This is a genomic window from Arthrobacter sp. 10N418 (assembly GCF_056394725.1).
Map to the genome: position 1 here is coordinate 113,053 of NZ_JBFTIK010000005.1, position 56,593 is coordinate 169,645.

At 66.7% G+C, this 56,593-nt stretch carries 50 protein-coding genes, 3 tRNA genes and 1 pseudogene (1 of these 54 cut by a window edge); 38 read left to right on the forward strand and 16 right to left on the reverse strand.

All coding sequences use genetic code 11. From position 1 onward, the window contains the following. Positions 1–153: 153 nt before the first annotated feature. The 3 genes from AC1DCZ_RS05695 (at position 154) to AC1DCZ_RS05705 (ending at position 4,649) form a co-directional block, all read left to right on the forward strand. On the forward strand, positions 154–1,251 hold the full coding sequence (locus tag AC1DCZ_RS05695; RefSeq protein ID WP_476973719.1) for an AI-2E family transporter: 1,098 nt from the start codon (positions 154–156) through the stop codon (positions 1,249–1,251). A 106-nt stretch (positions 1,252–1,357) separates the two neighbouring features. Beyond that, positions 1,358–3,343 carry an APC family permease gene (locus tag AC1DCZ_RS05700; RefSeq protein ID WP_476973720.1) on the forward strand — a complete coding sequence of 662 codons (1,986 nt, stop codon included), beginning with the start codon at positions 1,358–1,360 and terminating at the stop codon, positions 3,341–3,343. Positions 3,344–3,473: 130 nt separating this feature from the next. Next, positions 3,474–4,649, forward strand: coding sequence for a zinc-dependent alcohol dehydrogenase (locus AC1DCZ_RS05705; RefSeq protein ID WP_476973721.1), 1,176 nt, complete (start codon positions 3,474–3,476; stop codon positions 4,647–4,649). Between the two features lie 7 nt (positions 4,650–4,656). Here the strand turns inward: AC1DCZ_RS05705 and AC1DCZ_RS05710 are convergent, their stop codons facing one another. From AC1DCZ_RS05710 to AC1DCZ_RS05720, 3 genes are read right to left on the reverse strand one after another with little or no spacing between them, the layout of a single operon-like run. Continuing rightward, complete coding sequence (locus tag AC1DCZ_RS05710) at positions 4,657–5,118, reverse strand: hypothetical protein (RefSeq protein WP_476973722.1); 462 nt, start codon at positions 5,116–5,118, stop codon at positions 4,657–4,659. Then, complete coding sequence (locus AC1DCZ_RS05715) at positions 5,115–7,637, reverse strand: molybdopterin oxidoreductase family protein (RefSeq protein WP_476973723.1); 2,523 nt, start codon at positions 7,635–7,637, stop codon at positions 5,115–5,117. The genes AC1DCZ_RS05710 and AC1DCZ_RS05715 overlap by 4 nt, the downstream gene beginning before the upstream one ends. 45 nt (positions 7,638–7,682) lie before the next feature. Next, the gene (locus AC1DCZ_RS05720) at positions 7,683–7,874 is read right to left on the reverse strand and encodes a hypothetical protein (protein ID WP_476973724.1); all 192 of its coding nucleotides are present in this window, start codon (positions 7,872–7,874) and stop codon (positions 7,683–7,685) included. A gap of 538 nt (positions 7,875–8,412) precedes the next feature. Here AC1DCZ_RS05720 and AC1DCZ_RS05725 point away from each other — a divergent pair. Further along, on the forward strand, positions 8,413–8,937 hold the full coding sequence (locus tag AC1DCZ_RS05725) for a hypothetical protein (protein ID WP_476973725.1): 525 nt from the start codon (positions 8,413–8,415) through the stop codon (positions 8,935–8,937). A 475-nt stretch (positions 8,938–9,412) separates the two neighbouring features. Here AC1DCZ_RS05725 and AC1DCZ_RS05730 read toward each other — a convergent pair whose 3' ends face one another. Next, positions 9,413–9,643 (reverse strand): zinc-ribbon domain-containing protein, encoded by a 231-nt coding sequence (locus AC1DCZ_RS05730; protein WP_476973726.1) that lies wholly within the window; start codon positions 9,641–9,643, stop codon positions 9,413–9,415. Between the two features lie 525 nt (positions 9,644–10,168). Between AC1DCZ_RS05730 and AC1DCZ_RS05735 the strand changes: the two genes are divergently transcribed. Both AC1DCZ_RS05735 and AC1DCZ_RS05740 read left to right on the forward strand, forming a co-directional pair. After that, on the forward strand, positions 10,169–10,759 hold the full coding sequence (locus AC1DCZ_RS05735) for a hypothetical protein (RefSeq protein ID WP_476973727.1): 591 nt from the start codon (positions 10,169–10,171) through the stop codon (positions 10,757–10,759). Between the two features lie 21 nt (positions 10,760–10,780). Continuing rightward, the gene (locus AC1DCZ_RS05740) at positions 10,781–11,359 is read left to right on the forward strand and encodes a hypothetical protein (RefSeq protein ID WP_476895337.1); all 579 of its coding nucleotides are present in this window, start codon (positions 10,781–10,783) and stop codon (positions 11,357–11,359) included. Positions 11,360–11,579: 220 nt separating this feature from the next. On the opposite strand, the gene AC1DCZ_RS05745 is transcribed toward AC1DCZ_RS05740, so the two are convergent. From AC1DCZ_RS05745 to AC1DCZ_RS05755, 3 genes are all read right to left on the reverse strand, one after another. After that, positions 11,580–11,655: transfer RNA gene (locus AC1DCZ_RS05745), tRNA-Lys, on the reverse strand. Positions 11,656–11,773: 118 nt separating this feature from the next. After that, positions 11,774–12,883 (reverse strand): PQQ-dependent sugar dehydrogenase, encoded by a 1,110-nt coding sequence (locus AC1DCZ_RS05750; RefSeq protein WP_476973728.1) that lies wholly within the window; start codon positions 12,881–12,883, stop codon positions 11,774–11,776. A 41-nt stretch (positions 12,884–12,924) separates the two neighbouring features. Further along, positions 12,925–13,923 (reverse strand): sunset domain-containing protein, encoded by a 999-nt coding sequence (locus AC1DCZ_RS05755; protein ID WP_476973729.1) that lies wholly within the window; start codon positions 13,921–13,923, stop codon positions 12,925–12,927. A gap of 327 nt (positions 13,924–14,250) precedes the next feature. Here AC1DCZ_RS05755 and ilvD point away from each other — a divergent pair, with 327 nt between their 5' ends. The 16 genes from ilvD (at position 14,251) to AC1DCZ_RS05835 (ending at position 34,858) form a co-directional block, all read left to right on the forward strand. Continuing rightward, positions 14,251–15,972: a dihydroxy-acid dehydratase gene (gene ilvD, locus AC1DCZ_RS05760; protein WP_476973730.1), complete on the forward strand. Its 1,722-nt coding sequence runs from the start codon at positions 14,251–14,253 to the stop codon at positions 15,970–15,972. A gap of 465 nt (positions 15,973–16,437) precedes the next feature. Continuing rightward, positions 16,438–18,336: an acetolactate synthase large subunit gene (locus AC1DCZ_RS05765; RefSeq protein WP_476973731.1), complete on the forward strand. Its 1,899-nt coding sequence runs from the start codon at positions 16,438–16,440 to the stop codon at positions 18,334–18,336. A 2-nt stretch (positions 18,337–18,338) separates the two neighbouring features. Beyond that, a complete protein-coding gene (gene ilvN / locus AC1DCZ_RS05770; protein ID WP_476895332.1) occupies positions 18,339–18,851 on the forward strand; it encodes an acetolactate synthase small subunit in 513 nt (170 codons plus the stop codon). An 88-nt stretch (positions 18,852–18,939) separates the two neighbouring features. After that, entirely contained in the window at positions 18,940–19,965 is a 1,026-nt protein-coding gene (gene ilvC, locus AC1DCZ_RS05775; protein ID WP_476895331.1) for a ketol-acid reductoisomerase, read from the forward strand. Positions 19,966–20,094: 129 nt separating this feature from the next. Beyond that, on the forward strand, positions 20,095–21,690 hold the full coding sequence (gene serA, locus AC1DCZ_RS05780) for a phosphoglycerate dehydrogenase (RefSeq protein WP_476973732.1): 1,596 nt from the start codon (positions 20,095–20,097) through the stop codon (positions 21,688–21,690). A gap of 205 nt (positions 21,691–21,895) precedes the next feature. Continuing rightward, positions 21,896–24,685: an ABC transporter permease gene (locus AC1DCZ_RS05785; RefSeq protein ID WP_476973733.1), complete on the forward strand. Its 2,790-nt coding sequence runs from the start codon at positions 21,896–21,898 to the stop codon at positions 24,683–24,685. Next, complete coding sequence (locus tag AC1DCZ_RS05790; RefSeq protein ID WP_476895328.1) at positions 24,682–25,449, forward strand: ABC transporter ATP-binding protein; 768 nt, start codon at positions 24,682–24,684, stop codon at positions 25,447–25,449. Before AC1DCZ_RS05785 ends, AC1DCZ_RS05790 begins: the two co-directional genes overlap by 4 nt. 9 nt (positions 25,450–25,458) lie before the next feature. Next, positions 25,459–27,018, forward strand: a complete 1,560-nt coding sequence (gene metG / locus AC1DCZ_RS05795) for a methionine--tRNA ligase (RefSeq protein ID WP_476973734.1) — start codon at positions 25,459–25,461, stop codon at positions 27,016–27,018. A 274-nt stretch (positions 27,019–27,292) separates the two neighbouring features. Next, positions 27,293–28,345, forward strand: a complete 1,053-nt coding sequence (locus AC1DCZ_RS05800) for a 3-isopropylmalate dehydrogenase (protein WP_476973735.1) — start codon at positions 27,293–27,295, stop codon at positions 28,343–28,345. Between the two features lie 111 nt (positions 28,346–28,456). Then, the gene (locus AC1DCZ_RS05805) at positions 28,457–29,569 is read left to right on the forward strand and encodes a branched-chain amino acid aminotransferase (protein ID WP_476973736.1); all 1,113 of its coding nucleotides are present in this window, start codon (positions 28,457–28,459) and stop codon (positions 29,567–29,569) included. A gap of 167 nt (positions 29,570–29,736) precedes the next feature. Then, a complete protein-coding gene (locus AC1DCZ_RS05810; protein WP_476973737.1) occupies positions 29,737–30,534 on the forward strand; it encodes an MBL fold metallo-hydrolase in 798 nt (265 codons plus the stop codon). A gap of 32 nt (positions 30,535–30,566) precedes the next feature. After that, complete coding sequence (locus AC1DCZ_RS05815; RefSeq protein ID WP_476973738.1) at positions 30,567–31,343, forward strand: fumarylacetoacetate hydrolase family protein; 777 nt, start codon at positions 30,567–30,569, stop codon at positions 31,341–31,343. A gap of 151 nt (positions 31,344–31,494) precedes the next feature. Further along, the gene (gene gltX / locus AC1DCZ_RS05820) at positions 31,495–33,030 is read left to right on the forward strand and encodes a glutamate--tRNA ligase (RefSeq protein WP_476897004.1); all 1,536 of its coding nucleotides are present in this window, start codon (positions 31,495–31,497) and stop codon (positions 33,028–33,030) included. A gap of 2 nt (positions 33,031–33,032) precedes the next feature. Beyond that, a complete protein-coding gene (locus tag AC1DCZ_RS05825) occupies positions 33,033–33,776 on the forward strand; it encodes an HAD family hydrolase (RefSeq protein WP_476973790.1) in 744 nt (247 codons plus the stop codon). Continuing rightward, positions 33,769–34,383 (forward strand): hypothetical protein, encoded by a 615-nt coding sequence (locus AC1DCZ_RS05830; RefSeq protein ID WP_476973739.1) that lies wholly within the window; start codon positions 33,769–33,771, stop codon positions 34,381–34,383. Before AC1DCZ_RS05825 ends, AC1DCZ_RS05830 begins: the two co-directional genes overlap by 8 nt. Before the next feature lie 76 nt (positions 34,384–34,459). Further along, complete coding sequence (locus AC1DCZ_RS05835; RefSeq protein ID WP_476973740.1) at positions 34,460–34,858, forward strand: hypothetical protein; 399 nt, start codon at positions 34,460–34,462, stop codon at positions 34,856–34,858. A 57-nt stretch (positions 34,859–34,915) separates the two neighbouring features. Here the strand turns inward: AC1DCZ_RS05835 and AC1DCZ_RS05840 are convergent, their stop codons facing one another. The 3 genes and pseudogenes from AC1DCZ_RS05840 to AC1DCZ_RS05850 form a co-directional block, all read right to left on the reverse strand. Further along, the gene (locus AC1DCZ_RS05840; protein WP_476973796.1) at positions 34,916–35,479 is read right to left on the reverse strand and encodes a hypothetical protein; all 564 of its coding nucleotides are present in this window, start codon (positions 35,477–35,479) and stop codon (positions 34,916–34,918) included. A 377-nt stretch (positions 35,480–35,856) separates the two neighbouring features. Then, positions 35,857–36,321, reverse strand: a pseudogene (locus tag AC1DCZ_RS05845) (ATP-binding cassette domain-containing protein); the annotation flags it as partial. Beyond that, entirely contained in the window at positions 36,322–37,716 is a 1,395-nt protein-coding gene (locus AC1DCZ_RS05850; protein WP_476973741.1) for a hypothetical protein, read from the reverse strand. Positions 37,717–38,065: 349 nt separating this feature from the next. On the opposite strand from AC1DCZ_RS05850, the gene AC1DCZ_RS05855 reads away from it, so the two are divergent. Then, positions 38,066–38,137: transfer RNA gene (locus tag AC1DCZ_RS05855), tRNA-Gln, on the forward strand. A 130-nt stretch (positions 38,138–38,267) separates the two neighbouring features. Continuing rightward, a tRNA-Glu gene (locus AC1DCZ_RS05860) sits at positions 38,268–38,343 on the forward strand. A 58-nt stretch (positions 38,344–38,401) separates the two neighbouring features. On the opposite strand, the gene AC1DCZ_RS05865 is transcribed toward AC1DCZ_RS05860, so the two are convergent. Beyond that, the gene (locus tag AC1DCZ_RS05865) at positions 38,402–38,950 is read right to left on the reverse strand and encodes a DUF1697 domain-containing protein (protein WP_476973742.1); all 549 of its coding nucleotides are present in this window, start codon (positions 38,948–38,950) and stop codon (positions 38,402–38,404) included. A 44-nt stretch (positions 38,951–38,994) separates the two neighbouring features. After that, on the reverse strand, positions 38,995–39,714 hold the full coding sequence (locus tag AC1DCZ_RS05870) for an IclR family transcriptional regulator (protein WP_026266447.1): 720 nt from the start codon (positions 39,712–39,714) through the stop codon (positions 38,995–38,997). A 112-nt stretch (positions 39,715–39,826) separates the two neighbouring features. On the opposite strand from AC1DCZ_RS05870, the gene leuC reads away from it, so the two are divergent. The 6 genes from leuC to AC1DCZ_RS05900 all read left to right on the forward strand — a co-directional run bounded on the left by leuC (position 39,827) and on the right by AC1DCZ_RS05900 (position 46,377). Further along, positions 39,827–41,281 (forward strand): 3-isopropylmalate dehydratase large subunit, encoded by a 1,455-nt coding sequence (leuC, locus tag AC1DCZ_RS05875; protein ID WP_476973743.1) that lies wholly within the window; start codon positions 39,827–39,829, stop codon positions 41,279–41,281. Between the two features lie 55 nt (positions 41,282–41,336). Then, on the forward strand, positions 41,337–41,939 hold the full coding sequence (gene leuD / locus AC1DCZ_RS05880) for a 3-isopropylmalate dehydratase small subunit (RefSeq protein WP_476973744.1): 603 nt from the start codon (positions 41,337–41,339) through the stop codon (positions 41,937–41,939). Between the two features lie 116 nt (positions 41,940–42,055). Then, the gene (gene murA / locus AC1DCZ_RS05885) at positions 42,056–43,381 is read left to right on the forward strand and encodes a UDP-N-acetylglucosamine 1-carboxyvinyltransferase (RefSeq protein WP_476973745.1); all 1,326 of its coding nucleotides are present in this window, start codon (positions 42,056–42,058) and stop codon (positions 43,379–43,381) included. A 10-nt stretch (positions 43,382–43,391) separates the two neighbouring features. Continuing rightward, positions 43,392–44,165, forward strand: coding sequence for a lysophospholipid acyltransferase family protein (locus AC1DCZ_RS05890; protein WP_476973746.1), 774 nt, complete (start codon positions 43,392–43,394; stop codon positions 44,163–44,165). After that, positions 44,162–45,214 carry an NAD(P)H-dependent glycerol-3-phosphate dehydrogenase gene (locus AC1DCZ_RS05895; RefSeq protein ID WP_476973747.1) on the forward strand — a complete coding sequence of 351 codons (1,053 nt, stop codon included), beginning with the start codon at positions 44,162–44,164 and terminating at the stop codon, positions 45,212–45,214. Before AC1DCZ_RS05890 ends, AC1DCZ_RS05895 begins: the two co-directional genes overlap by 4 nt. Before the next feature lie 17 nt (positions 45,215–45,231). Further along, a complete protein-coding gene (locus AC1DCZ_RS05900) occupies positions 45,232–46,377 on the forward strand; it encodes a D-alanine--D-alanine ligase family protein (RefSeq protein ID WP_476973791.1) in 1,146 nt (381 codons plus the stop codon). A 3-nt stretch (positions 46,378–46,380) separates the two neighbouring features. On the opposite strand, the gene AC1DCZ_RS05905 is transcribed toward AC1DCZ_RS05900, so the two are convergent. Further along, positions 46,381–46,884, reverse strand: a complete 504-nt coding sequence (locus tag AC1DCZ_RS05905; RefSeq protein ID WP_476973748.1) for a DUF3515 family protein — start codon at positions 46,882–46,884, stop codon at positions 46,381–46,383. A 121-nt stretch (positions 46,885–47,005) separates the two neighbouring features. On the opposite strand from AC1DCZ_RS05905, the gene thiL reads away from it, so the two are divergent. From thiL to rsmD, 4 genes are read left to right on the forward strand one after another with little or no spacing between them, the layout of a single operon-like run. Then, positions 47,006–48,091, forward strand: a complete 1,086-nt coding sequence (gene thiL / locus AC1DCZ_RS05910) for a thiamine-phosphate kinase (protein WP_476973792.1) — start codon at positions 47,006–47,008, stop codon at positions 48,089–48,091. A gap of 22 nt (positions 48,092–48,113) precedes the next feature. Next, positions 48,114–49,196: a DAK2 domain-containing protein gene (locus AC1DCZ_RS05915; protein ID WP_476973793.1), complete on the forward strand. Its 1,083-nt coding sequence runs from the start codon at positions 48,114–48,116 to the stop codon at positions 49,194–49,196. Next, a complete protein-coding gene (locus AC1DCZ_RS05920) occupies positions 49,186–51,441 on the forward strand; it encodes an ATP-dependent DNA helicase RecG (protein WP_476973794.1) in 2,256 nt (751 codons plus the stop codon). The genes AC1DCZ_RS05915 and AC1DCZ_RS05920 overlap by 11 nt, the downstream gene beginning before the upstream one ends. Positions 51,442–51,480: 39 nt before the next feature. Then, positions 51,481–52,074 carry a 16S rRNA (guanine(966)-N(2))-methyltransferase RsmD gene (gene rsmD, locus AC1DCZ_RS05925; RefSeq protein ID WP_476973749.1) on the forward strand — a complete coding sequence of 198 codons (594 nt, stop codon included), beginning with the start codon at positions 51,481–51,483 and terminating at the stop codon, positions 52,072–52,074. Here the strand turns inward: rsmD and AC1DCZ_RS05930 are convergent. Genes AC1DCZ_RS05930 through AC1DCZ_RS05940 form a run of 3 tightly spaced genes read right to left on the reverse strand, consistent with a single transcriptional unit; the run spans position 52,071 to position 54,978 of the window. Continuing rightward, complete coding sequence (locus AC1DCZ_RS05930) at positions 52,071–52,856, reverse strand: spermidine synthase (RefSeq protein ID WP_476973750.1); 786 nt, start codon at positions 52,854–52,856, stop codon at positions 52,071–52,073. The two genes, rsmD and AC1DCZ_RS05930, sit on opposite strands and share 4 nt — an antisense overlap. Before the next feature lie 2 nt (positions 52,857–52,858). Next, positions 52,859–54,076 carry an aminotransferase class I/II-fold pyridoxal phosphate-dependent enzyme gene (locus tag AC1DCZ_RS05935; RefSeq protein WP_476973751.1) on the reverse strand — a complete coding sequence of 406 codons (1,218 nt, stop codon included), beginning with the start codon at positions 54,074–54,076 and terminating at the stop codon, positions 52,859–52,861. Beyond that, positions 54,073–54,978 (reverse strand): SDR family NAD(P)-dependent oxidoreductase, encoded by a 906-nt coding sequence (locus tag AC1DCZ_RS05940; RefSeq protein WP_476973752.1) that lies wholly within the window; start codon positions 54,976–54,978, stop codon positions 54,073–54,075. The genes AC1DCZ_RS05935 and AC1DCZ_RS05940 overlap by 4 nt, the downstream gene beginning before the upstream one ends. Positions 54,979–55,026: 48 nt before the next feature. Between AC1DCZ_RS05940 and coaD the strand changes: the two genes are divergently transcribed. The 4 genes from coaD to rnc form a co-directional block, all read left to right on the forward strand. Further along, positions 55,027–55,521: a pantetheine-phosphate adenylyltransferase gene (gene coaD, locus AC1DCZ_RS05945; RefSeq protein ID WP_476973753.1), complete on the forward strand. Its 495-nt coding sequence runs from the start codon at positions 55,027–55,029 to the stop codon at positions 55,519–55,521. A 183-nt stretch (positions 55,522–55,704) separates the two neighbouring features. Further along, positions 55,705–56,229: a YceD family protein gene (locus tag AC1DCZ_RS05950; protein ID WP_476897035.1), complete on the forward strand. Its 525-nt coding sequence runs from the start codon at positions 55,705–55,707 to the stop codon at positions 56,227–56,229. 36 nt (positions 56,230–56,265) lie between these two features. Beyond that, positions 56,266–56,469 carry a 50S ribosomal protein L32 gene (rpmF, locus tag AC1DCZ_RS05955; RefSeq protein WP_009356569.1) on the forward strand — a complete coding sequence of 68 codons (204 nt, stop codon included), beginning with the start codon at positions 56,266–56,268 and terminating at the stop codon, positions 56,467–56,469. A 21-nt stretch (positions 56,470–56,490) separates the two neighbouring features. Then, positions 56,491–56,593 carry the 5' portion of a ribonuclease III gene (gene rnc / locus AC1DCZ_RS05960; protein WP_476973754.1) on the forward strand. The gene runs 653 nt beyond the window's last position, so only the first 103 of its 756 coding nucleotides appear in the window; it begins with the start codon at positions 56,491–56,493; the stop codon falls past the right edge of the window.

The window sequence follows — 56,593 nt, forward strand, 5'->3', positions numbered from 1 at the left end:
GCCGTTCCCAGATAGTAAGCCCTCTTAGCGGTTGTCATCCCGATCATCCTACGTGCCGCCCGGGACATAGGATCGTAATGCCGCTGACACGGCGGCGTCGACAGCGTTTCAAGCTATTTGCCCAGTCCGGTCCTCCCGAAAGAGAACACTACGATGCCTGATACCGACCCCGTGAGCCTTCCCGAGCGGAAACCCCGAACGGGTATGCCGGCCATCTGGTCCGACGGCCTCGGACGCGCCAGCATCCGCTCCGTCCAGGCCCTCACCGTGGCAGCCCTGGCGTGGGCGGTCCTCTGGGCCGTCACCCGGGTCCCGCTCGTCATCATTCCCGTGGTGATCGCGGTGATTTTGGCCGCGGCGATATCACCCCTGGTCCGCTGGCTCACGGGCCACAGATGGCCCCGAGCACTGGCGGTCGTTGCCTCATTCCTGGCGATCCTGGCCGTATTCGGCGGCGTCATTACCGGGGTTGTGTTCCTGGTCCGTTCCCAGTGGAAGGAGCTGTCCGTCCGCGCCGTGGCCGGCGTGGACCAATTCCACGGGTTCCTGAACAACGGGCCCTTCCAGGTCAGCGATGAACAAATCACCGCCACACGCGACTCGGTCCAGAAGTTCTTCACGAGCAGTACGTTCGGGACCGAAGCCCTGACCGGGGTACGGACTGCCGGGGAAATCCTTGCCGGCATGGTCCTCATGGCTGTCATCTTGTTCTTCTTCCTCAAGGACGGCGAGAAAATCCGCGGCTTCCTGATCGGTTTCCTTCCCGCCACGCACCGCGCCAGGGCTGCGCTCGCGGCCGAGCGAAGCACACTTGTCCTGGGCGGGTACGTCCGCGGGACAGCCATTGTCGCGGCCACCGACGGACTCATCGTCGGCGTGGCCCTTGCCATCATGGGTGTGCCGCTGGCCTTGCCGCTGGGCGTGTTCGTCTTCCTTGGAGGCTTCATCCCGATCGTGGGTGCCACGGCCGCCGGGACCCTCGCGGTCCTGGTAGCCCTGATCTCCAACGGGCCCGTGCCTGCCTTGATCGTGCTCGCAGTGGTCATCGGGGCCAACCAGCTGGAACACCACTTCCTGCAGCCTGTCCTCATGGGCAGGGTGCTGAGCATCCACGGACTCGCCATCCTGCTGGCGCTGGCCGCGGGGACCATGCTTGCCGGCGTCGTCGGAGCATTGCTGGCCGTGCCGCTGACGGCGGTCGGCTGGACCGTCATCAAGACGTGGTCCGGACGTGGGGACGCCGCGGCCTAATGCGCCGGGGACACCGTGGCTTCTGGCGGGCAGCCTGAAAGCGCCTCCCGGCATAAGCGGGGACAATGGTTCCCGGCATAAGAGACCGATCCACAGAATGAAGGACATGCAGACACCCACAGACACCGCCGTGCCGGCGCACGTCGACCTCAAGCGCAGCGAGCCTCCCGCGCGGAACGCCTTCACCGGCTGGCTGCTGGCCAACCGGGTCGCGCCCGCAGGGCCGGCAGCGGCCCAACAGGAGCACACCACGCCAAACGCCTGGTGGAAGGTCATGTGCCTGACCGGCGTCGACTACTTCTCTTCCCTCGCGTACCTGCCCGGGATCGCCGGGCTGGCAGCCGGTGCCCTGTCCCCGTTTGCGACCCTTCTGATCGTGGCCCTGACGCTGCTCGGCATGCTGCCGATGTACCGCCGGGTCGCCCACGAAAGTCCGCACGGGCAGGGCTCGGTCGCGATCCTGGAGAAGCTGCTGCCGTTCTGGCGCGGGAAGTTCTTCGTTTTGGTGCTGCTCGGGTTCGTGGCGACCTCGTGGATCATCACCATCACGCTCTCGGGTGCTGACGCGACCGTGCAGATTATGGAAAACCCGTTGCTGCCCGCCGGGCTGCACGGTCAGGCCGTCCCGATCACCGTTGTGATGTTGCTGATCCTGGGCGGGGTCTTCCTGCTCGGCTTCAACGAGGCCGTCGGCGTCGCCATCCCGCTGGTGGCCGTGTACCTGTTGCTGAACGCCGCGATCGTCGGCGTCGGACTCTTTGACGTCTTTACGGACCCGGGCGTCCTCAACGGCTGGGTTGGCAGGCTCGGTGCCAACACGGGCAGCGGACCCCTGGGTCTGATCATGCCGGTGGTCATCGCGTTCCCGCTGCTGGTTCTGGGCTTGTCCGGGTTCGAGACCGGGGTGTCGATGATGCCGCTGATTAAATCCCACGGCGACGACGAGGAAGCGCACCTGGGCTCACGGGTGCACAACACCCGCAAGTTGCTGACCACGGCCGCGCTCATCATGTCCGGCTACCTGCTGACCACGAGCTTCATCACCGCGGTCCTGATTCCCGCCAGGGAATTCCAGGACGGCGGCGCCGCGAGCGGCCGTGCCCTTGCGTACCTGGCCCACGAAAAGCTCGGCAGCGGCTTCGGGACCGTCTATGACATCAGCAGCGTCCTTATCCTCTGGTTCGCCGGCGCGTCAGCGATGGCCGGGCTGATCAATATCGTCCCGCGCTACCTGCCCGACTACGGGATGGCCCCGGAATGGGGCCGCGCCGTGCGCCCGGTCGTGATTGTCTTCACGGCGATCAGCGTCGGCATCACCATCGCCTTCCACGCCGATGTCAACGCCCAAGCGGGGGCGTACGCCACCGGTATCCTCGCGATGATGGTCTCCGGTGCCGTCGCGGTAACCGTCTCGGCCATCCACCGCGGGCACAAGGGCGGGAGTGCCGGGTTCGGATTCCTGGCCCTGGTCCTGCTCTACGCGCTGGTCATGAACGTCATCGAAAAGCCCGAGGGCATCGCGATCTCCGCCGTGTTCATCGCCGGCATTGTCATTGTTTCCCTGATCTCGCGGATTTCCCGGACCACGGAGCTGCGGGTGGACAGGGTGGAGTTCGACGCCGCGGCGCGCCAGTTTGTCGCCGATTCCGTCGCGTTCGACGGCGAGCTGAACCTGATCGCCAACCAGCGCCAGGCCGGCGACGGGCACGAATACGACGACAAGGAACGCGAACAGCGGGCCCTCAACCCGGTCCCGGGCAAGGCCGACGTCCTGTTCCTGGAGGTGGGGGTCGTGGACCCGTCCGCTTTCACCCACGTTTTGCGGGTCCAGGGCGTAGATATCGACGGTCACCGCGTCCTGAGGGTCGAGTCCCCGGCCGTCCCGAACGCGATCGCCGCTGTCCTGCTGGCCCTGCGCGAGAGCACCGGGCTGCGCCCGCAGTGCTACTTCGAATGGTCCGAGGGCCACCCTGTCGGGCACCTCATGCGTTACCTTGTCCTGGGCAAGGGGGACACCGCCCCGCTCGTGCGCGAAATCCTGCGCGTCGAAGAGGAGGACCCTGCCCGCCGGCCTGGCATCCACGTGGGCTAGTCCTGCGCCGCTGGGCTGTTGCGGTGCCCGGCGCCTGCCAGGAGGACCTCCTTCACAACGAAGCGCGGAGGAGGAATAATCAGGTTGGTCAGTATACTTATCAATTTCAGCTGCAACTGAAGGAGCGGACATGAGGGCACTTACCTGGCAGGGAAAGCGGTCGGTCAGAGTGGAGATAGTTCCGGATCCGGTGATCCAGGAGGCGACGGACGCGATCGTGAAGATCACGTCGTCGGCGATCTGCGGTTCCGACCTCCATCTGTACGAGGTCCTCGGGCCGTACATGAACGCCGGCGACATCCTGGGCCACGAACCCATGGGAGTCGTTCAGGAGGTTGGTTCGGGAGTTTCGAACCTCAAGCCGGGCGACAGAGTGGTTATCCCGTTCAACATTTCCTGTGGCCATTGCTGGATGTGCAAACAGGGCTTGCAGTCCCAGTGTGAGACCACCCAGGTGCACTCCCACAGCAGCGGGGCGAGCCTGTTCGGGTTCTCCGAGCTTTACGGGTCGGTCCCCGGCGGGCAGGCAGAGTACCTGCGCGTGCCCCACGCCGACTACGGACCCATAAAGGTGGGGCATGAACTGCCCGATGAACGGTACCTCTACCTTTCCGATATTCTTCCCACAGCCTGGCAGGGAGTGAAATACGCGGACGTCCCTGCGGGCGGGACACTGGCCGTCTTTGGGCTTGGGCCGGTGGGGCAGTTCGCCAGCCGGGTCGGCCGCCACCTGGGCCAGAGGGTCATCGCCGTCGAACCGGTTCCGGAACGCCGCCGCATGGCGGAGCGGCACGGAGTGGAAACGATCGACTTCATGAAAGACGTCGGTGACCAGCTTCGCGATATGACCGACGGAAGGGGCCCGGACGCGGTGGTCGACGCTGTCGGTATGGAAGCGCATCATTCGCCCGTCGGCGCCTTTGCACAGCATGCGGTGGGGCTCCTGCCCGACGCACTGGCCAAGAAGGCCATGGAGACTGCCGGCGTCGACCGGATGACGGTCCTCCATGCCGCCATAGATTCCGTGCGTCGGGGCGGGACCGTCTCGCTGAGCGGAGTGTACGGGGGCACTGCGAGTCCCATGCCGCTGCTCACAATGTTCGACAAGCAGATCCAACTCCGAATGGGCCAGTGCAACGTCCGCCGGTGGACGGACGAGCTGCTCCCGCTCGTGGAAGATCCCACGGACCCGCTCGGCGTGATGGATCTCAAAACACACGAGGTCTCCCTCGACGGCGCCGCTGCCGCCTACGAGCTTTTCCAGAAAAAGGAAGATGGCTGTATCAAGGTGGTCCTGAAGCCATAGCAGCGCTTCAGCGTGCCACGATGAGCGCCTGCGGGGCCGCCTGCTTCATCCGGGTTTGCAGCCAGCGCAGTTGGACCGCGGTTTCAGCGTCGCACCGGGAAACGACGTCGAGGAGGTCGCGGTCGCGGAGGGCCGACCCGGCTTGTTTGACCATGGTCCAGGTCACGTCGACGAGGCTCGCCAGGAGGTAGAGGTCCTGAAGGTCCCGCAGTAGGCCGACCGGGCCTTGGCGCGTTGTGGAAAGCCCTTCGGCGTGGAGCCGTTCGGGTTCGTTGGCGGAGCGGTCCTCGCCGTAGCGCTGAACGAGAGGGATCAGCAGCCGCCCGTGTTCATCGCACTGGTTCGCCAGCGTATGGCAGAGGAAGTGCACGTCAGGTTCGGCCCCATGGCCCACCGCCACTTGGCGGAAGGAATCTGACAGTGTCTGTTCGGCCTTGTGGAGCATGCCCAGATAGATATTCAGGTTCATGGCCTGCCCTCCTGTCCACCGCGCCTGATCGCCTCGGGGAAGCGGGGCGGCGGGGCTGCGCCGACGCGCTCGGTGGCTTCGGCGTCCGTGCCGCCGGTGGTCGGCCGCACGGATCCGGCGCCCGCTGCGGTGGACGGGCGGGATGCGGTTGTAGTCGGCGCCGGGGCAGGGCCCGCAGCATCGCCGATTTTCTCCACGTTCACGGCGGCGTTTTTGAAGACGGGCTGTTTGGAGACCGGGTCCCATTCAGTGAGCGTGAGTTCGTTTGCAGCTGTCGGGTGTTCTCCGGGTGATCCGTCCCCGTCCCAGTAGCCGTAGTGGAACGGCGCGAAAACCGTGCCGCGTCGTATGTCGCTGACGCGCGCCGGGACCTCGATCCTTCCCCGCCGCGACGTCACGCGGACAAGGTCGCCTTCCCGGATTCCCAGCCGCTCGGCGTCGTCCGGACCAAGCTCCACCCAGGCGCTGGGCGCGGCCTGGGTCAAGGGCCGGGACCTTCCGGTCTTGGTCCGCGTGTGGAAGTGGTAAGCGGTGCGGCCGGTCGTATACCGGAGCGGGTACTGGCCGTCGGGTTCCTCGTGCGCGGGATGGAACTCCGCGGCTTTCAGGATCGCGCGTCCGCCCGGGGCGCTGGCCCGGAAAGCCTCCGGTCCGACGGTGGCGCCCGTGAGCAGTTCGTGCCCGTAGCTTTCGCAGTAGTCCGGGTCTGTGGGGAAGACTCCGTCCCTGTAGAGCCGCTCCCGCCCGTCCGGGTTCTCGTCGTTGCAGGGCCACGGGATGCCGCTGCCGCCGCGTAGCCGTTCGTAGCTCATCCCGGTGTAGTCGCAGGGACGGCCCCGGGAACATTCCTTCCACGCCTCAAAGGCGTCCTCGGGACCGGCCCAAGGCAACAGCGGTTCGCCGTGCAGCGTGGTGAATTCCATCCGGCGGGAGTAATCGAGGAAGATGTCCAAGTCGCTGCGCGCCTCCCCAGGCGGCTCAACGGCCTTGTCCGAGAGATGCACGGTCCGGTTGACGTTCGTGAAAGTGCCGGTCTTTTCACCCCAGCCCGCTGCCGGAAGGACGACGTCGGCGGCCTGGGCCGTCTCGGTCAGGTAGAGGTCCTGCACCACAACGAACAGCTCGGGCTTGGCGAGGATGTTCCGGATCCGGGGGAGGTCGGGCATGGAGACGGCAGGGTTGGTCGCGGAGATCCAGAGGAATTCGATAGAGCCCTGCTCGGCATAGCGGAAGATCTGCATGGCGTGCGTCGGCGGGGCCCAATGTGGGATGGTCAGGGAGTCAACGTCCCAAAGCCTGGCGAGTTCCTCGATGTGTTCGGGGTTCTCCCAGTTCCGGAAGGCGGGCAGGTCACCGTCCGCCCCGCATTCGCGGTTATTCTGCGCGGTCGGCTGGCCGTTCATCTGGAGGATTCCGCAGCCGGGGCGGCCCAACAGCCCGCGGAGCAGGTGCAGGTTGTTGACCTGGCAGGACGCTGCGGTGGCCTGCGCGGACTGGTAGAAGCCCTGAAGGACCGTGGACAGGACACGGGCCGAGGTGCCGAAAATCCGGGCCGCTTCCCTGATGTCGGCGGCGCTCACGTCGCAGACCGCCGCGGCCGCTTCGGCCGTCCACGGCTCGACTGTGGCCCTGAGTTCCGCCAGCCCGAGCGTGTGCGCGTTCACGTACTGCTCATCGAGCCAGCCGTTGGCCAGGACTTCATGGACAAGGGCGTTCATCAGGGCGAGGTTTGTCCCAGGCCGGACGGCAAGATGGACGTCGGCGTGGCGGGCGACTTCGGTGTCGCGGGGGTCGACGCAGACGAGCTTGGGCCGGTCAGGTCCGGCGATGCGGTCCAACACCCGCGACCACAGCACGGTCTGTGTTTCGGCCATGTTGTGTCCGTAGAGGAAGATCGCGTCGCAACTGTCGATGTCGGTATAGCTTCCGGGCTGTCCGTCGGCTCCGAAGGTTTCCTTCAGCGCCGCCGCCGCCGTCGCGGTGCAGAGGCGGGTGTTGCCGTCCATGTGAGGGGTGCCGATGCCGGCCTTCCCGAGGACGGCGAGGGCGTAGTACTCCTCGAGGAACAGTTGGCCGCTGGTGTAAAAACCGTGGCTGAGGGGTCCGCGGTCTTGCAGAAGCTGCCGGCTGCGCTCGGTGATCCGGTTCATCGCGGTGTCCCAGTCGCATTCGACGAGCCGGCCGTTCTCGCGGATCAAAGGCTGTGTGAGACGGTCCTTGTGGGACATCCCCTGCCAGCTGGCAAAGAGGCCCTTGGGCCCCAGCCGGCCGTGGTTGACCAGATCACCCGCGCGGCCGCGGATGCCCACCATTGCACCGTTCTTCACGGCGATATCGCACGCGCAGCCGTTGCTGCAAAGGACGCAGGCGGACTGAACCCAGCGTTCGACGTCATCCTCGGTGATGCCCTCACGCAGGGCCTGGTCCACCCGCACCGGCCATAGTCCGTCCCGCGGGTACGGGGTTCTCGTGCCCCAAATCTCTGCAATCCGGTCAACCACCGTTGGTCTCCAGTTCATTCGCGGCTTGGTTCGACGGCAGGTTTCGCCGCTTCCGGACCCGGATTATCCCCGTGAATCCGGGTCGGCCGCGTCTTCGCCCGCGTCCGGCGTGCCCAGCTCGGGGTCGATCTTGCGGGCCATGTCGCCGGCGAGGGAGTCCCTCGCGGCAGCGTCTTCGGAACGGTCCGGCTCGTTCTCGCTTACGTTCTCCATGGCATTCTCAGCCGCTTTGCGGATGTTGTCCCCGATTCCCATGTCACTCCTTCTTTGGATCTGAGTTCAGACGGTTGCCCGGATCAAGCTTTATCAGCATGCTTTGGAGTAGTACAGCCTTTTGGTGGTTGATTACCTGTCGGTCCCTATGGAACCGGGAAAAGCGTTGCACCACGTGGGGTCCGACCGGACTCAGAAAAGGCGGCTCTGGAACGGACTCTGGCATGGTGGGCGTGCCGGATGGGAAGATGCGTATATGAGCGAGAACACGCAGTCCGGTTCGAACAGTCCTGCTTCTGGCGGCGAGGAAGAACACGCCCCGGGTCCGGGTCAAGCGCACCCGCGGACGCCGACGACTCAGCCGATGCGCACCGTGGGCCAGCGGCGCCGGGATTCGGAGAAGAAGCTGGACAACCACCAACGCGGAGCCCGGACAAAACCGGCAGATTGAGGCGCCGGCCAGCTGGCGGTGGCGTGCCACGCGGCATCCGGCACGGGCGGAACGCAGCAATGAAGCAACCCCATGGAACGGCTCCGGGAGGGGCTCAGCGACGTGATCACATCCCCGGGAGGACGACTTATGAACGCGAACATGCAAGCTGATGAATCGGCAGCCGATAATTCATTGCGCGGATACCTGCACAGTCATTTGATGGCCGCCTCGGCAGGCGAACGCCTGTTCGAGCAGGCAGCCAAATCGTGGGCGGGTTCCGCTCAAGGGGCCGAGCTCAGCAGGCTTGCCGCAGAGGTCGGCGAGGACAAATCTGCGCTCGAGGAAATCTGCGAGAAGCTGCAATCCGGCTTGCCGGGCCACAAGAAGCCTCTGGCCTGGATCGGTGCACACCTGGCGACTTTGGACCCCTTGAATCCGACGCATTCCCGCGACGGTGCTGCCGGCCAGTTGGAGCTCGAAGCGCTCATCGCCGCAGTCTCCGGCAAATTGTTGCTCTGGAAAACCCTCACCGTACTCTCCGGCGTCTATCAGGTCATCGACCAGGGACAGATACAGCCACTGCTGGAACGCGCCCTGGGACAGATCCGGGATTTGGAAACCCTCCTTCTGGATACCAGCCCGGGGCGGCTCGGCCCATCAGAAAAGAAATAACGTACCGCACGAACGACGGCAGTGAGGCCCTTCCCGACTCCTTGTCCGGTGTAGCCGACCGCGTCACCCGGGGAGCCTACCCGGGCACGGGGTTTCCGGCGCCGGCACCGAAGAGCAGACGAGCCGCGACCCGGGCGTTCAGGTGCTCAGTTCCATCATCAGGGCCGGCAACTCGTCGGCCTGTTCCCGGGCCAGGTAGCCGGGGCTTCCACTCCTGCTGGCGGGCTTCATCCAGGCCCGGGCCCATCAGGATCATTGCCGGTCATCGCCCATAGCGATCTCCTTTGGTCACAGCCGACCTCCCGCGATCCGCACCGGTCATCTGGATGGATCCGCCTCACGATACCGGCCAGCCGCAGGAAGGGCCGTAGGGCCCCGTGCTTAGGAACCGGCCGGAGCGGGAGCGAGAGCGCGGACGGCGAGTCCGGCTACCCGGGAGCGCCGCGGATACTGCGAGGCGTACGTCTCAGCGCGGCTATCGAAGAAGTGCGTTCTTCTGCCTTGCTTTGATCGTTGAGCTCTGCCCGCAGTTGGAACACGTGATGCGGTACGACTTCGACGTCGTGAAGATCGGGAGGAAGAACAACGTAAGTTTGGTGGCCCGCTCCTGGAGGCCATGCTGAACGAACCGGTGGCAGTACTGGCACGTGGCCATCCGCCCGGCCAAATCGCGCAGGACGGTTCTAAACCCGAACAGTAGAAACATGGGTGTGCCTTTCACTGGGTTACTCGGTCAGGGTTCCCGGCCGGGAGAGGAGCGGTCGTGAGCTTGCATCGCAACGGTCCCGAGGGTGCTCATTCAAGCAATTTAGCAAGCGTACTTATTATCTGATTGTAGCCATATTCACCCGGAGCAAAACCTGCGTAGCCAAAGGCGGCACAGGGGGTGCTGTGGCGCGCCTGCTCAAGGCGCGCCAGTACGTGAGGAAGGACGACGACGTGTCACAGCCGGAGGATGGGCCGGCCGGGGCAGGCATTTCAGGAAGTCTGCCAAGTACGCCACGGTCCGGGGTTGGGGTGCTTCCTGCGTGCTTGCCGCGCCGAAACCAGTCCGGGCCGCAAAAGCCATTGACTTCAAAGGCTCAGGTGAGGATCCTCAAAATAGCCATCCAAAACCTTTACGACACACCGCTGCGGGGGAGCGCGGAGCGGACGGCGATTGCGCCAATGGCTGCACCAGAGGTGCAGCGGCGCCGCGGCCCGGTCGTTACTTGAAGGATCCGGGGTCAGGGTGGGGTCCATCGTCACCCACAGCGGCAGCAGCGGCACGGAATACGCCGCCCCCAAACTGCATTCGCACCTGAAGGTCCTTCCCATGAAACACCAACAACCCTGGCGTAACTCGTCCGCGCCACGGACTGGCCGGCGGCACGTCTTGGCGCAGGCCAGGATACTCGCGGCCATTCTCCTCACCGCCTGCTTCTGCCTGGCGGGCGGCCCCGCACACGCGGACATCATCGACCCCTTCGGACATCAGTTCCATTCCAGCCTGATGTGTGACCCTGCGTCGTTCTCCCGAGGGACCCACCTATATGCCTGGAGGTTGGATAACAAGCCCTCATCTGTCGTCCTGACGCTGAGGAATATCAAGACCGGCGCAGTCCTGACCAGCGATCCGGCGGGTGTCCCGGCCGAAAACATTCCGGGCAATGTTGAATGGGCATGGATCTGGATCCGCCCGGGCGATGAGGCCGTTTACGGCCCGAACGAAGCCTGGGTGCACTACACCTGGCCCGACGGATCAATGGCGTGGGAGCAGCTAACCGACATATCGGTGAGCATGCTCGGCAACGGCGCCCCATACTGCATTCTCGGCTTTTGACCCGACGCAAAGGATTTAGCCATGAAACCATTCGCTCGCACCCATGGACCCTCGTCCCCCCGCCGCGCCTCCGGCCCCCGCCGCGGCTCCTTGTTGGCCCTGCGCAGCCCCCGAAACATCCTCCGGCTTCTGAATACGGTCGTCCTGGCCGCGGCCAGCTCGCTGGGCGGCGTCGCTCCGGCCCAGGCAGGCGTACCGCATGCTTCCCAGCTCAGTCCGTTCGTCGACATCATGGGGTACACATGGGGTGACTGCTTCATCAAAGTTGGACCGGCCTACGACAACTGGCACGCTGCACCGGACTACCACTTCTTCGGTGCCGGAGAGGTCAATTGTGCCTCCAGCCACGAGATTGACATCACCATCCTCCAATACCGGGACTCCAATGGATCCGGCCCCGGCGGTGACGTCGGCGCAGTGGGTGATCCCGGCTCCTCCGGTCCCCTCTACACGAACTACGTCTGGGTCGCTACGGGTCCTGCCTGTAAGGACGGGTCACCGGACGCGGAGTTCTTCGCAAGCGCGTACCTGACCATCGACGGGAACGATATCGGCTGGCTACCCGGCTACCAGCAGCCGACACCGCAGGGTTGCCCATAGCCGCAACCAGGGGCCGTGCCCTCCGGTTGGCGGACAGAACGCTGCCAGGCTCGAGAGCAGTGCGCTTGGCGAACTGGCCGCCGTCGGGATGCCTGCGGGCTTGTGGGCTGAGATGAAAGTCATGCCGCTGACCCAGTAAGGATCGTCCCGGGACCAATCCAGCCAAAACAAAAACCCCGTCTTCACCAGCCGCTAAGCCGGTGAAGACGGGGTTTGTCCGTGGTGCACCCCCCGGGACTCGAACCCGGAACCCATTGATTAAGAGTCAATTGCTCTGCCAGTTGAGCTAGAGGTGCATCTGTTGTTTTCGTTCATCCGGGGGCTTTTTATTTCCCTCGTTGTTCTCCGCAACGACATGAAACTCTACACGAGTTTGGACGTTGTGTGAAATCGGCGGCCGGTGCAGGTGCTCCGCTAGCCGTGCAGGTCCAAAACCAGCACGAAATCAGGGTTTTGGTCGTTGCTGAGGAGCCAGAGGCGGCCGTCCGGGGCGAGCGAAACGTTCCGGATACGGCCGTACATTCCTGTGAAATAGCCCACAGGATTGCCGGCGGTTTCCCCGTCCAGGACCACGACCCACAGCCGTTGCCCGCGGAGGGCGCCCAGATAGGCGGTGTCACGGACAATCTCGAGTCCGCTGGGGGACGAATCCGCCGTCGAGGGCCATACGGCTTTGGCGTCCAGGAAGCCCGGACGGTGCGGTGCGCCGGTCACCTCGGGCCAGCCATAGTTTCCGCCTGGCACAATCAGGTTCAGCTCGTCGTCCACGTCGGGACCGAATTCGCTGGCCCACAGCCGTCCCGCACTGTCCCAGGCAAGTCCTTGCACGTTCCGGTGGCCGAGACTGTATACGGGGTTAGTTCCGAAGGGGTTTCCCGGAGCGGGCCTGCCGTCCGGCGTGAGCCTGAGGATCTTGCCGCCCAGGGCCAATCTGTCCTGCGGCTGCTCACGCCGCTGCGAATCTCCGGTTCCCACATAGAGATATCCGTCCGGCCCGAAACGGATCCTTCCGCCGTTGTGCGTGCCCGCCTTCGGTATCCCGGGGAAGATGACCTGCGGGGCCCCCAACTTCAGCTGGCTGCCGCTCCCGTCAAGGCGGAAGCGGGCGATCCTGTTGTCGTTCGCGGCCGTGAAGTAGGCGTACAGGTAATGGTCCGTGGCGAACTCCGGCGAAAGTGCCAGTCCCAGCAGGCCGCCTTCGCCTCCGGGCACGACGCCGGGCACCTGGCTGATGGTTTCGGCGTGTCCGCCGCTCACAGACTTGAGCAGGGCGGTGTCGCGTTCAGAAATGACGGCGGTGCCGTCCGGCAGGAACACCGTCGACCACGGCTCCTGCAGTCCGACGTCGATCCGGCCGGTGACTGTCGGCGGTGCCGGCAGCGGTTGCGCATCGCCGGCCGGATTGCTGCCCCCTGTCGCAGAGTCGCTATTTGGCGGGGGAGTGCCATTGCCGCCTGTGCAGGCCGTGAGCAGGAGTGCCACAGCGGCAGCCAGCGCCCTGATGGCACGTGTCCGGGCCCCCATCGAACTGCGGCGTCTGCTGTCGGCAGGCCGTCCCGTGGCCGCTATTGACGGGTGCGGCGTGGCGGCCGGAAGCCGGCGGCCTCGGCGTGGGCGGGCGAAAGGAACCAGACCTCCGCACGGGTTTCCTCGAAGGCCGGACTCGTCTCGTCGTGATAGATCATCGAGGACGCGTTGCCCTTGACCGTGAAACCCTCCGGTCCGCTGCCGTCGGCAGCCGGCGCTGCCGATCCTTCGCCGTAGGGCTGGTCCTGGGCCAGGTGGCCCGCTGGTTCCGCCGTGTGGCTCGCAAGGGTCTCGGACGCGGCGGAAAGTGCTGCCGCCTGCAACGGATCGGCCGCTGCCAGCGGAGCCGCCTGAGTTTCGGGAGCCGCCAGGGTTTCGGGCGGCGCCGGAGCCGATTGCGGCGCCGCCGATTCCCCGCCGGCCTCGGTGGCTTCGGCCGCGGCCGATTCCGCACCGGGAAGGGTCGGAGCGTGGGGCTCGGTGTATTCGGGATGGTGGACCGGCATGCCGGCCGCCGCGGGCGGCTCCGCGGCGCCCTCGGCCTGGGCAGCCTGCGTCCCCGCGGCGTGGGCTGCATAGCCATGGTCGCCTCGGACCGGTTCGTGGTGCACCGGGGCGGGAGGAGTTTCTGCGGGGGCGGTCTCCGACCACTGTGTTTCCCATTCGGCGGCGTCCGCCGCCGTCGTGTCCGCCGCCGTCGTGTCCACTGTGTCGTCCGCCGCCGCGGGAGCGGACACGGGGGGCATTTCGTTGGCGGCGACAGCGTCCTCGGCCGGAACCGCGGTCGTCTGGTCCTGGTCCTGGTCCTGGTCCTGGTCCTGGTCCCGGTCCTGGGCAGCGAACGCCTGCGGCGGAGCCTCACGTCCCTGTAGCTTCTGGTCCGCCTGGGCCTTTGCGGGCGGCGCCATGGCTGCCGCTGTGGCGGAGGAGTCGGCGGTGGCGGAGCCGCCCGCGCTTTTACGGGAGTTGCGGCTGAGCAGCCACCACACAACGGCGACGATGACGACGATGACGATGAGCCAGACAATCCAGTCCATGGCGGAGCCCTTCTGTCCATAAGGCAAGGTTGCCGTTGCTTGACGTTACGTCCGTCCCAAGCTGGCTGTCCACCCTCGTCGGCACCGCTCCACGGCGCTACGGGAAGGGCCGAACCCGCGGCAGGAAACCTGAACGAACCCTCCCTGCCGTGGTGCCGGACCTGCGTGCCGGAACCCGCTGGAACCGGGTCTTTGAGCCGGGCAAGCCCGCTCAGATTCCATTAGGTGAGACGAGAGTCCACTATTTGATCGAAATATTCCCGGTTTTCCGCTTAATCAGCCTCTTTCGGTCGTTGGCGTCCGGGGCGGCGCCCTAGACTTTGAGCCATGAGCGAGGACACCCAAACAACAACAGACACCAAGCCGGACATCAAGCCCCGCAGCCGGGTCGTCACCGATGGCATCCACGCCGCACCGTCGCGCGGGATGCTCCGGGCGGTCGGCATGGGCGACGACGACTTCGCCAAACCCCAAATTGGCGTGGCCAGCTCGTGGAACGAAATCACTCCCTGCAACCTGTCCCTGAACCGGCTCGCCCAGGGTGCCAAGGAAGGCGTCTTCGCTGCCGGCGGTTTCCCGATGCAGTTCGGTACCATCTCCGTCTCCGACGGCATCTCCATGGGGCACGAGGGCATGCACTTCTCCCTGGTGTCCCGCGAAGTCATCGCCGACTCGGTGGAGACCGTGATGCAGGCCGAGCGCATCGACGGCTCGGTGCTGCTGGCCGGCTGCGACAAGTCCCTGCCCGGCATGCTGATGGCAGCCGCCCGGCTCGACCTGGCGTCGGTCTTCCTCTATGCCGGCTCGATCATGCCGGGCTGGGTCAAGCTCGAGGACGGGTCCGAAAAGGAAGTCACCCTGATCGACGCCTTCGAAGCCGTGGGTGCCTGCGCCGCCGGCAAGATGAGCCGCGGGGACCTGGACCGCATTGAAAGGGCCATCTGCCCCGGCGAAGGTGCCTGCGGCGGGATGTACACGGCCAACACCATGGCCTGCATCGGCGAGGCACTGGGCATGTCCCTTCCCGGCTCTGCCGCGCCGCCCTCCGCGGACCGCCGGCGCGACGTCTTCGCGCATAAGTCCGGCGAGGCCGTCGTCAACCTGCTCCGTCTCGGCATCACGGCCCGCGACATCCTGACCAAGAAGGCCTTCGAGAACGCCATCGCCGTCACCATGGCCTTTGGCGGCTCCACCAACGCCGTACTGCACCTGCTCGCCATCGCCCGCGAGGCCGAGGTCGACCTGAGCCTGGAGGACTTCAACCGCATCGGCGACAAGATCCCGCACCTGGGCGACCTGAAGCCGTTCGGCCGCTACGTCATGACCGACGTCGACAAGATCGGCGGCGTGCCGGTCATCATGAAGGCCCTGCTCGACGCCGGCCTGATCCACGGCGACTGCCTCACTGTCACGGGCAAGACCGTGGCCGAGAACCTTGCCTCGATCAACCCGCCGGATCCCGACGGCAAGGTCCTGCGCGCCATGGACAACCCGATCCACAAGACGGGCGGCATCACAATCCTGCACGGTTCAATGGCGCCGGAAGGCGCCGTCGTAAAGACCGCAGGCTTCGACGCCGACGTCTTCGAGGGCACCGCCCGGGTGTTCGAGCGGGAACAGGGCGCCCTGGACGCACTCAAGAATGGCCAGATCGCGGCCGGCGACGTCGTCGTCATCCGCTACGAAGGGCCAAAGGGCGGCCCGGGCATGCGCGAAATGCTCGCCATCACCGGCGCCATCAAAGGCGCCGGCCTCGGCAAGGATGTCCTGCTGCTGACCGACGGCCGCTTCTCCGGCGGAACCACCGGACTGTGCATCGGCCACGTCGCCCCGGAAGCGGCCGACGGCGGCCCGATCGCCTTCGTCAAGGACGGCGACCGGATCCGTGTGGACATCGCGGCCCGCACGTTCGACCTGCTGGTGGACGAGTCCGAGCTCGAGGCCCGCAAAGTCGGCTGGCAGCCGCTGCCGGCCAAGTTCACGAAGGGGGTCCTCGCCAAGTACGCCAAGCTGGTGCACAGCGCCTCCACCGGCGCGTATTGCGGGTAGTGCCGAGTGCCCAGCCTCCAGCGGCGACACGGCCGCTGGGGGAGGAGCAACCCGTGAACCCAACTAGCTCGCACTTGTGGCCGTTTGGAGCGATCATAACGGCCATTAGCTGCGACCTAGTTGGGAGGGCGTTCAGCCAGTGGACAATGGGGTCCACATCGTGAGACTCGGGGCGGGCTCGTTGACACCTGTCTCACTCAGAGGGAAAACTGAACGCATGATCGAGATCGTTACCGCCGGAGCCACTGCAGTCGACAGCACTGCAGATGCTTCCGTCGTCCTTACCAGGCGCGTGGCTCATTAGCCTTTACCGGTAACAAACCGTCACGCGCAACCCCTCGAAGAGCCTCACGGGCTGAGGGGTTTTTTTATTTCCCGCATCACCCGTACCACCAGCATCAGGCGTTACCAGCAGTTCCACGATCACAGAAGATCCACACCGAAGAGCCACAAAGGAAGAGTCCGATGAGCAAAGGATCGCCGATCAGCCCCTCGCTGATGGCCACGAAGTCCGCTGGAGCCTCCAAGGCTTCGGACCGCGTCGAACGCCCGGCTGACGCCGCCGTCGACACTGCTGCCGTCTCTCCTGTCCTTGGGCCGAACAACGTCGTACCCCCGACGGTGATGACCGGCTCAGAAGCAATTGTCCGCGCGCTCGAAGAACTCGGCGTGAAGGATATTTTTGGTTTGCCCGGTGGCGCGATCCTGCCCACCTATGACCCCTTGATGGCCTCCCGAATGAACCACGTTCTGGTCCGTCACGAACAGGGAGCCGGCCATGCCGCGCAAGGCTACGCCATGGTCACCGGACGGGTTGGCGTCTGCATCGCCACCTCGGGGCCGGGTGCCACCAACCTCGTTACCGCCATCATGGACGCCCACATGGACTCCGTGCCGATTGTGGCCATCACGGGCCAGGTCTCCAGCGGGGTGATCGGCACCGACGCGTTCCAGGAAGCGGACATCGTCGGTATCACCATGCCGATCACGAAGCACTCTTTCCTGGTCACGGACCCCAACGACATCCCGCACGTCATGGCCGAGGCCTTCCACCTTGCCTCCACCGGCCGTCCGGGACCGGTACTCGTGGACGTCGCCAAGGACGCCCAGCAGGCGCAAATGACGTTCTCCTGGCCGCCGAAGATCGACCTCCCCGGCTACCGCCCGGTGCTCCGCGGCCACAGCAAGCAGGTCCGGGAAGCCGCCCGGCTGATCGCGGCCGCCAGCAAGCCCGTCCTCTACGTGGGCGGCGGCGTCGTCAAGGCCCACGCGTCCGCGGAACTGCGCGAGCTGGCCGAGCTGTCCGGTGCCCCCGTGGTCACCACCTTGATGGCCCGCGGCGTGTTCCCGGATTCGCATCCGCAGCACGTGGGCATGCCCGGCATGCACGGCACGGTCTCCGCGGTCACCGCCCTGCAGCAGTCCGATCTCCTGATCACGCTCGGAGCCCGCTTCGATGACCGGGTGACCGGCATCCTGAAGTCCTTCGCGCCGAACGCCAAAGTCATTCACGCCGACATCGACCCCGCGGAAATCTCCAAGAACCGCACGGCGGATGTACCGATCGTGGGCTCGGTCAAGGAGATCATCCCGGAACTGAGCGATGCCCTGCGCCTCCAGTTCGAGGCCTCCGGCACCCCCGACCTCACCAACTGGTGGGCCTTCCTGAACAACCTCAAGGAGACCTACCCGCTCGGCTGGACCGAACCCGAGGACGGCCTCAGCGCCCCGCAGCGCGTGATCGAACGCATCGGCGCCCTCACCGGCCCCGAAGGGATCTATGTTGCCGGCGTCGGCCAGCACCAGATGTGGGCCTCCCAGTTCATCAAGTACGAGCGCCCGCACGCGTGGCTGAACTCCGGCGGGGCCGGCACCATGGGCTACGCAGTCCCGGCCGCCATGGGCGCCAAGGTCGGCGAACCGGACCGTGTGGTCTGGGCGATCGACGGCGACGGCTGCTTCCAGATGACCAACCAGGAGCTCGCCACCTGCGCGATCAACAAGATCCCGATCAAGGTGGCCATCATCAACAACTCCTCGCTGGGCATGGTCCGGCAGTGGCAGACCCTGTTCTACGAGGGCCGCTACTCCAACACCGACCTCAACACGGGACACAACACCGTCCGCATCCCCGACTTCGTCAAGCTGGCGGACGCCTACGGCTGCGCCTCCTTCCGTTGCGAACGCGACGAGGACATCGACGCCACCATCCAGAAGGCCCTGGCAATCAACGACCGCCCCGTGGTCATCGATTTCGTCGTGAGCCCCAACTCCATGGTGTGGCCGATGGTCCCGGCAGGAGTCAGCAACGACCAGATCCAGGTTGCCCGCAACATGACCCCGGAATGGGAAGAGGAGGACTGATCATGACCCGCCACACACTGTCCGTTCTGGTCGAAGACAAGCCCGGTGTGCTGACCCGCGTCGCCAGCCTCTTCGCCCGCCGCGCCTTCAACATCAACTCCCTGGCCGTCGGCCCGACGGAAGTTCCGGGCATGTCCCGGATGACCGTCGTCGTCGACGCCGACGGCGAGCTGATCGAACAGATCACAAAGCAGCTGAACAAGCTCGTCAACGTGATCAAGATCGTTGAGCTCACCCCAGAATCGTCCGTACAGCGCGACCACATCCTGGTCAAGGTACGTGCGGATGCCGCGACACGCCTGCAGGTCACCCAGGCTGCAGACCTGTTCCGCGCTTCAGTGGTCGACGTCTCCACAGAGTCGGTGGTCATCGAGGCAACGGGCCACCCCGAGAAGCTCTCGGCACTGCTTTCCGTGCTTGAGCCTTTCGGCATCCGCGAAATCGTGCAGTCCGGCACCCTGGCCGTTGGCCGGGGATCCCGCTCCATGAGCGACAGGGCCCTCCGCTCCGCGTAGGAACGTGCCCCCGTACCGCACCACCGAGTTCCCCAACCGCTTTCCCACACCAGCAACACCTACGAATCCATTCAAAGGAGACACCCCAGTGACTGAAATGTATTACGACGACGACGCCGACCTGTCGATCATCCAGGGCCGCACCGTCGCCGTCATCGGTTACGGCTCCCAGGGCCACGCCCACGCCCTGAGCCTGCGCGATTCCGGTGTTGACGTCCGCGTCGGCCTGAAGGAAGATTCCAAGTCCCGCGCCAAGGCCGAGGCCGAGGGGCTGCGCGTCCTGAACGTCGCCGACGCCGTCGCCGAAGCCGACCTCATCATGGTCCTCACCCCGGACCAGGTCCAGCGCCACGTCTACGCCGAGGACATTGCTCCGAACCTGCAACCCGGCGACGCCCTGTTCTTCGGCCACGGCTTCAACATCCGCTACGGCTACATCAAGCCCCCTGCCGACGTCGACGTCGCCCTCGTCGCCCCCAAGGGCCCGGGCCACATCGTGCGCCGCGAGTTCGAAGCCGGCCGCGGCGTGCCGGACCTGATCGCCGTCGAGCAGAACCCCTCCGGCAAGGCCAAGGAACTGGCCCTGTCCTACGCCAAGGCCATCGGCGGCACCCGCGCGGGCGTCATCGAGACCACCTTCACCGAAGAGACCGAAACCGACCTCTTCGGCGAACAGGCTGTCCTCTGCGGCGGCGCGTCGCAGCTGATCCAGTACGGCTTCGAGGTCCTCACCGAGGCCGGCTACAAGCCCGAGGTTGCCTACTTCGAGGTCCTGCACGAGCTCAAGCTGATCGTGGACCTCATGGTTGAAGGCGGCATCGCCAAGCAGCGCTGGAGCGTCTCCGACACCGCAGAGTACGGCGACTACGTCTCCGGCCCGCGCGTGATCGACGCCCACGTGAAGGAAAACATGAAGGCCGTCCTGAAGGACATCCAGGACGGCACCTTCGCCAAGCGCTTCATTGACGACCAGGACGCCGGAGCTCCCGAGTTCAAGGCGCTGCGCAAGAAGGGTGAGGACCACCCGATCGAGGCCACCGGCCGCGAACTGCGCAAGCTGTTCTCCTGGATCAAGAACGAAGACGACTACACCGAAGGATCGGTAGCCCGCTAAGGCAACTGACCGGCAGGGGGGCCGGACACCAGCACTGGGGTCCGGCCCTCCTTCTGTAGCGCACCACCTGCACCACGACGATTCACCAAAATCCGCACCTGAAATACAAGAGAGCTAAAGAGGTCACCGGTGACAAGCACCAAACCTGTAGTACTCCTCGCTGAGGAACTTTCGCCCGCCACGATCGAGGCCCTCGGCCCGGACTTTGACATCCGCCAGACCGACGGCGCCGACCGTTCCCAGCTGCTCTCTGCGATCGCCGACGCCGACGCGATCCTGGTCCGCTCCGCCACCCAGGTGGACGCCGAAGCCATCGCCGCCGCGAAGAACCTCAAGGTGATTGCCCGCGCCGGTGTCGGCCTGGACAACGTCGACATCAAGGCCGCCACGCAGGCAGGTGTCATGGTGGTCAACGCCCCCACCTCGAACATCGTCTCGGCCGCCGAACTCACGGTAGGCCACATCCTCAGCCTGGCCCGCCACATTCCGCAGGCCAGCGCCGCCCTCAAGGACGGCGAGTGGAAGCGCTCCAAGTACACCGGGATCGAACTGTTCGAAAAGAAGATCGGCATCATCGGCCTGGGCCGGATCGGCGCCCTCGTCGCAGCCCGTCTGAAGGGCTTCGACACCAAGATCCTGGCGTATGACCCCTACATCACCTCCGCACGGGCCGCACAGCTCGGCGTGCAGCTCGTGACGCTCGATGAGCTCCTCGCGCAGTCGGACTTCGTCACCATCCACATGCCCAAGACCCCGGAAACAGTCGGCATGCTCGGAGCCGAGGCCTTCAAGAAGATGAAGGGCACCGCCTACGTCGTCAACGTCGCCCGTGGCGGCCTCGTGGATGAAGAAGCCCTTTACGCGGCCCTGGAGTCCGGCGAGATCGCCGGCGCCGCCGTCGACGTCTTCGTCAAGGAGCCCAGCACGGACCTGCCGTTCTTCAAGCTCGACAACGTCGTGGTGACCCCGCACCTGGGCGCATCCACCGACGAAGCGCAGGAGAAGGCCGGCGTCTCCGTCGCCAGGTCCGTGCGCCTGGCTCTGGCCGGTGAACTCGTGCCCGACGCCGTGAACGTCGCCGGCGGCGTCATCGCCCCTGACGTGCGCCCCGGCATCCCGCTCATCGAAAAGCTGGGCCGCATCTTCACGGCGCTCACCCATGCCTCGCTCACCCAGTTCGACGTCGAGGTGGCCGGAGAAATCTCCTCCCTCGATGTGAAGGTGCTGGAGCTGGCGGCGCTGAAGGGCATCTTCGCCGACATCGTGACCGAGCAGGTCTCCTACGTCAACGCCCCGGTGATCGCCGAACAGCGCGGCATCAACGTCCGCCTCATCACGACGCCGGACACCGAGTCCTACCGCAACGTCCTGACCCTGCGCGGCGCGCTCAGTGACGGGACCCAGATCTCGGTGGCCGGAACCCTGACCGGCCCGAAGCAGATCCAGAAGCTCGTCGGCGTCAACGGCTACGAGGTGGAAATCCCGATCAGTGAGCACCTCGTGGTGGTTGCCTATGCGGACCGCCCCGGCGTCATCGGCACGATCGGGCACATCCTGGGCATGAACAACATCAACATCGCCGGCATGCAGGTCGCGCGCCAGACCGAGGGCGGGCAGGTGCTGGCCCTGCTCACCATTGACAGCTCCGTTCCGCAGCAGGTCCTGGACGCGATCAAGGCCGGAATCGGCGCTGACATGGTCCGCGAGGTTGACCTCGAGGACTGAAGTCCCCGCCGTGGGCGCCGGCGGCGGCACAGCCGCTGCCGGCGGCCACGAATGAGTTGCCGGTCTGCGTACAATGGCTAGGTCCGAATTTCGGATCTTGGCCGGCAGACCGGCCTTTACTTTTTGTACGCCCGGCAGGGGACGCCTTCAATTCCGCAGGAAATGAACAGCGGCGTGCGCACGCAATCCAGCTTTCAGGAGCCCAATGAACGCCGTCCAGAGGTTCATCAGAAGCAGAGTGCTTTTGCTGACCGCGTCCATTTTGATCGTGGCCATGTGCCTGTCCGTCCTCGTCCAGGGCCAGTCCCAGGCGGCGCTGAACCGGACCGTTGACCAGAACTCCCGGGGCCTCTACGACGTCCTGGTCCAGGCCAAGCCGGACAGCAGCGGCGGCCTCATGCAGCCGGATATCGCTACCGGCCAGGGCGGCATCAGCTTCGACCAGCTCGATTCCATCCGGAAGCTGTCCGGCACCTCCGTTGCCGCGCCCATCAGCCTGGTCTCCCGCGTCACGCAGAACCTTGAGTCCCCGCGGCTCGACGCCACCGACTACCTCGGCTTCAACGCCGGACTCGCCGGCACCGCGGGGGACCCGACCGCCACGGATCCCAGCAAATGGCCGGCCGCCGAGTCGGTCCTGAGCGACTCGCCCAAGAAGTACCGGCTCACCGCCAGCGCCGTCAGCTCGGACGGCCACTCCGACAAGACCCTCTTCAAGACCACGGCCGAAGGTTCCCTCGGCAAGGCCAAGCTCGTCGAAGAGCAGGTCGCCGGCGGCAAGAACGTCCGCATCCAGGGCCCGGCAGGGGAGACGGGCATCAAGTTCCCCGCCCCCGCCGGCGGCTCCGAGCACAACCTCTTCGACCTTTCCGTCTCCCTCCCGATGGCACCGCAGGTGACCGAGTCCGTCGTCGCCGTCGACCCCGTCTCCGAACGGGCGCTGCTCGGCACGGCAGGTGACTTCCTGGCACCCCTGGAGAAGGCGCCGCCCGCCGACGCCCGCAACGCCGGAGCGATCGGCCGCCACTTCGAGAGCCTCTTCACCAGCGGCATCAGCATGGACCAGCTGAAGGAAGGCCCGGACTTCCTCGGCGTCAAGCTCAAGTACTGGGCCCCCCTGATGACCCAGTACCAGCAGGCCAAGCGTGCCGGACAGCTCACTGACGACTCGCAGGCCATCCCGCTGATCGTCCGCTCGGGCACCTCCCTGGACCTGAAATACTCGGTCAAGATCGAGGAAATCGACGACTCCGGAAAGGTCGTCAAGGACGTCGGGACAGCCACACGGTCCCTCGACAAGGACTACCTGCCGTTCGTCTCCAAGTCGCCGTTCGCGTTGGCGTGGCCAGGCTCCAAGGACCTGTCGCAGCTGATGGGCGATACCGGATCCTTCAGCCAGGGCCTCTACAACCCGGCCACCTGGAGCACCAACTTCGCCGCCGCCCCCAAGTACAAAGACGGCGAAACCGCCGGCAACGGCGCCGTGGACAAGAGTGCCACCCCGGGCGACTGGGTTACCGTGAACCGGCTGCCCGAGAAGGGCGCCAACGGCGCTCCTGTCGACCAGACCCAGCGCGACCCCGTTGACGAGCGCTCCTACCGGGAGAACCTCGAAACAGGGAAGAAGCTGGCCACCCCGCTCGCGATGGTCTACGGAACATTCGATCCCGCCAAGGTCCAGGCGGCCGCAGGCGACGTCAACCGGCTTCCCCTGGGCGGCTACGACCCGACGCCGTTCACGCTGACCAAGGATGCCACCGGGAAGGACGCCGGGAACACGGAACTCAAGCCCTCGCTGAGCGCCACGGGCCTGGCCAGCCAGTCCGCCGGCGCCATCACCGACTACTACGGCCTCGCGGCAGCCCGCGGTTTCGACAAGAACGCCAACGTGATCGACGCCGTCCGCGTCCGGGCCAAGGTGCCCGGCAGCTGGAAGCAGGCGCAGCCGGACGTGGAGAAACTCGCCAACGAGATCCGCGGCATGGGGCTCCAGGCGACGGTCGTCGCCGGTTCAGCGCGCGAGGACGCCAGCATCGCCGTTCCGGGGTACTCCAAGGACGACGCCGGCAAGGAATCACCGCTCGGCACCGTCCAACAGTCGTGGGTCCGCCAGGACGCCGCTGACGCGGTCTCCGGGTCCCTGACCGGGACCAACCTGACACTGCTCTTCCTCACCCTGTGCGGAGCGGCGCTGCTGACCGGTGCCTCGACCGTCAGCTACATCCGCAAGCGCAGGAGCGAGGCCGGGACGCTGCGGGCCATGGGCTGGACCCAGCGCAAGATCCGCTCCTGGGTACTGGCTGAATTCGGTGTCGGCGCGGCCCTCCTGGCCGTCGCCGGGACTGTCCTGAGCCTGATCAGCTGGAGCCCGGCAACCGCCATCGTCTCGGCATCGGTCCTGGTCCTGTACGTGGGCGCCGCCTACATCGCGGCGCAGCAACTGCGGCACCGCGACGAAGTAGACCAGGAACCGCAGCACGATGAACGGCTCATCCCGGTCGACTCCCCGCTCACCTTCGCCAACCGGCAGCTGAGCACGAACAAGTTCAACACCATCTCCCTCGCCGTCGCTGTCGGCGTCTTCGGGGCGTCGGTGGGCGGACTCGTGGCCCTGCTGATCGACATCCCCCGGGCCGCCGGAGCCAGCGCGCTGAGCGGGCTGGCCGCGGCCAGCATCGCACTGCCGAGCATCATCCTGGGCCTGTCGGGAGTGGCCGTCGGGCTCCTGCTGACCATGGTCACCGGACGCTTCGAGCTGCAGGCCAAGCGCCAGTACCTCGGCACGCTGCAGGCCATGGGCTGGAACCCGGACATGCTCGGCCAGGTGCGTTTCTTCGAAAACGCCATGGTAGGAACTGTCGCACTCCCGCTCGGTGTCCTGGGCGCCCTCGGCGTCGGCCTCCTTCTCGCCCCCTATGCCGCACTCTGGGCCGCTCTCGCCGGTCTTGTGGCTGTACTTTGCTGGATTCCCATTGCAACGAAAGTGGTCCAATGACTAACGAGCTGAACCTTGACCGGGCGGCACACGACCGGATGACGGAAAGCACCCGCCGCGGGGGACACAAGACCCGCGCCAACACGATCGTGAAGGCTGCGGACCACGCAACCCCGTTGGAACTGAGCAACATCACCATCCACTACGGCGGAGGCAAGGGCGGCGCCGAAGCCGTCAACGTGGTGGACGATTTCAACTTGACCCTGCACGCCGGTGAGATGCACTGTGTCGCAGGCCGTTCCGGCTCAGGCAAGACCAGCATCCTCACGGTCGGTGCGGGCCTGACCCTGCCGACGTCGGGCCGCGTGTTCTGGGAGGGCGATTCCCTCGAAACCATGGGCGACGACGAGATCGCCGACCGCCGCCGGGCCCTCATCGGCTACGTTGACCAGGGCGGTGCCCTGATTGACGGGATGAGCGCGCTGGAGAACGTCCTGCTGCCGGCCGTGCCCGACGGGGAGGTCGAGAAGCGCCGCGACATGGCCAAGGACCTCCTGGACCTCGTGGGCCTGGGCAGGCGCATGCGCCACCGCCCGGCCCAGCTTTCCGGCGGTGAACGCCAGCGGGTGGCGATCGCCCGGGCGCTGATCCTCGGCACCCGCGTCCTGGTCGTCGACGAGCCCACGGCCAGCCTGGACCGTGCTTCCGCCAACCGCATCATCAGCATCCTCAAGGACACGACCTCGGACGGCATCGCCGTGCTCGTCGCTTCACACGACCACGAACTTGTCCGCCAGAGCGATACCCTGACCGAACTGATCTAGGTTTAGACCGTGACTTCTTCTGAAAAACCCCCGTTCTACATCACCACGGCCATCAGCTACCCCAACGGCGTGCCGCACATCGGCCACGCCTACGAGGTCATCGCCACCGACGCCATGGCGCGTTTCAAGCGGCTGGACGGCTTCGACGTCTTCTTTATGACGGGCACGGACGAGCACGGGCTCAAGATGCAGCAGACCGCGGAAAAGGAAGGCATCCCGGTCAAGGAACTGGCCGACCGGAACTCCGCCGCGTTCCGCCAGATGAGCGATGACCTGGGCATCTCGCTCGACCGCTTCATCCGCACGACGGATCCGGACCACTACGAAGCGGCCAAGGCCCTCTGGCAGCGGATGGAATCCAACGAGGACATATACCTCTCCAAGTACGCCGGCTGGTACTCCGTCCGCGACGAGCGCTACTTCGTCGAGGACGAGACCGAAGTCCACCCGGACGGGCTGCGCTACGCGAGCGAGACCGGCACCGAAGTCACCTGGACCGAGGAGGAAAGCTACTTCTTCAAGCTCTCCGCCTATCAGGACCAGCTGCTGGCCCTCTATGCGGAGCACCCGGACTTCGGCGCCCCCCACAGCCGCTTCAACGAGGTCATCAGCTTCGTCAAGGGCGGCCTGGAAGACCTGTCGATCAGCCGGACCTCGTTCGACTGGGGCGTGCCCGTCCCGGGCAACCCCGGGCACGTGATGTACGTGTGGGTTGATGCGCTGACCAACTACCTGACCGGGGTCGGTTTCCCCGACACCGAGTCCGAGTCCTTCCAGAAGTACTGGCCGGCCGACGTCCACGTGATCGGCAAGGACATTTCCCGCTTCCACGCCGTCTACTGGCCCGCCTTCCTGATGTCCGCCGGGCTGGAACTGCCCAAGCGGGTGATGATCCACGGGCACCTGCAGAACCAGGGCGTCAAGATGTCCAAGTCCCTCGGCAACGTCGTGGCCCCTGCGGACTGGGTAGCCCAGTACGGCCTGGACCAAGTCCGCTTCTTCCTGCTCCGCGAGGTCCCCTTCGGTGCCGACGGGAACTACAGCCATGACGCGATCGTGGGCCGGATGAACTCGGACCTGGCCAACAACTTCGGCAACCTCGCACAGCGATCGCTGTCCATGGTGGCCAAGAACTGTGGCGGCCAGGTTCCTTTCCCGGGCGGGTTCTCCGCTGAGGACGCCGCCCTGCTGGGCCAGGCCTACGGCCTGCTGGACATCTCCCGCGCCGCGTTCGAAAAGCAGGAGTTCAGCCGTGCGCTGGAGGCGATCTGGGGCGTCCTGGGGGACACCAACGCCTACTTCGCCGAACAGGCCCCCTGGGTGCTGCGCAAGACCGACGTCGAGCGCATGAACACGGTCCTCTACGTCACACTGGAGGTGCTGCGCATCGTTTCGATCCTGGCGCAGCCGGTCATGCCGACGGCGGCCTCGGCGATTCTCGACACCCTCGGCCAGACGGAGGGGGCGGCACGCGACTTCGCCGCCATCGCCGAACCGATCGCGGCCGGCACCGCCCTGCCTGCACCCGCCCCGGCCTTCCCGAAGTACGAGGAGCCCGCCGAGGCGTAGCCCCCTCTACCGACGCTCCCGCAGATCCGGCGGTGGTTCGGGTGACGCTCCCGCAGATCCGGCGGCGTTTCAGGTGACGCTCCCGCACCTCCGGCGGCGTTTCAGTTGACGCTCCCGCACCTCCGCTTTGGAGGAGCGGGAGCGTGTCGCTTTTTGTTGCAGGAAGTGCGGGAACGTTTCGTCTTTTCTTGCAAGACGTGAGGGAGCGTCGTATAAGTGTTCGGATAATGAGACGACTTGACCAGAATGTGGATCGCTTGGCTAACCTGAAACCATGAGCGCATCGACGATTGACCTGGCTGTCATCCCCGGCGACGGCATCGGCCCGGAGGTCACGGCCGAAGCCCTGAAAGTCCTGGAAAAAGCCGCCGCCGCCGAGGGCATCGTGCTGCAGCAGACCCACTACAAGCTGGGCGCGCAGCACTGGCTCGAAACGGGTGAGACCCTGCCCGCGGCAACCCTCGCGGATCTCCGCACCCGCGACGCCATCCTGTTCGGCGCCGTCGGGGCGGCGCCCGGCGACACCCGGATCCCCTCCGGCATCATCGAGCGCGAGCTGCTGCTGAAGCTGCGCTTCAGCCTGGACCACTTCGTCAACCTGCGGCCCTCCCGCCTGTACGCGGGCGTCCGCAGCCCGCTCGCCGAGCCCGGCGAGATCGACTTCATCGTGGTCCGCGAGGGCACCGAAGGTCCCTATGTGGGCAACGGCGGCACGCTGCGGGCCGGGACCCGGCACGAGGTCGCAACCGAGGTCTCGCTGAATACGGCCTACGGTGTGGAGCGCGTGGTCCGGGACGCTTTCCGCCGGGCCAACGAGCGGCCCCGCAAGAAGCTGACCCTCGTGCACAAGCACAACGTCCTCGTCTTCGCCGGGCACCTCTGGAAGCGCACCGTTGAGGCGGTGGCCCAGGAATTCCCCGACGTCACCCACGACTACCTCCACGTCGACGCGGCCACGATCTTCATGGTCACCGACCCGGCACGCTTCGACGTGATTGTCACGGACAACCTCTTCGGCGACATCATCACCGACCTCGCCGCGGCCGTCACCGGCGGGATCGGCCTGGCGGCGTCGGGCAACATCAACATGGACCGCACGGCGCCCTCCATGTTCGAACCCGTCCACGGTTCCGCCCCGGACATCGCCGGCCAGCAGAAGGCTGATCCCACCGCCGCCATCCTCTCCGCAGCGCTCCTGCTGGACCACCTAGGGCACGCGTCGGCAGCCCGGAAGATCGAGGCGGCAGTCGTCGCGGACGTCGAAAGCCGCGGGGGCGGGTCCCGGAGCACCAGCGCGATCGGCGATGCCATCGCCGGCGCCCTCTAGGGCCCTGCGGGTCCCGGCTTCGGGCGTAAGCTTGTTTCGAATCACCAACATGCTGCCGTGGTCCGAGGATGAACCACGTTCACACACCAGGCAGCCGATCGTGGAGGAACCATGACTCAGACTGCCCATGGCGTCGAATTCACCCAGCAGCTCTCGGCGACCCCGAAGTCTGCTGAAGAGCGTGCAGCCATCCTGGCCAACCCGGGTTTCGGCGACTATTTCACCGACCACACCGCGATTGTCGACTACAGCGTTGACGTCGAGGGCAACGGTGGCTGGCACGATGCGCGGGTGGAGCCCTACGGTCCCATTTCCCTGGATCCCTCCGCGGCGGTGCTGCATTACGGCCAGGAGATCTTCGAGGGACTCAAGGCCTACCGCCACGCCGACGGGTCTATCTGGACGTTCCGTCCGGAGGCCAACGCCGCGCGCCTGAACAAGTCCGCCCGCCGCCTGGCCCTGCCCGAGCTTCCGGAAGAGTACTTCCTGGGCGCCATCCGCGAACTGGTGTCCGTTGACAAGGGGTGGGTGCCCTCCGGTGACGGCGAGGCCCTCTACCTGCGTCCGTTCATGATCGCCACCGAGGCCTTCCTCGGCGTCCGCGCCGCCCGTGAAGTCTCCTTCCGCGTCATCGCCTCCCCGGCCGGCAACTACTTCGGGGGCGAGCTCAAGCCGGTCTCCATCTGGATCTCCCGCGAATACGCCCGCGCCGGCCGTGGCGGCACCGGCGCCGCCAAGTGCGGCGGCAACTACGCGGCCTCGCTCATCGCCCAGCAGGAGGCCGAGGCGCACGGCTGCAAGCAGGTCCTCTTCCTGGACCAGTTCAACGACAACGCGGTCGAGGAACTCGGCGGCATGAACGTCTTCTTCGTGATGAAGGACGGCTCGTTGGTCACCCCCGCGCTGAGCGGCACCATCCTCGAGGGCGTCACCCGCTCCTCCGTGATCCAGGTTGCCAAGGACATGGGCCGCGAAGTCACCGAACGCAAGATCACCCTGGATGAATGGCGCGACGGCGTCGCCTCCGGCGAGATCGTCGAGGTCTTCGCCTGCGGTACCGCCGCCGTCATCACCCCGATCGGCGTGCTCAAGGACAACACCGAGTTCATCGGTTCCGAGGACGCGAAGGCGGGGGAGACCACCATGGCCATCCGCGCACAGCTGCTCGGGATCCAGACCGGAACCGTCGAGGACACCCACGGCTGGTTGACCCGCCTGGTCTGACCCATAGCCCAGCCTCCGGATTGCCGGAGCGTTCGACGGCGGCTCCCCACCACTGGTGAATCTTTGGTGTGGGGCCGCCGTCGTTGTGCGGGCGGGGACACCGCTACCGGCCATCATTGCGGCATTGCTCCTCGTGTAGGGACCGCATTCGGTGCGAAGATGGAACTGTGACCCCGGACGAACAGCGCACCGTTGCGCGCAGCACCCACCTGACGCGCTTCCGCCTTGCCCCGAATCCGGGCCCGATGAGCCTGCACGGCACCAACTCCTACGTGATCGCGGCCCCCGGTGCCGCCAGCACCGTCGTCGTGGATCCCGGTCCCGCTGACGAGCAGCATCTGCAGGAGCTGGCCGGGGCAGGCGCCGTCGAACTCATCCTCATCACGCACCGGCATGCGGACCACAGCGCCGGGGCCGAACGCTTCGCCGAACTCACCGGCGCCCCGGTCAGGGCCGCGGACCCCCAGCACTGCCACGGCGGCACCCCGCTGGCGGACGGGGAGGTCATCCACGCCGCGGGGGTGGAAATCCGGGTCCTGGCGACGCCGGGCCACACCTCGGATTCGGTCTGCTTCCACCTGCCGCAGGACGGCGCCCACGGTTCCGTGCTGACCGGAGACACCATTCTGGGCCTCGGCACCACCGTCCTGGACTACCCCGATGGCACCCTCGGCCACTACCTCGACTCGCTGGACCGGCTCGAAAGACTCGGCCCCGCAACCGTCCTGCCCGCCCACGGTCCCATGCTCCCGGCCCTGGATACCATCGCCCGCGCGTACCGTGACCACCGGCAGGGCCGGCTGGCACAGGTCCGGGCCGCCCTGGCCGACCTCGGCGCGGACGCCGGTGTAGCCGACGTCGCCGACGCAGTGTACGCCGCCGTCGATCCCGCCGTTCGGCCCGCGGCGGAACTCTCCGTGGCCGCCCAGCTCGAGTATCTGCGCTCCGGCCTTGGCGCTGCCTGAGGGGCGCGGCCGGAGACGGTACGCTTGGAGCCATGCGTATCGCCCGGTTTGTAGTCGATTCTGATCCCCTCTACGGCATTGTTGAAGGTGACCCCGGCAGTGAGGAAGTCACTGTCATCAAGGGTGACCCCTTCTTCCACGGCGTGGAACGAACCCTCATGAAGCACAAGCTCGAGGACGTCCGACTCCTTGCGCCGATCATTCCCCGCAGCAAGGTGATCGGCGTCGGCCGCAACTTCGCGGAGCACGCGCACGAGCTCGGCAACGAGGTTCCCCAGCAGCCCTTGCTGTTCCTGAAGCCGAACACTTCCGTGATCGGCCCCAACGATCCGATCATCCTGCCGGAGTTCTCCGAGGAAGTGTCCTTCGAAGCCGAGTTGTGCGTTGTGATCGGCCGGATCTGCAAGGACGTGCCGGAAGAACGCGTCGACGACGTCGTCTTCGGCTACACCTGCGGCAACGACCTCACCGCCCGCGACGTCCAGAAGACCGACCTCCAGTGGGCCCGGGCCAAGGGCTTCGACACCTCGGCTCCGCTGGGGCCGTGGATCGAGACCGACCTCGATACCGAGGACCTGCAGATCCAGGGCCGGCTCAACGGCGAACTGCGCCAGGACGGCAGCACCAGCCAGATGATCCGCGGCGTCCGTGAACTCGTCTCCATCGTCTCGCGGGCGTTCACCCTCCTGCCCGGCGACGTCATCATGACAGGCACCCCGGCCGGCGTCGGCGTGGTTCAGGCCGGTGACCGCTTCGAGGTCGAGATCGAGGGCATCGGCCGGCTCTCCAACCCGGTCGTGCGCCGCTAGGCACCCCGACGGCGGCGACCCTCGGTTTCCGCGCCGATTCCGGACAGCCGCTACATGGATCCACCTGGCGGCTGTCCGTTTTCGCAGCGGATTCGACAGCGGATTTCGCAACCGGGATCAATACAGTACACGCGGTAAAGTTGGAGTCACTATGACTACTCCTTCTGCGCCCGCCGCCGTCCCCAGCTCAGCCACCCGTGAAGTGACCCGTGACGTCACCGCCGAAACGCCGGTCCGGGTCCGGTTCTGCCCGTCGCCCACGGGCACCCCGCACGTCGGCCTGATCCGGACGGCCCTCTTCAACTGGGCCCACGCCCGGCACACCAAGGGCACATTCGTGTTCCGCATCGAGGACACGGACGCCGCGCGCGACTCGGAGGAGAGCTACCAGCAGCTGCTTGAAGCGCTCAAATGGCTGGGCATCAGCTGGGAAGAGGGCGTGGAAGTCGGCGGACCGCACGAGCCCTACCGCCAGTCGCAGCGCCTGGACCTGTACAAGGACGTCGTCGCCAAGCTGATGGATGCCGGCTACGCCTACGAGTGCTACTCCTCGCCCGAGGAAGTCGAGGCACGGCACCGGGCCGCCGGCCGCGACCCCAAGCTCGGCTATGACAACTTCGACCGTGAGCTCTCCGCGGAGCAGCTGGCCGCGTTCAAGGCCGAGGGCCGCCAGCCCGTGCTGCGCGTGCGGATGCCGGACGAGGACGTCACCTTCACCGACATGGTCCGCGGCGACATCACCTTCAAGGCCGGCAGCATCCCGGACTACGTCATTGTCCGTGCCGACGGCTCCCCGCTGTACACCCTGGTCAACCCCGTCGACGACGCCCTCATGGGCATCACGCACGTCCTCCGCGGCGAGGACCTGCTCTCGTCGACACCGCGCCAGGTGGTCCTCATCCGGGCGCTCATGGAGATCGGTGTCGCCAGCTACATGCCGGCCTTCGGGCACCTGCCGTACGTCATGGGCGAGGGCAACAAGAAGCTCTCCAAGCGTGATCCGCAGTCCAACCTGTTCCTGCTCCGGGACCGCGGCTTCATCCCCGAAGGCCTGCTCAACTACCTGTCCCTGCTTGGCTGGAGCCTCTCCGCCGATGAAGACATCTTCACGGTGGACCAGCTGATCGAGAATTTCGACGTCAACGACGTCCTCGCCAACCCGGCCCGCTTCGACATCAAGAAGGCCGAAGCCATCAACGGCACGCACATCCGGATGCTCGACGCCGGGGATTTCCGCAGCCGTCTCGTACCCTACCTGCAGGCTGCCGGGTTCGTGGGGGAGAGCCTCACTGCCCGTGAGGAGGAGATCCTCGCCGAGGCCGCGCCGCTGATCCAGGAGCGGATCTCGCTGCTGGGCGAAGCTCCGGAGATGCTCGCGTTCCTGTTCAAGGCCGACAACGCCATCGACGTCGCGGATGATGCCCGCAAGGGCCTGCCGGAGAACCTCACCGAGGTGCTCGACGCCGCCCTCGCCGCGCTGGAACCCCTCGGCGAGTGGACGGCGGAGAACATCCAGGCTGCCCTCAAGGAGGCCCTCGTCGAGGGCCTCGGCGTGAAGCCGCGCCTGGCTTTCGGCCCGGTCCGCACGGCGATCTCAGGGCGCCGGATCTCCCCGCCCCTCTTCGAATCCATGGTCATCCTGGGCAAGGACTCGTCCCTGGCCCGGCTGCGCGCCTTCCGCGGCTGATGATGACAGCCCCCGGGCCCGGAAACGCCGCGCTGGCCACCGGCCTGGGCGCCATCCGCGGTGTCCTGTTCGATATCGACGACACACTGGTGGACCTTGAGTTCGCCATGACGGCTGCGCTGCGGGACGTCAGCGAGCACCTCCTCCCCGGCCTGGACCAGGCCGGGTGGGAGAAGTTCGGGCGGATCTTCACCCGGGAGACCACCCACTTCTACGACCGCTATCTGGCCGGCGAGCTGAGCTTCAATGAACAACGGCTGCTCCGCGGCCGGGCGGCCCTGGGGCACTTCGGCGTCGAGCTGGAGGAAGGCGAGCAGGCCCACCACTGGGTGAGTTCCTACGCGAGCCGCCAGCACGGCTACATCCGGGCGTTCGACGACGTCACCCCGCTCCTGGATGCCCTCGACTCCGCCGGCATACCCTACGGTGCCGTGAGCAACAACGTCCACGACTACCAGCGGGTGAAGCTCGACGCTGCGGGACTGGAACGCATCAGCGTGCTTGTAGGCACCGACACCGTCGGTGTCCCGAAGCCGGATCCCGCCATCTACCTTGAGGGGGTCCGGCGCCTCGGCACCGGTGCCGGCGAAACGCTGTACGTCGGCGACAACAGGCTCCTCGACGCTGAAGGCTCGACGGCGGCCGGCCTCACGGGCGTGTGGCTGAACCGCGGCGGAGAGCCCGCCCCGGGATTCCTCGGGCGGGAGATCAGCTCGCTGCTGGAACTGCTGGAGGACGGTGTATAGCCTCCTGGCCCGGGGCGGCGGTGCCGTTCCGGGGACCGGGGCCTTAATGCTCCCGGCCAAGCTCTCCGATTGGGAGGGCTTGCCTGTGGGGCCGCACTTTGTGGTCCTCCGGATCGGGCTGGTGCTCCTGGCCGTGCTCCTGGCGCTGGCTGTCCGCAGTAAGATCCTCAAGCGTGTCTGGGGGATGGGGTGGCGCCGCGCGGCCATAGGCTGCGGTGCCGGGGCAGTCCTTTTTTACGTTGTCTGGATCGTCTACCTCGGCGGCGTCATGCCCTCGGAGACGGTTGCGCGCAACTGGAACATTGCATGGCTCGGACTGGATGCGTTCGAAGGCCTGAGCGCCCTGTTGACGTTGCTGTTCCTGCTCCGGCGCAGCCCCTACGCGGTGCTGACCACCGCGGCGTTCTGCACGAGTCTGTGCATCGACGCCTTATTCGACGTCACCACGGCCGCCCCCGGAGTGCCCCTGACCACGGCTGTGCTTGAGGCCGTGCTTGTCGAGCTTCCCTTCGCTGTCCTCTCCGGTGCCCTCGCCCTCAAGCTCCTCAATGCCAGCCACCCGTCGCGGCTGCCGCCCGCCGTGGAGCAGGCGCCCGCAGCGGATTGATCGGCCGGCACTCAGGATTCGTCCAGTTTTGTCCCCTTTACTTGGGGCTGAAACTTTCGTTTTGAGGAGATACTACGTGGAACAGCCCCCCTACCCCGAAGGCGTCGCACGGCCGCCGGTCGCCGCACACCAGAGCACGCAGGCACCTCCGACCGTGCCTGTGCCCCAGACCGGTCCCGCAGCCGGGCCCTTCGCCGGACCCCAGCCCGGCTATGCGGCGGGATTCCCGGTCAGGAAGAAGTGGTGGAGCCTGCCGAAAGTCCTGGTGGCTGCAGGTATTGCAGTCCTTCTCGCAGGCGGAGGCGGGGGAGTGATCGGGTACTCCTTGGGAAAGACCGATGCCACGCGCCAGGTCGCACAGAGATTCCAGAACGGACGACCGAACGGCGCTAACGGTCAGGCCCGCCGTGGCCCCGGTCAGGGTCAGGTCCAGCCGACGGCCCCGAGCACTCCGGGCGGCGCCATCAACCCTTAGGCCCCGGTCCAGCCGTTCAGCGCGCCAACCGGCCAAGAAGAGCGGCAGCAATGCTGATCATTGCGATCGCGGACAAAAGCAGCACGGCGAAATCGAGGAAGAGGCTGGCCGGGTACAGGGCATTCGAGGCGAAGAACAGGGCATGGTGATTGCCTGCCCGATCCCCATGACCCGCTCCCGGTTCACTACCAGACCCGCGACAGTAATGGACAGGCAACAGAAGAAGGCCGAACCGAGGACCACGAAACCGGTTACTGGGAGCACGCCGGCGTCGCGGTCCCAGATGATCTGGATGCCGTAAAAGATGGCAACGAACAGTGCAGACTGGGCCAAAATGCCGGGGGCCAGATAGTCAAGGTACGGCACGTTGCCGGTCGGGATGGCCCGCAGCCGGGTGAACGTTTCCCCGAAGACCAGCAGCCAGAGGGCCGGCTGGATGGCACGGATCAGCAGTTCGGTGGTGTCATGCCGCATCTTTTGCAGTTCGACTACGCACATCGTGACGATCCTCGAGGCAAGAAGCGCGGACAGGTGCAGCACCGGGACAAGGCCGGCAGTGGGCCGGGAGACGCCCCGGACGTGGACCGGATCGGTGCTGGTGTCCCTGCGGGGGCGTGCCATCCCGGCTTCCGTCTGAGGCGACCGCGCCGAGGCCGGCCCCGGTGGAGGCCAGGAAGACGTCGTCCAACGTGGCATCGGGGCCGAGGCCCTTCTTGAGTTCGGCCGGTGTGCCGAGACCATGAATCCAGCCGTGGTGCATCATTGCGATCCGGTCGCAGTGCTGATCCGCCTCGTCCATGTAATGCGTGGTCACCAGGACAGTCATGCCGGTACTGGCCCGCACCTCCTGGATCCGGGCCCACACCGCAGCCCGCCCGATCGGGTTCCCACTGACCTCTTCCAAACCGACGGCGGCCAGCGCTGCCGCCACCACGCGACGCCGGTCCCTCCGGGGGACGTCGAAATCCGTGCGAAGAGGGCCACGTTTTCCGTTGCCGTGAGGTCGGCGTCGGCCGAGGGTGCTGGGGCACGTATCCGATCAGGCGGCGCGCCTGAAGCTTGTGCCGGGCCACGTCCACGCCGAACACCTGGATGGATCCGATCTTGGTAGTCAAGAGGGTCGTGATCATGCGGATGACTGTGGTCTTCCCGGCCCCGTTGGGTCCGAGCAACCCGAAGATCGTCCGCGCCCCCACGTCGAGGTCCACCCCGGCGACGGCCACCGTGCTGCCGAAGCTGTATCTAATGCTTTTGCACCGGACTGCGGCGACGTCATTCACCTCAGCACACTTTCCGAAAGGCTCGAACGCGGCTCCCACAGCCGAAGGCCGGGACGGGAAAGCGCCCCGGCCCACGGCGGTGGAACGCGCATCTTCAGCCTTCCGGACGGCAGCCGGGCCCGACAGTGTCAAAGGTCCTGCCCACGATGCCCTGCGCGCAAAGCGCGCGGCCGGCGGGAACACCTAGGCGCGTTCCAGCGTGGGGCGCCTGTTCCTCAGGACCAGGAATGCTGCAACGGATCCCAGTCCCAGCACTCCCACGAGCCCGAGGGCCGTGGCTGCGTCGGACTGCCCGATCATGCTGGTGGGCGAGACGGCGGCGGCGCTCGAATACAGCGTGCCGGTGCCGTCTGCGATCCGGGCATTCCCGTCGGCGAGCTTGTCCGCACCGGTGGCGAGCTGGGAGGATCCGGATGCCAGCTTGGTGTTGCCGGTGGAGAGCTCGGATGCCCCTGAAGCAAGGGCCTGGGCCCCGGTGAGCAGGCCCGGGTTGTCGGTATCACCGGGGTTCCCCTTGATGCCGGCATTCAGGGCCACGGTGCCGTCGGCCAGGCGCGAGCTTCCGTCCGTCATCTTCGCTGCGGCCTTGATCAGGCCGGGGTGCTCGGGATCCCCGGGAACTCCATCCATTCCGACGCGGATCTTGGAGGTGCCGTCAGCAAGCAGCCGGGTGCCCAGGACGACACCGGGGCTGGTGGGGTCCTGGCTGTTGAGCTTGCCGGCAAGCGTGGCGAAACCGGCAGCCAGTTTGCCGGTTCCGGCGTGGAGCTGGTCCGCTCCTGCCTGGAGCCGGGCTGCGCCTGCCTGGAGCTGGGTTGCCCCGGCGTCCAGCTTGTGGGCCCCGGCGGCGATCTTGTCGATCTTGTCCTTGACCACGGACAGCGGAACGAGTCCCTGGACGGGGTCCGAGGCGGCGGCCTGCAGGAGCTCAAGGGCTTGTGCCAGGGCAGCCGTTCCCGTGCCTGCCGCGGGGTCGTTGTTGGCGCCGCGGTAGCCCTTAAGCTGTACCGTGCCGGCGGCCAGCTCCCCGGTACCGCCGGCGAGCTGGCCGGCGCCAGCGTTGAGCTGCGTCGCGCCGTCCGCCAGGTTGTTTTCGGCGTTGCCCGCTGCGGTGGGCGTCAGGGCAGCCGATAGCTGGAGGGCTCCGGCTGCGAGCTTGTGGGCGCCGTCATCGACTTTGTAGACGCCGGGAACCAGCTTTTGGTTGACGTCGGTTTCAATCTTCACCGCTCCGGTGGAGAGCTGGCTGGCGCCGTCCTGGAGCTTGTCCGCGCCAGGGGCGAGCTTGTCGGCGATGCCCGCGTGGATCTTGTCCGCACCGGCGGAAAGCTTGCCGGCACCGGTATCGGCCTGGCTGGCGCCGTTGGCCAGTTTTCCGGCGCCTTCCTTCAGCTGCTCCGCACCGGCGGAGGCTTGGCCGGCGCCGTCCTTGAGCCTGGCGGAACCGTCGGTGATGCGCCCGGTGACGAGCGTGTAGAACCCGAACAGTGCGATGAGCAACAGGGCAAGGACGGCTATGGCGAGCTGTTGGGCCCGGGTTCGGGTCTTGCTGGCAGCGGCGGCACGACTCTGTGACACAGATGGTTCCTCTCGACGGTCTCGCCGGCAGCAGTTGCGCTGCCGGCCACCCCTGGCGGCTGTGATGCAGCTAACACCGGAAAATGATCGCAAAGCTGCCCGCAGCCAGGTGGGGGAGGGGTGGTTACTCGTTGGTAACTTACCGAGCGTAAACTTGATTTGCCCCCGTTGGCAAGGGTTTTCGGGTTTTCGGGACCGTCATGGACGCATCGCGGGTCGTTGCGGCGGCGCCCTGAAGCCCAGTCGTGGCTCGATTTGTGCAGGCGAAAAGTCTCGGGTAAAGTAATTACTCGTGCTGAGGCGCCGGGAGCGCGGGTTTAGACCTGCGGATCCGGTCCGAAAGTTCCATTGGGATATGGTGTAATTGGCAACACTACGGTTTCTGGTACCGTCATTCTAGGTTCGAGTCCTGGTATCCCAGCTATGAAAATCCGCGGATTTCTGCGGTGGATCAGAAGTTTCGAGTCGGTAGATTAGATTTGAAACATTTGCCGGGTGTGTGAAAGAATCACCTGGCTTGAACTGCAGGAATGCGGTTCTGGAGAGTACGCGGCCCCATCGTATAGCGGCCTAGTACGCTGCCCTCTCACGGCGGTAACGCGGGTTCGAATCCCGCTGGGGTCACCAACAAGACGGTCCCGGGCAACAGCCCGGGGCCGTTTTTCGTTGCCCTGCTGCAGGCGGCCTAACCCCCCGGCTCCAGTGCCGCTGCCGCGTCGCGGACCTTGATCATGGTCCGGAGGTTCCGGGTGGTGGTGGAAGCCTTGTACTTCGGCTTCGAGGAGAGTTTGCTGAACGGGCTGTCCAGGGTGCCGCCGGTGGGCGCCAGCCAGGCCAGGGCTTCGGGGCCGAGCCGGATCATCTCCGTTCCATCCAGCGCGCTTCCAGCCGCGTAGAGCTCGGAAAGCACATCCGGGTCCGAAGCCAGGGTCAAGTACGTGTGGGTGGACGCGTCGTCGGCCGGGTACGGGCACGCCCCGACGAGCTCGGCCACGCGGGCGGCGGCCAGAACCACCACCCAGGCGTCGTAGCCGAACCTTTCCCGGAGGCAGGCCTCGAATTCGGTCTTGACCCCGGCAGAATCCAGCGCGCTGGCCAGAACGACGTTGCCGCTGGCCAGGAGGGTCTTCACGCCCGTGAACGGCCGGGACTTCAGCGACTCCTGCAGATCGGCCATCTTGATGTTGATGCCGCCCACGTTGATGCCCCGCAGGAAGACCGCATAGCTATTCATGGGCACAGCCTAGCTTTCCGCGCGCCGAGGATGCGGCAAGGAACTTAGTCGTTCGTCTTGCGGAGCGCTTCCGTCAGGACGCGGCCGGCGTTGCAGACCACCTCGGCATGCAGGCGCCCCGGCTGGCGGGTCAGGCGCTCGATCGGGCCTGAAATCGAGACGGCAGCGATCACCCGGCCGGACGGGCCACGGACCGGGGCCGAAACAGAGGCAACCCCGGGCTCACGTTCGCCGAGGCTCTGGCCCCAGCCCCGCCGCCGGACCCCCGCGAGGACGGTCGGGGTGAAACGGGCGGACTGGAGTCCTTCCAGGAGCCGGTCATGGTCTTCCCACGCCAGCAGCACCTGGGCGGCGGAGCCGGCCTTCATGGAGAGCTGGGTGCCCACCGGTATGGTGTCGCGCAGGCCGATGGGACGTTCGGCGGAGGCGACGCAAACCCGCCAGTCGCCCTGGCGCCGGAAGATCTGCGCACTTTCGCCGGTGGCGTCGCGCAACTGCATGAGCACGGGCCCGGCGGAGGCGATCAGCCGGTCTTCGCCAGCGGCCGACGCCAGCTCAACGAGGCGGCTGCCGAGCACAAAACGGCCCTGGATGTCCCGGCTCACCAGGCGGTGGTGGACCAGTGCGAGGGCCAGGCGGTGCACGGTGGGCCGGGCGAGGCCGGTGGCCGCGACAAGCTGCGCGAGGGTGGTGGGGCCGGCCTCAAGTGCGTCAAGCACATGGGCCGCTTTATCGATGACTCCGACGCCACTAGAATTGTCCATGTAATGATATTGCCGTCTCAATATCTGAGATGCAAGTCATTTCGCTGGCGTGTTCCATAGCAGGGCTGATTCAGTGGAGACATCCAACCAATTGCAGTGAAGGGAGAAGGCCGTGGCAAAGACACTGGCCGAGAAGGTCTGGGACGCACATGTGGTGCGCAAGGGGGACGGCGAAGGAGCCAACGCCCAGCCCGATCTTCTCTTCATCGACCTCCACCTTGTCCACGAGGTGACTTCCCCGCAGGCGTTTGAAGGCTTGCGCCTGGCCGGCCGCAAGCTCCGCCGGCCGGACCTCACTATCGCCACCGAAGACCACAACACTCCCACGCTGGACATCGACAAGCCAATTGCCGATCTGACCAGCCGGACCCAGATCCAGACCCTGCGCAACAACTGCAAGGAGTTCGGGGTCCGCCTGCACTCCCTTGGCGACGCCGAGCAGGGGATCGTTCACGTCGTGGGACCGCAACTGGGCCTCACCCAGCCCGGCATGACCGTGGTCTGCGGCGACTCGCACACCTCCACGCACGGCGCCTTCGGGGCTCTCGCCATGGGCATCGGCACCTCGGAGGTGGAGCACGTGATGGCCACCCAGACACTGTCGCTGAAGCCCTTTAAGACCATGGCCATCAACGTGGAGGGCACGCTGCGGCCCGGAGTGACCGCCAAGGACATCATCCTGGCTGTCATCGCCAAGATCGGCACCGGCGGAGGCCAGGGATACGTGCTGGAGTACCGCGGTTCAGCGATCCGTGCGCTCTCCATGGAAGCCCGGATGACCATCTGCAACATGTCCATCGAAGCGGGGGCCCGCGCCGGCATGGTCGCCCCGGACCAGACCACCTATGACTACATGTACGGCCGCCCGCACGCGCCCCAGGGCGCCGGCTGGGATGCCGCCGTCGAGTACTGGAATACGCTGCGCACCGATGACGGCGCCGCGTTCGACGTCGAGGTGGACCTCGACGCCGACACCCTGGAACCGTTTGTGACGTGGGGGACCAACCCGGCCCAGGGCGTCTCCCTCTCCGCCAGGGTGCCGTCGCCCGAGGACTTCGGCGACGAGAACGCCAAGGCCGCCGCCGAACGTGCGCTGCAGTACATGGGACTCGAAGCCGGGACGCCGATGAAGGACATCCGGGTGGACACCGTCTTCCTGGGGTCCTGCACGAACTCACGGATGGAGGACCTCCGGGCCGCCGCGGACATCATCCGCGGCCGCACGAAGGACCCGAATATCCGGATGCTTGTGGTCCCCGGCTCCGCCCGCGTGCGCCTCGAAGCCGAGGCCGAGGGACTGGATAAGGTTTTCAAGGAATTCGGAGCTGAATGGCGGTTCGCCGGCTGCTCGATGTGCCTGGGGATGAACCCGGACCAGCTCGAGGTGGGGGAACGGTGCGCGTCGACCTCCAACCGCAACTTCGAGGGACGCCAGGGCAAGGGCGGCCGCACCCACCTGGTCTCGCCGGTAGTGGCCGCGGCCACCGCCGTGCGCGGCACGCTGAGCTCGCCGTCGGACCTGGCGCCGGCTCCTGGGTCCGAGGCGCTGCGCGTCGGCGCAGCCTAGTTCCCGCCGCCCCGATTTTTGCCGCTTAGATCTGCAGAGCTCAAAAGGACCCATCATGGAAAAGTTCACGACCCACACCGGAATCGGTGTCCCGCTGCGCCAGAGCAACGTCGACACGGACCAAATCATCCCTGCCGTCTACCTCAAACGCATCACCCGCACGGGCTTCGAAGATGCCCTCTTCGCGGCCTGGCGCAAGGATCCGGCCTTCATCCTGAACCAGTCGCCCTTCAACGCCGGCTCCGTGCTGGTGGCCGGGCCGGACTTCGGCACCGGGTCCTCACGGGAACACGCCGTCTGGGCGTTGAAGGACTATGGCTTCAAGACAGTGCTGTCCTCCCGGTTCGCCGACATCTTCCGGGGCAACTCCGGCAAGCAGGGCCTGCTTGCCGCTGAGCTTGCCCAGGACGACATCGAGCTCATCTGGAAGGAGCTTGAGAACGCCCCCGGCACCGAGGTCACGGTGGACCTCCTCTCCAAGACGGTGCAGTGCGCCAACATCGTCGCGCCGTTCGAAATCGACGACTACACGCGCTGGCGCCTGCTTGAGGGCCTGGACGACATCGGACAGACCCTCCAGCACGAGGAAGACATCACCGCCTTCGAGGCCACCAGGCCCGCGTTCATGCCCAGGACGTTGCCCGCCCGGCTGTCCTGACGCTTTCCTCCACCAGCCGCAAACATCCCGTATTTCGGATCGGTAACGGAAGCTCCTATGCTTGGTTGGAGCCTTTGTAAGGATTTGGGGGCGAGTAGTCGTGAGGAAACCGGTATATGAGTAGTGTTCTGACAATCCGCGGAGGCGTCCCGCTAACAGGCCGCGTCACCGTTCGCGGGGCCAAGAATTTGGTCCCGAAGGCGATGGTGGCTGCCTTGCTGGGCAATGAGCCGTCCGTGCTGCGCAACGTCCCTGAGATCAAGGACGTCGAGGTTGTCACCAGCCTGCTCCAGCTCCACGGCGTCACGGTGGAGAAGGATCCCGTCTCCGGGGACCTGACCCTTGACCCGAAGGGCGCAAAAACCGCCTCCAGCACCGCCATCGATGCGCACGCCGGGGACTCCAGGATCCCGATCCTGCTGTGCGGGCCGCTGATCCACGCGATCGGCGAGGCGTTCATCCCGGATCTGGGCGGCTGCAAGATCGGTGACCGGCCGATCGATTACCACCTCAATGTCCTGCGCCAGTTCGGTGCCGTGGTGGAAAAGCGCCCCGGCGGCATCCACATCTCCGCCCCCAACGGGCTCAAGGGCGCCAAGATCGCCCTGCCGTACCCGTCCGTCGGAGCCACGGAGCAGGTGCTGCTGAGCGCCACAAGGGCGGAGGGCATCACCGAGCTCTCGGGTGCGGCCACCGAGCCTGAAATCGTGGACCTTATTGCTGTGCTGCAGAAGATGGGCGCGATCATCAGCGTCCAGACCGACCGCACCATTCGGATTGAAGGCGTCCGGGACCTCGGCGGCTACAACCACCGCGCACTCTCCGACCGCAACGAATCCGCCTCCTGGGCCTCCGCGGCGCTGGTCACCCGCGGCGACATTTTCGTCGAAGGCGCCACCCAGCGCGACATGATGACGTTCCTGAACACCTTCCGCAAGGTCGGCGGCGGCATGGACATCGGCGACGACGGCATCCGCTTCTACCACCGTGGCGGCAAGCTCAACCCGCTGGTCCTTGAAACCGACGTGCACCCCGGCTTCATGACCGACTGGCAGCAGCCGTTGATCGTCGCCCTGACCCAGGCCGAGGGCGTGTCGATCGTCCACGAGACTGTCTATGAGAACCGCTTCGGATTCACTGATGCCCTGATCCGGATGGGTGCCAATATCCAGGTCCACCGCGAATGCCTCGGCAGCGTCCCGTGCCGCTTTGGCCAGCGCAACTTCCTGCACTCGGCAGTGATTTCCGGACCGACGCAGCTCAAGGGCACCGACATCGACGTGCCCGACCTGCGCGGGGGGTTCAGTCACCTCATCGCTGCCCTCGCCGCCACCGGCACGTCACGCGTCACCGGAATCGACATCATCAACCGCGGCTACGAGCGCTTCACCGAGAAGCTCGCGGGCCTCGGCGCCGATTTCGACATCACCGCGGCCAAGTAGCGGGGGACCTGTGAAGGAATCGGCCAAAAGCCACATCACCTTTGTCGCGGTCGCCGGGCTTGTCCGGCCCGTGATGAATCTGCTGATGAACAAGAAGTGGGAGGGACTCGACAAGCTCCCGGCTGGGGGCTTCATTGCCGCCCCCAACCACTGCACCGAGATCGATCCCCTGGTGGTGGGGCACATGCTCTACAACCAGAAACGGATGCCCCACTTCCTGGCCAAAGCCGGACTCTTCAAGGTGCCGGTCCTCGGCGCCGTGCTGCGCGCCGTCAAGCAAATTCCCGTGGAACGCTCTTCTGCGGGGGCCAACCGTTCGTTGCAGCTCGCCAAGGAAATCGTGAGCGAGGGCGGCGCCATCATCATTTACCCGGAGGGCACCCTCACCCGTGATCCTGGGCTGTGGCCGATGAAGGGCCACACCGGCGCTGCCCGGATGGCCCTCGAAAGCGGAATCCCTGTGGTGCCCATGGCCCACTGGGGAGCCCACGAGGTCCTGCCACGCTACGCCAAGCGGTTCCATATCTTCCCGCGCAAGACGTCCCGGCTCGTCGTCGGCGATCCGGTCGATCTGAGTGCTTTCGCTGACCGGCCGCTGGACCGGGCGACCCTCACCGAGGCCACAACCGTGATCATGGACGCCATCACGGACCTGCTCGCAGGCCTGCGAGGCGAAGAGCCGCCGGCGCAGCGGTGGGACCCCTCCGCGCACAACCAGTCCACTCACGGCCGTTTCGTCGAGCGCCGGGACACCCAGGGCACCGACGCGGACGGCGCCGCATGACGGCGGACGTCCACGGTTCCGGCGCCGCCACCACCGTGGCCGTCCTCGGGGCAGGATCCTGGGGAACCACGTTCGCGAAGATCGTCGCCGACGCGGCCACGGCCTCGGGGGTTGAGCGCCGCATCCGCCTGTGGGGCCGCCGCGCGGAGGTCGTGGACCAAATCAACACGGCGCACCGGAACGAGCAGTACCTCAAGGACATCGAGCTTCCACCCGGCATCACGGCCTCGATTGATGTCGCCGAGGTCCTGGCCGGAGCCGAGCTCGTCATCCTCGCCGTCCCGGCGCAGACCCTGCGGCCGCAGCTGCGCGAATGGAAACACCTCGTCCCGGCCGGTGCCTTCGTGGTGTCCCTGATGAAGGGCCTCGAGCTGCACACCGACGCCCGGATGAGCGAAGTGATCTGTGAGGAGCTCGACATTCCGGCCGCCCGGGTCGCCGTAGTTTCAGGACCCAACCTGGCCATGGAAATTGCCAGGGAAGAGCCCACAGCCTCCGTCGTGGCCTGCTCCGACGCCGCAGCGGCGGCCTGGGTCGCCCGCAGCTGCACAGCGCCCTACTTCCGCCCGTATACCACCACCGACGTGATCGGCGTCGAAATCGGCGGCATCGTCAAGAACGTCATTGCCCTGGCCGTCGGCATCTGTGAAGGCAAGCAGATGGGGGACAACACCAAAGCCTCGGTCATCACGCGCGGCCTCGCCGAGACGTCCCGGCTTACGCTCGCCCTGGGTGGGCAGGCACGGACCATGGCAGGGCTCGCCGGCCTGGGTGACCTCGTGGCAACATGCTCCTCGCCGCTGTCCCGGAACCACACCGCCGGGCGGCTGCTGGGAAAGGGACTGACCCTTGAGCAGGTCACCGCCGAAATGAACCAAACGGCCGAGGGGATAAAGTCCAGCCAGGCCGTCCACGAACTGGCGGGCAAGCTTGGCGTGGAAATGCCGATCACGGCGGCCGTGGTTGCCGTACTGGCCGGAAAATTGTCCGTAGACGAACTGGGCCCGCTGCTGCTGGCCCGGGACCTTAAATCCGAAGGCGATTACTGAGAGTGGCTGAAAACAACGTGCCCGCGACCGTGACCACAGAGACCCGCTCCGGCCAGCCCAGGCCCAGGGTGGCCGTGCTGTTCGGCGGCCGCTCCAGCGAACACGCGGTCAGCTGCGTGACCGCAGCCGGCGTGCTGGGGGCGATCGACAAGGACAAGTACGAGGTCATCCCCATCGGCATCGCCAAGACCGGCCAGTGGGTGCTGGCCTCCGGCGACACCACGGAGTGGTCGCTCTCCGCGTCCGCGCTGCCGGAAGTAGCGCCCTCGGCGCAGACCGTCGCGCTGGCCGAGATTGGCGGCGAGCACCAGCTGATCGTCGCGTCCCCGAACCGGGTTCCTCAGGAGCTCGGCTCCGTGGACGTCGTGTTCCCGCTGCTGCACGGTCCGTTCGGCGAAGACGGCACCATCCAGGGGTTCCTGGAGCTCTCCGACACCCGCTACGTCGGCGCGGGCGTGCTTGCCTCCGCCGTCGGCATGGACAAGCACTTCATGAAGGTCGTCTTTGAATCGGCCGGACTCCACGTGGGGCCCTACATCGCCGTAACGGACCGGCAGTGGCTCAATGACCCCGAGACGGTCCGCAAACGCGTGGACCAGCTCGGCTTCCCGGTGTTCGTCAAGCCGGCCCGGGCGGGGTCGTCCATGGGCATTTCCAAGGTGGACTCGCTGGAGCACCTGGACGCGGCGATCGAGACGGCCCGCGAGCACGACCCCAAACTCGTCATCGAGGCCGGCATCGTTGGACGCGAGATCGAATGCGCCGTTCTGGAAGGCCGGGAAACTGAGGCTCCCCGGACATCCATGCCCGGCGAGATTTCCGTGGCGGGCGGCGGGCACGAGTTCTACGACTTCAACGCCAAATACGTGGAGGACGACGCCGCCGCGCTCAGCTGCCCGGCCGACATCCCCGAGGAGGCGATCGCCCGGGTCCGGGAGCTCGCCGCCGTTGCCTTCGACGCCGTCGGCGCCGAGGGACTGAGCCGGGTCGACTTCTTCTACACCCCCGACGGCGAACTCATCATCAACGAAATCAACACCATGCCCGGGTTCACGCCGAAGAGCATGTACCCGCAGATGTGGAAGGCCTCAGGGCTGGGCTACGCGGATCTGATCGACGAGCTCATCTACCTGGCACTGCACCGCAAGACCGGCCTGCGGTAGCGGCTACTTGCCGGGCGGCAGGTTCTGAAGATCCGCCTGCCCGACGCAGTTCCTCGTCGCCTTGATTTTCAGGGCGGCGGACGAGAGGTCTGCCAGCACGGTGGCCGAGCTGATTTTGTCCGGATCCATCAGGATTTCCGTGGCCGGTTCGCGCCCGAAGGTGGTCAGCGTCCACACCGGGTTGCCTTCCTTGATGACCCAGTCGACGCCGTTCACGCTGACGCAGCGGTCCGTGGTGGGGCCCGGGACATTGACGCCGCAGCGCAGGACCACGAGGGACGGGTCGCCCCACGCGGCTGTCGCCTGGGCGTTGGTCTTGCGCAGCTTGGCGTCGCCCAGGGCGTCCGGCAGCGCCAGCATCATGGGCGCGCAGGCGGCGTTCGCCGCATCCTTTGCGGGGGCGACGTCGACTACCGGCGAGCAACCGCTCAGCACCAGGCCCGCGAGGGCCGCGGCTGCCAGGATTCGGAGCGGACGAAGGGAATCCTGGGCGCGGAACTGGTGCATCCTTCAAGCCTATCCCGGTCCACCAGGGTGCCCGGACGCCGCCGGCAGCCCGCGTGGCCGCGTAGTCGCCCCGTCGCGGTAGCGTAGGGCTGTGCCCGAATCTGCTGTGCCTGACTCCCCAATGCCCGCCTCTCCGCTGCCCGCCTCATCACTGCCCGAATCCGCCGGTCCCGGCCCCCGCGTTCCCGAGCAGCCGCTGACCGTTGCCGGGCTCACCGAGTCCGCCCTCCTCGACCGCATCTTCCCGCGCCTGCACCGCGGGTCCGCCGCGACGACGTCCGTGCTCCTCGGGCCCGGCGACGACGCCGCGATCGTCGCGGCCCCTGACGGGCGGACCGTGCTGAGCATCGACACCCAGGTAGTGGACCAGGACTTCCGGCTCAAGTGGAACAACGGCTACCGGACCTCCGGCTATGACATCGGCTGGAAAGCCGCCGCACAGAACCTCAGCGACATCAACGCCATGGGCGCGCGCGCCACCTCCCTCGTGGTCAGCCTGACGATGCCGCCGGAGACCCTTGTCTCCTGGGTGGAGGACTTCGCGGACGGCATCACCGCCGGCATCCGGGAGCTTGGCGCCCCCGACTGCGCTGTGGCCGGCGGCGACCTCGGCCGGGGCCGGGAACTGGCCGTCAGCATCGCCATCCTGGGGACCCTCGACGGCAAGGACCCCGTCCTGCGGTCCGGGGCCCGCCCGGGGGACACGGTGGCCCTGGCGGGCACCGTCGGCCGCGCCGCTGCGGGACTGGCCCTGCTGGAATCGAGCGCCGGCGTGCAGACCCTCAGCGCAGACCAGCGGGCCCTGATGGACACCCAGTGCAGGCCGCATCCGCCGCTCGCGGCCGGGCCCGTGGCCCGGGAGTCAGGAGCCACGGCCATGATGGACATCTCCGACGGCCTGGTGCGGGACGGGAACCGGCTCGCCGCGGCCAGCCGCGCCGTGCTCAACCTCGACGCCGCTGCGCTGAAGGAACTGACGGTGCCGCTGCTGCCGGCATCCGGGCTGCTGGGAGCAGACCCGATGTCCTGGGTCCTCGGCGGAGGCGAAGACCACGGACTGCTCGCCACATTCCCTGCAGGCCTTCAGCTGCCTCCCGGTTTCACTGCGATAGGCTCGGTAGAGGCCCCTGCACCAACAGGAAGCACGGGCGTAAACATCGCGGGCAGGCCCGCTGAAGCTGTGGGATGGGATCACTTTGCAGACTAAAATTGCCGCCAACGCGCAAGCGATGAAGCGGTGGTTGGGCAAGGCGGAAACTACGCTCGGCAACCACAGCGACCGGCTGAACGCCATCAACATCTTTCCCGTCGCCGACGGCGACACCGGCACCAACCTCTACCTGACGGTCCGCGCCGCGGCCCACGCCTTCCCCGGAACGGGGCCCGCCACGGAGATCCACGGCGCCGGCGAGAAGCCCCGGCACGTGGTCGCGGCCCCCGACCCGGCCCAAAACGACGTCGGAGCCGTCCTCGCCCAGGCCGGCCAGGCCGCCATGGAACAGGCCCGCGGCAACTCCGGAACCCTGTTCGCCGTGTTCCTCTGCGCCGCCGCCGAACCGCTGGCCGGCCACACCCGGCTGAGCGCCCCGCTGCTGGCCGCCGCCTTGAACCGCGCACAGATCCGCGCCTGGTCCGCGCTGAGCGATCCCGTGCCCGGCACCATGCTCTCCGTCATGGAAGCGGCCGCCCGCGCTGCCGCGGCCGTGGACTCGGCGCACGACGGTGACGACAGCAACCACACGCTGGCCCTGGCCCTGGACGCCGCCGTCGAGGCCGCCCTCGACGCCGTCGTCCGCACCGAAGACCAGCTTGCCGCCCTGCATGCTGCCCACGTGGTGGACGCGGGCGGGGTCGGGATGCTGCTCATCCTCGACTGCCTGCGGTCCGCCGTGCTCGGTGAAGAACTCCAGGGCGAGCTCCTGGACGGACTGCACGGCTACGATGTGCAGGATCCCCACATCCACGCCGACATGCCCCGCGACGACGGCGTGGAAGTCATGTGCACGATCGCGCTCTCGCCGCTGGACGCCGCCATGATGCGCCAGCGGCTCGACGAAATGGGCGACTCCGTCATCATGAGCCAGGTGGGCGGCGCGGCGGACGCCGCCGGCCACTACCGCTGGCGCGTCCACGTCCACGTGACGGACCCGGACCCCGCCGTGGCCATGATCCGGTCCCTCGGTGAACCCACGGACTTGTCCGTGAGCGAGCTCGCCGTACCGCGTGTCTCTGATGCGCCCCGTGCTTTTGAGGTGCCCGCTCTTGGTGCGCCCGATGCTGACGCGCGGACCCCCGACGGACATGTCCGCTGAACTTGAGCTCGGCCTGGAACGCCGGATCGGCAAGCGTTCCGCAGCCGTCATTGAAAAACACCTCGGCATCAGCACCGTCGGCGGCTTGCTGGACTACTTCCCGCGCCGCTACCTCAGCCGCGGCGAACTGACCCCCATCAGCGAGGTCCCGCTGGATGAGGAAGTGACCCTGATTGCGCGGGTCATCTCCAGCAGCACCCGGCCCATGCGCGCCCGCCGGGGATCCCTCACCGACGTCGTGATCTCCGACGACGCCGGAGCCGGCACCACCGTCCGGCCCGCGGGGGCCGGCCTGCCGGGCACCCTGAAAGTCAGCTTCTTCAACGGCTTCCGGGCCAAGGCCGAGCTCCAGCCTGGCCGCCGTGCCATGTTCTCCGGGAGGGTGACCCGCTACGCGGGCTCGCTGGGCCTGACCAACCCGGACTTCCAGCTGCTGGACGAGGATCCGGACCTGCCGGGGATGGATCCGGAAAAGCTGGCCGCCATGCCCATCCCCGTGTATCCCGCCACCGCCAAACTCACCAGCTGGTCCATTCAGAAGGTGATCACGACGCTTCTGGACACCGTTGACCTGGAATCCATCGGCGACCCCCTGCCCGCGGGCATCGCCGCCCGCGAAAGATTCCTGCCCGTCGCGGAGGCCTACCGCCTGATCCACGCCCCGCAGACGCCGGGGGACTGGCAGCGCGCCCGCGACCGCTTCCGCTACCAGGAAGCCCTGGTGCTCCAGTCCGCCCTCGCCCGGCGCCGCGCCCAGCTCGCCGCCGAGGAAGCCACGGCCCGCCGGCCAGTCGCCGACGGGCTGCTGACCGCCTTCGACCGCCAGTTGCCGTTCACCCTGACGGCCGGCCAGGCCGCCGTCGGCAAGACCTTGTCCGAAGAGCTCGCCCAGGATTCGCCGATGAACCGTCTCCTGCAGGGCGAGGTTGGCTCCGGCAAGACGATTGTGGCCCTGCGTGCCATGCTTCAGGTGGTCGACGCCGGGGGACAGGCGGCGTTGTTGGCGCCCACCGAAGTGCTCGCCGCCCAGCACTTCGAATCGATCCGCCGGACGCTCGGCCCGCTCTCCCGTGACGGGATGCTCGGCGGCTTTGGCCCGGACGCCGTCCAGGTCACGCTCCTGACCGGCTCCATGCCCACCGCGGCCCGGAAGCAGGCCATGCTGGATGCAGCCTCCGGGACGGCCGGGATCGTGATCGGAACCCACGCCCTGCTCAGTGAGAACGTCTCCTTCTATGACCTCGGGCTGATCGTGGTGGACGAACAGCACCGCTTCGGTGTGGAACAGCGCGACGCCCTCCGGGCCAAGGCCAGCAAACCGCCGCACCTGCTGGTCATGACCGCCACTCCCATCCCCAGGACCGTGGCCATGACCGTGTTCGGCGACCTCGAAACCTCCGTGCTCGACGAGCTCCCCGCCGGCCGCGCCCCGATTTCCACCCACGTGGTGGGCCTGGCGGAACACCCGGCGTGGGCCACGCGCATCTGGTCCCGTTCACGCGAAGAGATCGACGCCGGCCACCAGGTCTACGTGGTGTGCCCCAAGATCGGCACGGACGACGACGGCGACTTCACCCCCGGCGAGGCCGAACCCTCCGCCGCGGACCTGGAAGGCGACAACGGCGCGCGCGAGCTCGCCTCCGTCACCGGCGTGGTGGAACACCTCCTGGACGAACCGGCCCTGGCCGGCGTCGCCGTGGCACCCCTCCACGGACGGCAGGACCCGGCCCTCAAATCCGCGGCCATGGCAGCGTTCACCGCCAATGAGACCAAGCTGCTGGTCTCCACCACCGTGATCGAAGTCGGCGTGGACGTCCACAACGCCACGCTCATGGTGATCCTCGACGCCGACCGCTTCGGCATCTCCCAGCTCCACCAGCTCCGCGGACGGGTGGGCCGCGGCGGGCTCCCGGGCACGTGCCTTCTCGTGACCACGCTGGAACCGGGCCATCCGAGCCGCCGCCGCCTCGACGCGGTGGCCGCCACCACGGACGGCTTCGAGCTCTCGCAGGAGGACCTCAAGCTGCGCCGCGAAGGGGACATCCTGGGTGCCTCCCAGTCCGGCGGCCGCTCCACGCTGAAGCTGCTTCGCGTGCTCGAACACGAGGACGTGATCGCCCGGGCGCGCCAGGACGCCCAGGAGATCGTGGCGGCCGACCCCTCCCTTGCTGGCCAGCCCGGCCTTGCGGCCGCGATTGACGGATACTTGAACCCCGAGAAGGAGGCGTTCCTTGAACGCGGCTAGGACCACGAGCCAGGCAAGCACATTCACGGGTGGCTGCGCATGAGCCGCATCATCTCCGGCGCGGCAGGAGGAAGCGCGCTGGTCAGCGTGCCCGGCACCTCGACCCGGCCCACGACGGACCGGGTCAAGGAAGCATTGTTCTCCCGGCTGGACGCCTTCGACGTGATCTCAGGCTCCCGCGTGCTGGATCTCTACGCCGGATCGGGCTCGCTGGGGGTTGAAAGCGCCAGCCGCGGCGCGGACGTAGTGGATCTCGTGGAATTCGATGCCAAGGCCAGCGCCGTGTGCCAGCGGAATGCGGACCTCGTCAACACAGTCGCGCGCCGCAAGGTGGTTACCGTGCACCGCTCCAAGGTCGAGTCGTTCCTCGACCGCGCGGCGGGGGGCGTCCTGTGGGACCTGGTATTCCTGGACCCGCCCTACCCCCTGGACGAGCCGGCACTGGCCGCCGTGCTGGCCAAGCTTGCCCCGCATCTCGCGGCAGGCGCTGTCGTCGTAGCGGAACGCTCGTCCCGGACCCCCGAGCCGGCGTGGCCCGAGGGCCTGGAGCGGTTTGCCGAGAAGAAGTACGGGGAAACCCGGCTGTGGTTCGCGGAGCCGAGCGCGGAGCCAAGCGCCGGGCCGGAAGCCTAGACGGACATCGCGTCCAGCTCGACGCCGGAAAGCACCTTGGCCGGGTGTGGCCCGCGCGCGGTCAGCGCCGCGGTCCACGCCGCCGGCCACGGCGTTTGCGTTCCGGTCAGGATGATGTTCCCGGGGTAGCGGCCGGTGAACATGGCGGCCTCGGCGAAGGCCGAGACATCGGCCATGGCCCTGCGCAGCGCGGCCACCTGGCTGCGGACCAGGGTCAGTCCGGGCTCGTCGCCCACGTTGACCACCAGCACCCCGCGCGGCGTAAGCCTCGCCGCGGCCTCGAGGTAGAACTCCGTGCAGGCTATGTGCTCAGGCGCGTCGGGCCCGGAAAAGATGTCGAGGATCACGACGTCGAAGCGCAGCTCCACCGGAAGCTCGGCAAGGGCGGCCCGGGCGTCCCCGATCACGGTATGCAGCCGGGTTCCCTCCGGGAGGGGCAGCTCCTGCAGCACGAAGTCCAGCAGTTCACGCTCCAGCTCCACGGCGTATTGCACCGACCCCGGCCGGGTGGCCTGGATATAACGCGCCAGGGTCAGGGCGCCGGCGCCGAGGTGCAGCGCGCTGATCGGTTCCCCCCACGGGGCCGCGAGATCGACCACATGGCCTATCCTGCGCAGGTATTCATAGAAGATCTCGTCCGGGTCCGCCAGATTGACGTGGGACTGCTCGGCCCCGCCGATGCTGAGCACGAAGCTGCCGTCGGTAAAGGGATCCGGTTCGATAGCGGCGTGCTGGCCCGCTGTCCGCAGGAACCGCGAGGCGCCGCCCTGGTGTCCGGCCACGCTCAAAGCCTGTCGCGAAGGGTCGCGAGCCGCTCGGCAGCTTCTTCGAGGACATGCGTCTTCTTGCAGAAAGCGAACCGCAGCAGGCTGCGGGTCCGTTCGGCGCCCTCGGGGTGGCAGAAGACGGGCACCGGGATCGCGGCAACGCCCACGAGTGCCGGGAGCCGGCGGGCCAGGTCCACGGAATCGGTGATGCCGAGCGGGGCGGTGTCGACATTCACAAAGTACGTTCCCTGCGGCGTGTAAACGTCCAGTCCGGCCGCCCGAAGCCCCTCGCTGAGGATGTCTCGCTTGTACTGGAGCGTTTCGGCAATGCCCGTGTAGAACTCCTCCGGCAGGCCCAGTCCCACGGCGATGGCGGTCTGGAACGGGGTGCCGGAGCTGTAGCTCAGGAACTGCTTGACCGTCCGGGCGGCGGACACGAGGTGTTCCGGGCCGCTGAGCCAGCCGATCTTCCAGCCGGTGAACGAAAAGGTCTTCCCGGCGGAGGAAATCGTCAGCGTGCGTTCGGCTGCCCCGGGGAGAGTGGCCACCGGGATGTGCCGGACGCCGAACGTGAGGTGTTCGTAGACTTCGTCGGTGATGATGACGGCGTCGTGCGCTCCGGCGAGGTCAACGACGCGCTGCAGCACGTCACGCGGGAACACCGCACCGGTGGGGTTGTGCGGGTTGTTGACCAGTACGACCTTGGTGCGGTCGCTGAAGGCTGCCTCGAGGGCCTCCAGATCGGGCATGAAGTCCGGGGCGAGCAGCGGGGCCGTGACGTGCGTCGCTCCGGAGAGCCCAATGATGGCCCCGTAGGAGTCGTAGAACGGCTCAAACGTGAGCACCTCGTCGCCGGGGCCGACGAGGGCGAGCAGTGCGGCCGCGATGGCCTCGGTGGCGCCGGTCGTGACGATGATCTCCGTCTGCGGGTCCGGGGAAAGCCCGTAGAACCGCTGCTGGTGGACGGAGATCGCCTCCCGCAGGCCGAGGATGCCCTTGCCCGGGGCATACTGGTTGGCTCCTGCGGCGATGGCTGCCTGGGCGGCCTCCTTGATTTCCACCGGGCCGTCCTCGTCCGGGAAGCCCTGGCCGAGGTTGATGGCGCCCGTGGTGAGGGCGAGCGTGGTCATTTCCTCGAAGATGGTCACGCCCAGCGACCCGTCGGCGGAGAGAAGATTGGCGCCCGACGCGGCACGCTGCCACGGGAAGCTGGCTGACGCGCCGGACCCGTTCACAGCGACCCTGCGTTGCCGGCATTGCCGCCGGTCTTTGCGTCCGCACCTGTGGCGGCCCGGCCGGTGAACTTGTCCATGGTCGAATAGATCCCGAAAATCCTGCCGCCGACGAAGTCCCAGGCCCGCAACGGCAGGATGCCTTTGAGGACCTTGCCCAGTTTCGCCATCGCGGGAGCTATCAGTTGCGGCTGCCCGGCCGCGGTCGCCCGCCAGGCCCGGTCCACGGCGTCCTCCGGTGTCATCAGCGGGGTCAGCAGCGGACCCCGCGCGCCCTCGAACATGCCGGTGGAGATGTAGCTGGGGCAGAAGGTGGTCACCTTCAGGTGGTCGTAGCCCTGCTGCTCGAGTTCAAGCCGCAGCGAGTCGCTCCAGCCGATGACTGCCCATTTGGAGGCCGCGTACACGCTCATCCTCGGGTTGGAGACGGTGCCGGCGGCGGAGGCGACGTTCAGGATCCGGCGGGGCCGGCCGGCGTCGGCCATCATCTCCGGAAGGAACGCGAGGGTGACGTACATCGGGGCCAGCGCGTTGATGTCCATGGTCAAGGCGATGTCCCGCTCCGGGCGGTGGTCCCAGAAGTATGCGCCGCGGACGATTCCGGCGTTGTTGACCAGCAGCGTCAGCGGCCCTTCGGCCCGGCTTTCCCCCGCGGCCTGGGCGATGGCGGCGGGGTCGGTGAGATCCACCTCCCGGACGACGGCGCGCGCCCCGAGGGCGCCCACGTCGGCGGCCGTGCGTGCCAGGCCATCGGCGTCCACGTCCCAGAGAATCACGACGGCGGCGCCCTCGCGGGCGGCGCGGAGGGCGTAGAGCCGGCCCATGCCCATAGCGGCACCCGTGATGAGAACGACGCCGCCGTCCACGGTGAAAGGCACGCTGAAGGGTTTGCTTGATGCTGACATTCAGTCATGGTAACCCGGGCTGTGGCGCGGATACGGTAGGTTCGGAGCATGAGACGCGCCGTATGCCCTGGGTCCTTTGACCCCATCCATAATGGCCACCTGGAAGTCATTGCCCGGGCCGCCGGACTCTTCGACGAGGTCATCGTGGGAGTCTCGACCAACTACGCCAAGAAATACCGCTTCAGCCTTGAGGAACGGATCGACATGGCCCGGGAAACCTTTGCGTCGCTGCGCGGCATCGTGGTGGAACCGGTGGGGGAGGGGCTTCTGGCGGAGTACTGCCGCAGGCGTGGGGTGTCCGCAATCGTCAAGGGCCTGCGCTCGTCCTCCGACTTCGACTACGAGTTGCCGATGGCCACCATGAACCGGCAGCTGACCGGGGTCGAAACGGTGTTCCTTCCCGCGGAGAGCCACTACCTCCACTTGTCCTCCACCCTCATCAAGGAAGTGTTCACGCTGGGCGGGGATGTCTCTGACTTCGTTCCCCGGTCCGTGCTGAAACGGCTCGTCCCGGGCGAGCCCGGTCCAGGACCAGTCGCGTAGAGGGTAAGCTTGACCGGTACTCGGCGGCCTGCCGCCGGTTGCGCGGCCCGAACCGTGGCTGGACCGCGGTCCCTGACCGCAGGCCTGCCGCCCGGTTTGAGTCCGCCCGGAAGTTCAGGCTAAGATAGTACGTCGGTCATATGTTCAACAGGAGTTCTCATTAAACGAGATGCTAGTTCGCCCCTGGCGTTCGACGTCAAGGACCTCGGACGCAGTCCGGGAAGCATGCGGACGCTGAAGGAACATGTACCCGCGCCAAGTGATCTTGGTGTGGCACTCATTGGCGTGCAGGAAGGCTCGGATGTCGGGCTGGACCTGCGGCTTGAGGCCGTACACGAAGGAATTCTGGTATCAGGAACTGCAAACGTCGAAGTTACTGGCGAATGCGGCCGATGCCTGGATCCCCTTGCGTATGACCTGGAGGTCAATGTGCAAGAACTTTTCTTCTACGAGGACGCTGAGTTCTCCGACGAAGAAGACGAAGAAGAGCAACGTCGAGTCGAGCACGATCTGATCGATCTTGAGCCGGTGTTGCGGGACGCAGTTGTCACCATGCTGCCGTTCCAGCCGGTGTGCCGGGAAGACTGCCAGGGCCTTTGCTCCGAATGCGGAGTTCGCCTGGAAGACGAGCCGGGGCATCACCACGAGATCGTAGATCCTCGTTGGGCCGCCCTAGCTGACTTGGCTAAGCCTGACCGGCAAAACTGATTTGTAAGTGTTGGACTAGAGAGAAATGAGTTAGCCGTGGCTGTCCCGAAGCGGAAAATGTCTCGCTCGAATACCCGCGCCCGCCGCTCCCAGTGGAAGGCAACTGCCCCCCACCTGGTGAAGACTGTCGAAAACGGCCAGGTTACCTACAGCCTGCCGCACCAGGCAAAGGTCGTTACTGACTCGGCTGGCACCGCGCTGTTCCTTGAATACAAGGGCCGCAAGGTCGCAGACGTCTAATCCGCCAACTGGCTGAATAAGATGTCTTCAACTGAAGAGCTTCTGAAGCGTCTCGGTGTCTCTATTGACGCCGGGACGCTTCGTCTTGCTCTGACACACCGTTCCTACGCCTACGAAAACGGCG

What these genes read in the sequence shown, in the direction of transcription:
- AC1DCZ_RS05695 (WP_476973719.1), top strand. Translation starts at nt 154, where the DNA reads ATGCCTGATACCGACCCCGTGAGCCTTCCCGAGCGGAAACCCCGAACG.
- AC1DCZ_RS05700 (WP_476973720.1), top strand. Translation starts at nt 1,358, where the DNA reads ATGCAGACACCCACAGACACCGCCGTGCCGGCGCACGTCGACCTCAAG.
- AC1DCZ_RS05705 (WP_476973721.1), top strand. Translation starts at nt 3,474, where the DNA reads ATGAGGGCACTTACCTGGCAGGGAAAGCGGTCGGTCAGAGTGGAGATA.
- AC1DCZ_RS05710 (WP_476973722.1), bottom strand. Translation starts at nt 5,118, where the DNA reads ATGAACCTGAATATCTATCTGGGCATGCTCCACAAGGCCGAACAGACA.
- AC1DCZ_RS05715 (WP_476973723.1), bottom strand. Translation starts at nt 7,637, where the DNA reads ATGAACTGGAGACCAACGGTGGTTGACCGGATTGCAGAGATTTGGGGC.
- AC1DCZ_RS05720 (WP_476973724.1), bottom strand. Translation starts at nt 7,874, where the DNA reads ATGGGAATCGGGGACAACATCCGCAAAGCGGCTGAGAATGCCATGGAG.
- AC1DCZ_RS05725 (WP_476973725.1), top strand. Translation starts at nt 8,413, where the DNA reads ATGAACGCGAACATGCAAGCTGATGAATCGGCAGCCGATAATTCATTG.
- AC1DCZ_RS05730 (WP_476973726.1), bottom strand. Translation starts at nt 9,643, where the DNA reads ATGTTTCTACTGTTCGGGTTTAGAACCGTCCTGCGCGATTTGGCCGGG.
- AC1DCZ_RS05740 (WP_476895337.1), top strand. Translation starts at nt 10,781, where the DNA reads ATGAAACCATTCGCTCGCACCCATGGACCCTCGTCCCCCCGCCGCGCC.
- AC1DCZ_RS05750 (WP_476973728.1), bottom strand. Translation starts at nt 12,883, where the DNA reads ATGGGGGCCCGGACACGTGCCATCAGGGCGCTGGCTGCCGCTGTGGCA.
- AC1DCZ_RS05755 (WP_476973729.1), bottom strand. Translation starts at nt 13,923, where the DNA reads ATGGACTGGATTGTCTGGCTCATCGTCATCGTCGTCATCGTCGCCGTT.
- ilvD (WP_476973730.1), top strand. Translation starts at nt 14,251, where the DNA reads ATGAGCGAGGACACCCAAACAACAACAGACACCAAGCCGGACATCAAG.
- AC1DCZ_RS05765 (WP_476973731.1), top strand. Translation starts at nt 16,438, where the DNA reads ATGAGCAAAGGATCGCCGATCAGCCCCTCGCTGATGGCCACGAAGTCC.
- ilvN (WP_476895332.1), top strand. Translation starts at nt 18,339, where the DNA reads ATGACCCGCCACACACTGTCCGTTCTGGTCGAAGACAAGCCCGGTGTG.
- AC1DCZ_RS05785 (WP_476973733.1), top strand. Translation starts at nt 21,896, where the DNA reads ATGAACGCCGTCCAGAGGTTCATCAGAAGCAGAGTGCTTTTGCTGACC.
- AC1DCZ_RS05790 (WP_476895328.1), top strand. Translation starts at nt 24,682, where the DNA reads ATGACTAACGAGCTGAACCTTGACCGGGCGGCACACGACCGGATGACG.
- AC1DCZ_RS05800 (WP_476973735.1), top strand. Translation starts at nt 27,293, where the DNA reads ATGAGCGCATCGACGATTGACCTGGCTGTCATCCCCGGCGACGGCATC.
- AC1DCZ_RS05805 (WP_476973736.1), top strand. Translation starts at nt 28,457, where the DNA reads ATGACTCAGACTGCCCATGGCGTCGAATTCACCCAGCAGCTCTCGGCG.
- AC1DCZ_RS05815 (WP_476973738.1), top strand. Translation starts at nt 30,567, where the DNA reads ATGCGTATCGCCCGGTTTGTAGTCGATTCTGATCCCCTCTACGGCATT.
- gltX (WP_476897004.1), top strand. Translation starts at nt 31,495, where the DNA reads ATGACTACTCCTTCTGCGCCCGCCGCCGTCCCCAGCTCAGCCACCCGT.
- AC1DCZ_RS05825 (WP_476973790.1), top strand. Translation starts at nt 33,033, where the DNA reads ATGACAGCCCCCGGGCCCGGAAACGCCGCGCTGGCCACCGGCCTGGGC.
- AC1DCZ_RS05840 (WP_476973796.1), bottom strand. Translation starts at nt 35,479, where the DNA reads ATGGCACGCCCCCGCAGGGACACCAGCACCGATCCGGTCCACGTCCGG.
- AC1DCZ_RS05865 (WP_476973742.1), bottom strand. Translation starts at nt 38,950, where the DNA reads ATGAATAGCTATGCGGTCTTCCTGCGGGGCATCAACGTGGGCGGCATC.
- AC1DCZ_RS05870 (WP_026266447.1), bottom strand. Translation starts at nt 39,714, where the DNA reads ATGGACAATTCTAGTGGCGTCGGAGTCATCGATAAAGCGGCCCATGTG.
- leuD (WP_476973744.1), top strand. Translation starts at nt 41,337, where the DNA reads ATGGAAAAGTTCACGACCCACACCGGAATCGGTGTCCCGCTGCGCCAG.
- murA (WP_476973745.1), top strand. Translation starts at nt 42,056, where the DNA reads ATGAGTAGTGTTCTGACAATCCGCGGAGGCGTCCCGCTAACAGGCCGC.
- AC1DCZ_RS05895 (WP_476973747.1), top strand. Translation starts at nt 44,162, where the DNA reads ATGACGGCGGACGTCCACGGTTCCGGCGCCGCCACCACCGTGGCCGTC.
- AC1DCZ_RS05905 (WP_476973748.1), bottom strand. Translation starts at nt 46,884, where the DNA reads ATGCACCAGTTCCGCGCCCAGGATTCCCTTCGTCCGCTCCGAATCCTG.
- thiL (WP_476973792.1), top strand. Translation starts at nt 47,006, where the DNA reads ATGCCCGCCTCTCCGCTGCCCGCCTCATCACTGCCCGAATCCGCCGGT.
- AC1DCZ_RS05915 (WP_476973793.1), top strand. Translation starts at nt 48,114, where the DNA reads ATGAAGCGGTGGTTGGGCAAGGCGGAAACTACGCTCGGCAACCACAGC.
- AC1DCZ_RS05920 (WP_476973794.1), top strand. Translation starts at nt 49,186, where the DNA reads ATGTCCGCTGAACTTGAGCTCGGCCTGGAACGCCGGATCGGCAAGCGT.
- rsmD (WP_476973749.1), top strand. Translation starts at nt 51,481, where the DNA reads ATGAGCCGCATCATCTCCGGCGCGGCAGGAGGAAGCGCGCTGGTCAGC.
- AC1DCZ_RS05940 (WP_476973752.1), bottom strand. Translation starts at nt 54,978, where the DNA reads ATGTCAGCATCAAGCAAACCCTTCAGCGTGCCTTTCACCGTGGACGGC.
- coaD (WP_476973753.1), top strand. Translation starts at nt 55,027, where the DNA reads ATGAGACGCGCCGTATGCCCTGGGTCCTTTGACCCCATCCATAATGGC.